At 35.3% G+C, this 57,671-nt stretch carries 61 protein-coding genes and 1 riboswitch (2 of these 62 running past the window's edge); of the genes, 32 read left to right on the top strand and 29 right to left on the bottom strand.

The features are described from left to right. Together EL260_RS09985 and EL260_RS09980 are read left to right on the top strand one after the other, a co-directional pair. Positions 1-1,812, top strand: the 3' portion of a protein-coding gene (locus EL260_RS09985; RefSeq protein ID WP_123860130.1) for a DUF2339 domain-containing protein. It extends 420 nt beyond the left edge of the window; 1,812 of the gene's 2,232 nt are visible here — the last part of the coding sequence; its start codon lies beyond the left edge, outside the window; its stop codon occupies positions 1,810-1,812. A gap of 113 nt (positions 1,813-1,925) precedes the next feature. Continuing rightward, on the top strand, positions 1,926-2,345 hold the full coding sequence (locus tag EL260_RS09980; RefSeq protein ID WP_123860129.1) for a hypothetical protein: 420 nt from the start codon (positions 1,926-1,928) through the stop codon (positions 2,343-2,345). 53 nt (positions 2,346-2,398) lie between these two features. Here the strand turns inward: EL260_RS09980 and EL260_RS09975 are convergent, their stop codons facing one another. Continuing rightward, complete coding sequence (locus tag EL260_RS09975; protein WP_123860128.1) at positions 2,399-3,676, bottom strand: replication-associated recombination protein A; 1,278 nt, start codon at positions 3,674-3,676, stop codon at positions 2,399-2,401. A gap of 140 nt (positions 3,677-3,816) precedes the next feature. On the opposite strand from EL260_RS09975, the gene yidD reads away from it, so the two are divergent. Then, the gene (gene yidD, locus EL260_RS09970; protein ID WP_228412940.1) at positions 3,817-4,032 is read left to right on the top strand and encodes a membrane protein insertion efficiency factor YidD; all 216 of its coding nucleotides are present in this window, start codon (positions 3,817-3,819) and stop codon (positions 4,030-4,032) included. A gap of 450 nt (positions 4,033-4,482) precedes the next feature. Continuing rightward, on the top strand, positions 4,483-5,331 hold the full coding sequence (gene lgt, locus EL260_RS09965; RefSeq protein WP_123860689.1) for a prolipoprotein diacylglyceryl transferase: 849 nt from the start codon (positions 4,483-4,485) through the stop codon (positions 5,329-5,331). A 97-nt stretch (positions 5,332-5,428) separates the two neighbouring features. On the opposite strand, the gene EL260_RS09960 is transcribed toward lgt, so the two are convergent. Further along, positions 5,429-6,946, bottom strand: coding sequence for an NAD(P)H-hydrate dehydratase (locus EL260_RS09960; protein WP_123860127.1), 1,518 nt, complete (start codon positions 6,944-6,946; stop codon positions 5,429-5,431). A 245-nt stretch (positions 6,947-7,191) separates the two neighbouring features. Between EL260_RS09960 and mscL the strand changes: the two genes are divergently transcribed. Continuing rightward, complete coding sequence (mscL, locus tag EL260_RS09955) at positions 7,192-7,572, top strand: large conductance mechanosensitive channel protein MscL (RefSeq protein ID WP_068942591.1); 381 nt, start codon at positions 7,192-7,194, stop codon at positions 7,570-7,572. Between the two features lie 75 nt (positions 7,573-7,647). Here the strand turns inward: mscL and EL260_RS09950 are convergent, their stop codons facing one another. Beyond that, positions 7,648-8,607: a D-2-hydroxyacid dehydrogenase gene (locus EL260_RS09950; protein ID WP_123860126.1), complete on the bottom strand. Its 960-nt coding sequence runs from the start codon at positions 8,605-8,607 to the stop codon at positions 7,648-7,650. 85 nt (positions 8,608-8,692) lie between these two features. Continuing rightward, positions 8,693-9,103, bottom strand: coding sequence for an LNS2 domain-containing protein (locus tag EL260_RS09945; RefSeq protein WP_123860125.1), 411 nt, complete (start codon positions 9,101-9,103; stop codon positions 8,693-8,695). Positions 9,104-9,418: 315 nt separating this feature from the next. Between EL260_RS09945 and idi the strand changes: the two genes are divergently transcribed. The 3 genes from idi to gcvT are packed head-to-tail and all read left to right on the top strand — an operon-like array spanning position 9,419 to position 11,487. Continuing rightward, positions 9,419-9,928, top strand: a complete 510-nt coding sequence (idi, locus tag EL260_RS09940; protein ID WP_123860124.1) for an isopentenyl-diphosphate Delta-isomerase — start codon at positions 9,419-9,421, stop codon at positions 9,926-9,928. 2 nt (positions 9,929-9,930) lie between these two features. Beyond that, entirely contained in the window at positions 9,931-10,401 is a 471-nt protein-coding gene (locus tag EL260_RS09935) for a hypothetical protein (protein WP_123860123.1), read from the top strand. Between the two features lie 9 nt (positions 10,402-10,410). Next, positions 10,411-11,487, top strand: coding sequence for a glycine cleavage system aminomethyltransferase GcvT (gene gcvT / locus EL260_RS09930; protein ID WP_123860122.1), 1,077 nt, complete (start codon positions 10,411-10,413; stop codon positions 11,485-11,487). Positions 11,488-11,541: 54 nt separating this feature from the next. Here the strand turns inward: gcvT and EL260_RS09925 are convergent, their stop codons facing one another. The 3 genes from EL260_RS09925 to EL260_RS09915 all read right to left on the bottom strand — a co-directional run bounded on the left by EL260_RS09925 (position 11,542) and on the right by EL260_RS09915 (position 12,510). Continuing rightward, positions 11,542-11,730 (bottom strand): hypothetical protein, encoded by a 189-nt coding sequence (locus tag EL260_RS09925; protein WP_123860121.1) that lies wholly within the window; start codon positions 11,728-11,730, stop codon positions 11,542-11,544. 79 nt (positions 11,731-11,809) lie between these two features. Next, positions 11,810-12,157, bottom strand: coding sequence for a hypothetical protein (locus EL260_RS09920; RefSeq protein WP_123860120.1), 348 nt, complete (start codon positions 12,155-12,157; stop codon positions 11,810-11,812). Continuing rightward, a complete protein-coding gene (locus tag EL260_RS09915; RefSeq protein ID WP_123860119.1) occupies positions 12,154-12,510 on the bottom strand; it encodes an arsenate reductase family protein in 357 nt (118 codons plus the stop codon). Before EL260_RS09915 ends, EL260_RS09920 begins: the two co-directional genes overlap by 4 nt. Positions 12,511-12,628: 118 nt before the next feature. Between EL260_RS09915 and EL260_RS09910 the strand changes: the two genes are divergently transcribed. The 5 genes from EL260_RS09910 (at position 12,629) to EL260_RS09890 (ending at position 17,918) form a co-directional block, all read left to right on the top strand. Next, entirely contained in the window at positions 12,629-13,096 is a 468-nt protein-coding gene (locus EL260_RS09910) for an acyl-CoA thioesterase (protein WP_115971082.1), read from the top strand. A gap of 167 nt (positions 13,097-13,263) precedes the next feature. Then, positions 13,264-14,103 carry a GLPGLI family protein gene (locus EL260_RS09905; RefSeq protein ID WP_123860118.1) on the top strand — a complete coding sequence of 280 codons (840 nt, stop codon included), beginning with the start codon at positions 13,264-13,266 and terminating at the stop codon, positions 14,101-14,103. 241 nt (positions 14,104-14,344) lie between these two features. After that, a riboswitch (Fluoride riboswitch) is annotated at positions 14,345-14,412 on the top strand. Positions 14,413-14,443: 31 nt separating this feature from the next. Beyond that, positions 14,444-15,751, top strand: a complete 1,308-nt coding sequence (locus EL260_RS09900) for a voltage-gated chloride channel family protein (RefSeq protein WP_185145904.1) — start codon at positions 14,444-14,446, stop codon at positions 15,749-15,751. A gap of 80 nt (positions 15,752-15,831) precedes the next feature. Then, a complete protein-coding gene (locus EL260_RS09895; RefSeq protein WP_123860117.1) occupies positions 15,832-16,707 on the top strand; it encodes a LysR family transcriptional regulator in 876 nt (291 codons plus the stop codon). 275 nt (positions 16,708-16,982) lie between these two features. Next, the gene (locus EL260_RS09890; RefSeq protein ID WP_123860116.1) at positions 16,983-17,918 is read left to right on the top strand and encodes a YeiH family protein; all 936 of its coding nucleotides are present in this window, start codon (positions 16,983-16,985) and stop codon (positions 17,916-17,918) included. Between the two features lie 75 nt (positions 17,919-17,993). Here EL260_RS09890 and EL260_RS09885 read toward each other — a convergent pair whose 3' ends face one another. The 9 genes from EL260_RS09885 to EL260_RS09845 form a co-directional block, all read right to left on the bottom strand. Next, positions 17,994-18,176 (bottom strand): hypothetical protein, encoded by a 183-nt coding sequence (locus tag EL260_RS09885; RefSeq protein ID WP_123860115.1) that lies wholly within the window; start codon positions 18,174-18,176, stop codon positions 17,994-17,996. A gap of 344 nt (positions 18,177-18,520) precedes the next feature. Then, a complete protein-coding gene (locus tag EL260_RS09880) occupies positions 18,521-18,706 on the bottom strand; it encodes a hypothetical protein (RefSeq protein WP_123860114.1) in 186 nt (61 codons plus the stop codon). Positions 18,707-18,845: 139 nt separating this feature from the next. After that, positions 18,846-20,087, bottom strand: a complete 1,242-nt coding sequence (locus EL260_RS09875; protein ID WP_123860113.1) for an MFS transporter — start codon at positions 20,085-20,087, stop codon at positions 18,846-18,848. Positions 20,088-20,160: 73 nt separating this feature from the next. Continuing rightward, positions 20,161-21,726, bottom strand: a complete 1,566-nt coding sequence (gene rny / locus EL260_RS09870; protein WP_185145903.1) for a ribonuclease Y — start codon at positions 21,724-21,726, stop codon at positions 20,161-20,163. A 231-nt stretch (positions 21,727-21,957) separates the two neighbouring features. Further along, complete coding sequence (locus EL260_RS09865) at positions 21,958-22,245, bottom strand: cell division protein ZapA (RefSeq protein WP_089733225.1); 288 nt, start codon at positions 22,243-22,245, stop codon at positions 21,958-21,960. After that, positions 22,245-22,547 (bottom strand): hypothetical protein, encoded by a 303-nt coding sequence (locus tag EL260_RS09860; protein WP_123860111.1) that lies wholly within the window; start codon positions 22,545-22,547, stop codon positions 22,245-22,247. Before EL260_RS09860 ends, EL260_RS09865 begins: the two co-directional genes overlap by 1 nt. A gap of 139 nt (positions 22,548-22,686) precedes the next feature. Further along, a complete protein-coding gene (gene porT / locus EL260_RS09855; RefSeq protein WP_123860110.1) occupies positions 22,687-23,472 on the bottom strand; it encodes a type IX secretion/gliding motility protein PorT/SprT in 786 nt (261 codons plus the stop codon). A gap of 3 nt (positions 23,473-23,475) precedes the next feature. Then, the gene (ubiE, locus tag EL260_RS09850) at positions 23,476-24,207 is read right to left on the bottom strand and encodes a bifunctional demethylmenaquinone methyltransferase/2-methoxy-6-polyprenyl-1,4-benzoquinol methylase UbiE (RefSeq protein WP_034695974.1); all 732 of its coding nucleotides are present in this window, start codon (positions 24,205-24,207) and stop codon (positions 23,476-23,478) included. Between the two features lie 3 nt (positions 24,208-24,210). Continuing rightward, a complete protein-coding gene (locus EL260_RS09845; protein WP_123860109.1) occupies positions 24,211-24,780 on the bottom strand; it encodes a hypothetical protein in 570 nt (189 codons plus the stop codon). 101 nt (positions 24,781-24,881) lie between these two features. Between EL260_RS09845 and EL260_RS09840 the strand changes: the two genes are divergently transcribed. Continuing rightward, on the top strand, positions 24,882-25,949 hold the full coding sequence (locus tag EL260_RS09840) for a 3-oxoacyl-ACP synthase III family protein (protein ID WP_123860108.1): 1,068 nt from the start codon (positions 24,882-24,884) through the stop codon (positions 25,947-25,949). Between the two features lie 70 nt (positions 25,950-26,019). Further along, on the top strand, positions 26,020-27,225 hold the full coding sequence (locus tag EL260_RS09835; protein ID WP_123860107.1) for a metallophosphoesterase: 1,206 nt from the start codon (positions 26,020-26,022) through the stop codon (positions 27,223-27,225). A gap of 68 nt (positions 27,226-27,293) precedes the next feature. Here the strand turns inward: EL260_RS09835 and EL260_RS09830 are convergent, their stop codons facing one another. The 3 genes from EL260_RS09830 to EL260_RS09820 all read right to left on the bottom strand — a co-directional run bounded on the left by EL260_RS09830 (position 27,294) and on the right by EL260_RS09820 (position 29,733). Beyond that, on the bottom strand, positions 27,294-27,920 hold the full coding sequence (locus EL260_RS09830; RefSeq protein ID WP_123860106.1) for a hypothetical protein: 627 nt from the start codon (positions 27,918-27,920) through the stop codon (positions 27,294-27,296). A gap of 10 nt (positions 27,921-27,930) precedes the next feature. After that, positions 27,931-28,683 carry a polysaccharide deacetylase family protein gene (locus EL260_RS09825; RefSeq protein ID WP_123860105.1) on the bottom strand — a complete coding sequence of 251 codons (753 nt, stop codon included), beginning with the start codon at positions 28,681-28,683 and terminating at the stop codon, positions 27,931-27,933. Between the two features lie 84 nt (positions 28,684-28,767). Further along, entirely contained in the window at positions 28,768-29,733 is a 966-nt protein-coding gene (locus EL260_RS09820) for an NAD-dependent epimerase/dehydratase family protein (RefSeq protein ID WP_123860104.1), read from the bottom strand. Positions 29,734-30,068: 335 nt separating this feature from the next. On the opposite strand from EL260_RS09820, the gene ggt reads away from it, so the two are divergent. The 3 genes from ggt to EL260_RS09805 all read left to right on the top strand — a co-directional run bounded on the left by ggt (position 30,069) and on the right by EL260_RS09805 (position 33,733). Continuing rightward, positions 30,069-31,757, top strand: a complete 1,689-nt coding sequence (gene ggt / locus EL260_RS09815) for a gamma-glutamyltransferase (RefSeq protein ID WP_123860103.1) — start codon at positions 30,069-30,071, stop codon at positions 31,755-31,757. Positions 31,758-31,943: 186 nt separating this feature from the next. Further along, positions 31,944-33,224 carry a dicarboxylate/amino acid:cation symporter gene (locus tag EL260_RS09810; RefSeq protein ID WP_123860102.1) on the top strand — a complete coding sequence of 427 codons (1,281 nt, stop codon included), beginning with the start codon at positions 31,944-31,946 and terminating at the stop codon, positions 33,222-33,224. Between the two features lie 5 nt (positions 33,225-33,229). Beyond that, positions 33,230-33,733, top strand: a complete 504-nt coding sequence (locus EL260_RS09805; protein WP_123860101.1) for a hypothetical protein — start codon at positions 33,230-33,232, stop codon at positions 33,731-33,733. Between the two features lie 9 nt (positions 33,734-33,742). Here the strand turns inward: EL260_RS09805 and EL260_RS09800 are convergent, their stop codons facing one another. From EL260_RS09800 to gyrB, 6 genes are all read right to left on the bottom strand, one after another. Next, positions 33,743-34,594: a diacylglycerol/lipid kinase family protein gene (locus tag EL260_RS09800; protein WP_123860100.1), complete on the bottom strand. Its 852-nt coding sequence runs from the start codon at positions 34,592-34,594 to the stop codon at positions 33,743-33,745. A gap of 44 nt (positions 34,595-34,638) precedes the next feature. Next, positions 34,639-35,466 (bottom strand): RsiV family protein, encoded by an 828-nt coding sequence (locus EL260_RS09795; protein ID WP_123860099.1) that lies wholly within the window; start codon positions 35,464-35,466, stop codon positions 34,639-34,641. A 99-nt stretch (positions 35,467-35,565) separates the two neighbouring features. Beyond that, entirely contained in the window at positions 35,566-37,497 is a 1,932-nt protein-coding gene (locus tag EL260_RS09790; RefSeq protein ID WP_123860098.1) for a transglutaminase-like domain-containing protein, read from the bottom strand. A 2-nt stretch (positions 37,498-37,499) separates the two neighbouring features. Further along, positions 37,500-39,392, bottom strand: coding sequence for a DUF3857 domain-containing protein (locus EL260_RS09785; protein ID WP_123860097.1), 1,893 nt, complete (start codon positions 39,390-39,392; stop codon positions 37,500-37,502). A gap of 492 nt (positions 39,393-39,884) precedes the next feature. Continuing rightward, on the bottom strand, positions 39,885-40,307 hold the full coding sequence (locus EL260_RS09780; protein ID WP_123860096.1) for a DUF5684 domain-containing protein: 423 nt from the start codon (positions 40,305-40,307) through the stop codon (positions 39,885-39,887). Between the two features lie 82 nt (positions 40,308-40,389). Continuing rightward, positions 40,390-42,324, bottom strand: a complete 1,935-nt coding sequence (gene gyrB, locus EL260_RS09775) for a DNA topoisomerase (ATP-hydrolyzing) subunit B (protein ID WP_123860095.1) — start codon at positions 42,322-42,324, stop codon at positions 40,390-40,392. Positions 42,325-42,558: 234 nt separating this feature from the next. Here gyrB and EL260_RS09770 point away from each other — a divergent pair, with 234 nt between their 5' ends. Genes EL260_RS09770 through EL260_RS09760 form a run of 3 tightly spaced genes read left to right on the top strand, consistent with a single transcriptional unit; the run spans position 42,559 to position 45,425 of the window. Continuing rightward, on the top strand, positions 42,559-43,902 hold the full coding sequence (locus EL260_RS09770) for a cytochrome ubiquinol oxidase subunit I (protein WP_123860094.1): 1,344 nt from the start codon (positions 42,559-42,561) through the stop codon (positions 43,900-43,902). Next, entirely contained in the window at positions 43,899-44,903 is a 1,005-nt protein-coding gene (locus EL260_RS09765; protein ID WP_123860093.1) for a cytochrome d ubiquinol oxidase subunit II, read from the top strand. Before EL260_RS09770 ends, EL260_RS09765 begins: the two co-directional genes overlap by 4 nt. Positions 44,904-44,909: 6 nt before the next feature. Continuing rightward, positions 44,910-45,425, top strand: a complete 516-nt coding sequence (locus EL260_RS09760) for a ClbS/DfsB family four-helix bundle protein (RefSeq protein ID WP_123860092.1) — start codon at positions 44,910-44,912, stop codon at positions 45,423-45,425. A gap of 36 nt (positions 45,426-45,461) precedes the next feature. On the opposite strand, the gene lysS is transcribed toward EL260_RS09760, so the two are convergent. The 4 genes from lysS to EL260_RS09740 form a co-directional block, all read right to left on the bottom strand. Further along, a complete protein-coding gene (lysS, locus tag EL260_RS09755) occupies positions 45,462-47,159 on the bottom strand; it encodes a lysine--tRNA ligase (RefSeq protein WP_123860091.1) in 1,698 nt (565 codons plus the stop codon). 173 nt (positions 47,160-47,332) lie between these two features. Beyond that, positions 47,333-48,256: a 23S rRNA (adenine(1618)-N(6))-methyltransferase RlmF gene (gene rlmF / locus EL260_RS09750; protein WP_123860090.1), complete on the bottom strand. Its 924-nt coding sequence runs from the start codon at positions 48,254-48,256 to the stop codon at positions 47,333-47,335. A 3-nt stretch (positions 48,257-48,259) separates the two neighbouring features. After that, on the bottom strand, positions 48,260-48,625 hold the full coding sequence (locus tag EL260_RS09745; protein ID WP_123860089.1) for a c-type cytochrome: 366 nt from the start codon (positions 48,623-48,625) through the stop codon (positions 48,260-48,262). Beyond that, the gene (locus EL260_RS09740) at positions 48,625-48,843 is read right to left on the bottom strand and encodes a hypothetical protein (protein WP_123860088.1); all 219 of its coding nucleotides are present in this window, start codon (positions 48,841-48,843) and stop codon (positions 48,625-48,627) included. The genes EL260_RS09745 and EL260_RS09740 overlap by 1 nt, the downstream gene beginning before the upstream one ends. A 219-nt stretch (positions 48,844-49,062) precedes the next feature. On the opposite strand from EL260_RS09740, the gene EL260_RS25930 reads away from it, so the two are divergent. From EL260_RS25930 to trpB, 11 genes are all read left to right on the top strand, one after another. After that, the gene (locus tag EL260_RS25930) at positions 49,063-49,290 is read left to right on the top strand and encodes a cupin domain-containing protein (RefSeq protein WP_228445392.1); all 228 of its coding nucleotides are present in this window, start codon (positions 49,063-49,065) and stop codon (positions 49,288-49,290) included. Next, positions 49,241-49,519 (top strand): cupin domain-containing protein, encoded by a 279-nt coding sequence (locus EL260_RS25925; protein ID WP_228445391.1) that lies wholly within the window; start codon positions 49,241-49,243, stop codon positions 49,517-49,519. The genes EL260_RS25930 and EL260_RS25925 overlap by 50 nt, the downstream gene beginning before the upstream one ends. A 251-nt stretch (positions 49,520-49,770) precedes the next feature. After that, positions 49,771-50,415 carry a hypothetical protein gene (locus tag EL260_RS09730; RefSeq protein ID WP_123860087.1) on the top strand — a complete coding sequence of 215 codons (645 nt, stop codon included), beginning with the start codon at positions 49,771-49,773 and terminating at the stop codon, positions 50,413-50,415. Between the two features lie 256 nt (positions 50,416-50,671). Next, entirely contained in the window at positions 50,672-52,099 is a 1,428-nt protein-coding gene (locus tag EL260_RS09725; RefSeq protein WP_123860086.1) for an anthranilate synthase component I family protein, read from the top strand. Positions 52,100-52,134: 35 nt separating this feature from the next. Further along, a complete protein-coding gene (locus tag EL260_RS09720; RefSeq protein WP_123860085.1) occupies positions 52,135-52,737 on the top strand; it encodes an anthranilate synthase component II in 603 nt (200 codons plus the stop codon). A gap of 68 nt (positions 52,738-52,805) precedes the next feature. Then, on the top strand, positions 52,806-53,792 hold the full coding sequence (gene trpD / locus EL260_RS09715; RefSeq protein ID WP_123860084.1) for an anthranilate phosphoribosyltransferase: 987 nt from the start codon (positions 52,806-52,808) through the stop codon (positions 53,790-53,792). Positions 53,793-53,836: 44 nt separating this feature from the next. Then, positions 53,837-54,610 (top strand): indole-3-glycerol phosphate synthase TrpC, encoded by a 774-nt coding sequence (trpC, locus tag EL260_RS09710; RefSeq protein WP_123860083.1) that lies wholly within the window; start codon positions 53,837-53,839, stop codon positions 54,608-54,610. A gap of 65 nt (positions 54,611-54,675) precedes the next feature. Continuing rightward, positions 54,676-55,386 (top strand): phosphoribosylanthranilate isomerase, encoded by a 711-nt coding sequence (locus EL260_RS09705; protein WP_123860687.1) that lies wholly within the window; start codon positions 54,676-54,678, stop codon positions 55,384-55,386. Positions 55,387-55,484: 98 nt separating this feature from the next. Next, positions 55,485-55,937 (top strand): IS200/IS605 family transposase, encoded by a 453-nt coding sequence (tnpA, locus tag EL260_RS09700; RefSeq protein ID WP_123860082.1) that lies wholly within the window; start codon positions 55,485-55,487, stop codon positions 55,935-55,937. 93 nt (positions 55,938-56,030) lie between these two features. Beyond that, positions 56,031-56,576, top strand: coding sequence for a GNAT family N-acetyltransferase (locus EL260_RS09695; protein ID WP_123860081.1), 546 nt, complete (start codon positions 56,031-56,033; stop codon positions 56,574-56,576). Positions 56,577-56,580: 4 nt separating this feature from the next. Further along, positions 56,581-57,671 carry the 5' portion of a tryptophan synthase subunit beta gene (gene trpB / locus EL260_RS09690; RefSeq protein WP_123860079.1) on the top strand. 88 nt of this gene lie beyond the right edge of the window, so the window shows 1,091 of its 1,179 coding nt (coding positions 1-1,091); it begins with the start codon at positions 56,581-56,583; its stop codon lies off the right edge, out of view.

Here is a 57,671-nt window from a genome sequence, read left to right as displayed (position 1 = left end):
GCTGCCATTATACTTACAGGACATTTCCTCAGAAAGAATTATAAAACATTTGCCTCTATCATTACCGGAGGGGGAATTGCCGTTTTATATTTTACGACTACCATTGCTTTCAGAGAATATCATCTTTTCACTCAAAATACAGCTTTTGTGATTACTTCAATCATCACTGCTGTTTCTATTGTTCTATCCTATTATTACAAAAGTGAGGTTTTAATTATCTTTTCATTAATTGGAGGGTTTACAGCGCCTCTTATGATTAGCACAGGAGAAAGTAATTATTTATTCCTGTTTACTTACCTGACTTTATTAAATATCGGCATGCTGATTGCCGCCTTTCTACAACATTGGAAAAGTGTTGGATGGACAGCCTATATATTCACCAGTATTTATCTTTTTTACTGGACCGTAGATCTGCCTGAACTTTTAAGCATTACTTTTTATCTTATCAGTTATATCATTTTCTACATTTTTGCTCTTCAGGATTACTTCAGAAAAAACGAACTTTCCGTTCCGGATATTTTAATGCTCGCTCTTATTAATTGTTCAAGTATTATAGGAGTAGCCTATATCTTCAATCAATTACAGTATGAACCTGTCATTATTTTCCCTCTTATTTTTGCATTGGTAAATGCTATCCTTCTTTTCAGAGAATATGGAAAAAGAAATTTTGAAACTCCTTTTTCTGTTTTTACAGGAATAACAGTCAGCCTGATTACAATAGCTGTTGCTTTACAGTTTAAAGCTCATCTTATAACCAGCGTTTGGGCTATACAAGCTACCCTGCTTCTTTTTATATGGAAAAAAACAGGGTATAAAATTTTCAAAACCTGTTTTCATGTTCTTTTTCCATTGGTCATTTTCGCACAGATTATTACCTGGTGTGAGTATTATAATACCAAAAACCTCAGCATCATATTCAATCCTGTATTTTTAACCAGCCTGGTAACAATTCTTTCCATCGGGATCAACTTATATTTATTAAAAGATACCCGTGAAAAAGCAGAAGCAGAAACCAAAACTTTTTTTGAAGATCTAACTACAGCAGCAAGCTATGGAGTTATTTATACAGCCCTTCTTCTTGAAATCATTTATCATATTAATACCATGCCCTGGGCTGCAATTACCAGTGTAGGATTATTATACAGCATCTGTTATATTTTTATATTGTTACTTTTCAGAAAAAAACTAAGCCTTGCTCATGATCTACAAACAGGGCTGATCTATCTGTTTTTTTTCCTTATTATAATTAACATTTCTGTTTCCACCTCATCAGTAGTTACAGATATTTTATCAAAGCAGCTTCCAAACAGTTTTTATCTCTTGCATTTACTTCAATGGATCCCTTTTATATATATAACTTTAAAAATCATTCCTGATACAAAATTCCATCAGTCAAAAATATCATATTGGATCATTTCTCTGGCGTTCGTTGTCTCAATCAGCTGTGAGCTACATCATTTATATGTATTAGCCAATTCTCACCATGTGACAGACTCCTATCCTGTGAAAAATCATTTCAATATTCTTTATCTTCCTATCATCTGGGCCCTCCTAGCCAGTATATTTATTTATATAGGATTAAGAAAAAACATTCAGGAATACAACAAGATTGGGTTTACTCTGATTGGTTTAATGGTGTTAAAACTTTATGGTTACGATGTCTGGCAAATGGATAACATTTCAAGGATCAGTGCGTTTATTGCCCTTGGAATTATTTTGTTGTTAAGTTCATTCACTTTTCAGCGCGTTAAGAATATTATCAAAAATATGGTTGATACGAAAGAAAAAAACGAAGAGAACAAGGATTTATAATGAGACTAAAAGTTTTTATTTCTAAATAAAATTTAAAACATTTCAATATTTAATTCACATTTTATAAAAAATAACTATATTTATCACGTTTTTAACAGTTACATATTCTGATTATGAAAAAATTACTCTATTCTTTTTTAATACTTTCATCTGCAACTTTATTTGCACAAAAAAAGCTTGCCGTTGCTGATAATATCATTGGAACTGAAGACCTGTTCAAATCGAATGCCGCTCAGATGCAGGTTCTGAAAGTTTATAACAGTGCAGCAAGCCTTCCTGCCAATTTAAAAAAATACAGTTCTGTTTTTACAAACGGAGTTACTGTATATAAATTCAAGAGCAGTAATGGACTTGACAGAATGACATTGGCACAGCTGAATAAGCAAAATGACATCCCCGCCAACAATTCTGTTTTCATTGACGACCAGGAATTTACAGATTCATCTACTAAAATATTCACGTCAATTATGGAAAAGACAGAAAAAAAGGATTACAACGGAAAGCCAACTTACTTTATCTATACAACAAAGTAATTTTTAACAATACAAAAAAAAGGATAGCGTTTTTCATGCTATCCTTGTTTTATTTAATATTTTTTCCCCCACTTCTTTTTCAGTTCTTCATAGATCTTTTTTTCTGTGGAATTATTTCCAGGTTCATACAGTTTTACCTCTCTAATTTCCTGAGGAAGGAAATCTTGCTCTACAAAGTTTCCTTCATAGGAATGGGCGTACTTATATTCTTTTCCATAATCCAGATCCTTCATCAACTTGGTCGGAGCATTTCTTAAATGAAGAGGTACAGGTAAATTTCCCGTTTGCTTTACTAAAGCCATCGCTTCATTAATAGCCATATACGCAGAGTTACTCTTAGGAGAGACAGCAAGATACACAGCCGTTTCGCTTAGAATAATTCTTGCCTCAGGATTTCCGATCATGTTGATAGCCTGAAAACAGTTATTGGCAATCACCAGCGCATTAGGATTGGCCAGCCCAATATCTTCTGCTGCCAGAATCAGCATTCTTCTTGCAATAAACTTAATATCTTCTCCTCCAACAAGCATTCTTGCCAACCAATATACCGCTCCGTTTGGATCACCTCCACGCATTGATTTAATGAAAGCAGAAATAATATCATAATGCTGTTCCCCATTCTTATCATACAATGCCATGGTTTCCTGCAGGACTTCCAGCACATCTGAGTTAATAACCTCCTTCGTATCTGTATTTTTATACTGGTTCAAAACCAATTCTACGGAATTAATCAGTTTTCTGGCATCTCCTCCTGAATATTGAATAAGGGCTTCTTTTTCAAGAATTTTAAAATCTGTTCCTTCGTCTTTATTATATCTCTCGGAAGCAATATCAATAAGTTCCTCAAGCTTTTCATAACTTAAAGCTTTCAGAACATAAACCTGGCTTCTGGATAACAAAGCAGAAACAACTTCAAAACTTGGATTTTCTGTAGTAGCTCCTATCAAAACGATCCAGCCTTTTTCTACAGCATGCAACAACGAATCCTGCTGAGATTTATTGAAACGATGAATCTCATCAATAAATAAAATGGGAGATTTTCCGGAAAATAAATTCTGTTTTTTAGCATCTTCAATTACATCGCGAACATCTTTCACTCCTGAAGAAACAGCAGAAAGCTTATAAAACTTCCTTCCTGAGCTTTCGGAAATAATTTCCGCCAGCGTCGTTTTTCCTGTCCCCGGAGGGCCCCAAAAGATCAGAGAATTCAGGCTATTGTTTTCGATCATCTTTCTGATCGTGCCTTTTTCCCCGGTAAGATGTTCCTGCCCCAAAACTTCATCCAGGGTTTTAGGTCTTAATTTCTCGGCTAATGGAATATTTTGATTCAAAGTACTTTTATTTTTTTTAAGATCAATATTTCAGATTTATATGCTCTGAAACTTCTAACAAAATTAAACTAATTTTCATTTTTTTACCCTATTTTTGCATTGTTTTGAAACTTACATTCAATAAAATCATTACATTTCCTATGGTAATTTTGATAAAATTTTACCAATGGTTCATCTCGCCCTTACTTCCTAAAAATTGCCGTTACGAACCCACTTGCTCTCATTATATGATAGAGTCTTTACGGGTTCATGGTCTATTTAAAGGTTTCTGGCTGGGATTTAAAAGAATTTTAAGATGTCATCCGTGGGGAGGAAGTGGTTACGATCCTGTTCCGCCAAAACATAAGCATCCATAAAAAATAACAAACTATTAAATCAATAGAAAAATGAGTACTACTTTTTTCAGAATTTACCTTGTCATATTTGCTTTGGTTACCCAGTGCCTTTTTGCACAGGAGTACCCTGGAGGTTTATCTGATGGGGCTTTGGATATCAATGGCAACAATACTCCAGTAAAGATCTATTCTACAACAGAGTTAGGAGACCTTGCAGCATTTCCGGACAGGGAGATTAAAGACAATGTTCTTGTTATCCTCAACGAATCCAATTTTGAGCCTGCTTACTATACCTACGGTGCTTCAACACTGGCAAGATTCAAAGACTCTCAATATCAATTTTTTGATAAGAACTTTAAACTCATCAATACGCCTCCTACCAAAGACAACATCACAACATTCAAATATGCTGTAAAGTCTGCAAAGCCTATTGCTGAGGCGGATAAAGTAGAACTTAAAACATCCTTTAAAATATGGGACCCTTCAAAGGGTATTAATATTGGGATATTTACATTACACTTCTACAGCTTAATGTTTGTTTTCGCATTTGGTTTCGGATATATTTTAATGACAAGAATCTTTAAGATTGACAATGTTAACCAAAAATACCTTGAACCTCTTTTCACATGGACATTGATAGGAACGATCCTGGGAGCAAGATTAGGGCACGTTATTTTTTATCAGCCAGAACTGTTTAAAGAAGATTTCTGGAGTGTATTTTTACCCATCAGTACCAAAAACGGCATCAAATTCACCGGGTTCTCCGGATTGGCAAGCCACGGGGCAACCATAGCTTTAATCCTTACCACTCTTTATTACTCATATAAAATTATCAAAAAAAATCCTTTCTGGGTATATGACAGATTAGGAATCGTGGTAGCTTTAGGAGGTGCATTTGTAAGAATGGGGAACTTCTTCAATTCTGAAATTGTGGGAAAACCAGCAGATCCAAACTCTCCGTTTGCTTTACTATTTCCACAACAAAGCAGCGAATACGGCCTTACAGTTCCCCGTTATCCAAGCCAATTATTTGAAGCAGTAGGATATGTTGCCCTGTTCATTTTATTATGGATTCTTTATAGAAAAACAAATAAAAAGTACCAGCAAGGTTGGCTATTCGGACTATTCTTTATCATTCTTTGGGCGATCAGATTCTTTGTAGAATTCCTGAAAGAACCGCAAGGTGATGAATTTATCCAGATTGGTGGTTTAAATACGGGACAGGTTCTGTCTATCCCTTTTATGATTGCTGGGGTAATTATCATGATTGTTTCCAAAAAATTTAAAATTACGGAAGCAGAAAACGAGAAACCTGAATAAAATAAATAGAACATTTAATCAATCTTGATTTAAAATAAAAAAGGCAAATCTATAATTTACAGATTTGCCTTTTTTACGTTTAAGCTTTAATTTATGTTCATAAACTTCGCTCTACTTTATTATTCAGTTCAGTAAAAACATTTCCCAGTTCATCAATAACATCCGTAGGAAGCATGGACTCTTTTGAATGTTTTTCAGCAGCAAAATCAGCGGCTTTTCCATGTAGCCATACTCCAAAAATACAGGTATTTTTTTCTGAATATCCTTGTGCTAAAAGTGAGGTCAGAATCCCGGTCAGAATATCACCACTTCCTCCTTTGGCCAATCCGGCATTTCCAGTCAGGTTATAGTAAACATCTCCTACCGGTGTAATGATTTGTGTATGATGATCCTTCAATACAATATAAATTCCAAGTTCCTTAGCTTTCACTCTTGCCAGTTCCAATCTTTTAAATGAATTTTCCGTTTTCCCAAACAACCTTTCAAATTCTTTGGGATGAGGGGTGATAATTGATTTCTCAGGAATTAACTGATGGTTTTTCTGGTCTTCAGAAATAATATTTAAGGCATCGGCATCCAAAACCAATGGAGACTGATAATCTTTCAGGAACTTCAAAAGCCCCGTTTGAGTATCCTTATGGTTTCCTAAGCCGGGACCTATCCCTATGGTATTCTCCTTATCTATATTAAAATCGCTAATGAACTGTTGCCCTCCTTCTATAAACATGGCTTCCGGGCAGGAGGTTTGCAACACCTCATATCCGCACTGGGGAGCTAATGCAAAAGTAAGTCCGGCCCCCGTTTTCAAAACAGATTTTGTGGCCAGTACTGCTGCTCCCATCTTACCATAGCTTCCCCCTATAATAATTGCTTTACCATAATTTCCTTTGTGGGCAAATTCATTTCTAGGGTTGAAAAGTGATACCGCAAAAGAGTCATCAGTCACCCAATAATCAGTCTCGGTATTTTCATGATATTCTTCGCTCAATCCAATATTTAGAATAATTACTTTTCCGGTATACCTTCCTGTTTCCGGATGAAGAAAACTTCGTTTCCAACATTGAAAACTTAGGGTATAATTGGCTTTTAAAACCACAGAATCACGATCAAAAAAAGCATCAGTAGAAAGTCCGGATGGAACATCAATTGAAATTTTAATAGTATCTTTTCTATTGATCCAATCTACCAATTCTTTGTACCCATCAGCTAATGGTCTTGATAATCCTGTTCCGAAAAGCGCATCAATAATAATTGTGTTATCATCAAGAGGATAATGCTCCACCTCATCAAACTTTCGAACAGAAATCTCCGAAATTTCCCTTAATCTTTCAAGGTTTACGGAAGCATCTTCTGAGAATTTTCCTTTAGGATCATTAACAAATACATCTACATCAAATCCTTTCAGATAAAGCATTCTTGCCACTGCCAACCCATCACCGCCATTATTACCATTACCGCAAAACAAAACGGCCTTTCTATGAACCTTACAATGTTCAGATATCCAATTCGCTACAACTGTTGAAGCTCTTTCCATCAATTGAATAGAAGATATGGGTTCATGAGAAATCGTAAATTGGTCCCAGCTTCGAATTTGTTCAGCAGTGAATATTTTCATAACTACATCTGACTTTTAAATAAATTATAAAAGATATTTTATTATGATAAAGCCCATATAACAAAAATACATGGACATCATTAATGAGATAAAATATAAGGATAAAGTTACAATTTCTATTAAAACAGATAATATGAATTTAGAATAAAAGTCCTCTTTTTTGGAATAAAAAACTATAAAAAGTAGTGTTTTTTACGTTTTTTAATTATATTTTTGTGTGTATACTAATTAAAAAAATATAAATTATGGGATTTGTTAAGGAATTTAAAGAGTTTGCCTTTAAAGGAAATGTTCTCGATCTTGCTGTCGGTGTAATCATTGGTGCAGCATTTGGTAAAATTGTTTCGTCTTTGGTTGAAGATGTTATCACCCCTTTGATCTTAAACCCGGCTCTTAAAGCAGCGGGAGCAGAAAATATAGCTAAACTGACCTGGAATGGTGTGGCTTACGGAAACTTTCTGTCTGCAGTGATCAGCTTTCTGTGTATTGCTATGGTTCTTTTCTTTATCATTAAAGGAGCTAATAAAGTTAACAAAAAAGAAGCTCCGGCTCCAGCAGGACCTACAGACGATCAAAAGCTATTGGCTGAAATCAGAGATTTACTGAAAAGTAAAAACAATATATAATCTGTTCATTAACGGTTTACAATATAAAAGCACCTTCATGCAGAAGGTGCTTTTGCTTTTATCTTATGGATCTGATTATTGGATCTGTAAAATGCTAGAAATCTGATCTGCCAGAGAAAGGCCGATTCTATCCTGAGCTTCAAGCGTAGAAGCACCTGTATGTGGCGTCAGGGATATTTTAGAATGGTTTAAAATTTCTTTAGAAGGTGTTGGCTCATTGATGAAAACATCCAGTCCTGCAAATCTTACTTTACCGGAATCTAAAGCTTCAATTAAAGCAGATTCATCAATCACTCCTCCTCTGGAACAGTTAACGATAGCCACTCCATCTTTCATGATTTCAAACTCACTCTTACCAATCATATATCCGTCTTTCTGAGCCGGAACGTGAAGGGTAATAAAATCTGAATGCTTCAAAACTTCCTGTAATGGTTCCGTTTCTATATCTACATTGATGAACTGATTGTTGTAGAACTTTACTTTGATACTTGCTTTTCCTACATTATTATCTGCGGCAACCACTCTCATCCCAAGTCCAAGAGCTATTCTTGCGACTTCCTGGCCTATTCTTCCCATCCCAATGATTCCGATGGTTTTTCCTCTTAGCTCAATTCCTGCTGCATATGCTTTTTTAAGGCCAGCAAATTCTGTATCTCCTACCAAAGGCATTTTTCTGTTGGAATCCTGAAGAAATCTAGCTCCGGAAAACAAATGGGCAAAAACAAGTTCAGCCACTGATTCCGAAGAAGCCGCCGGCGTATTGATAACATGTATTCCTTTTTCTCTTGCATAATCTACATCAATATTATCCATTCCTACACCCCCTCTTCCAATGATTTCGAGCGATGGGCAACCGTCAATAATATCTTTTCTCACCTGTGTAGCACTTCTTACCAATAAAGTACGAACTTGGTGCTCGTTAATATAATCTACTAAAAATTCCTGTGGAACTTTTGTAGTAATCACCTCGAATCCTTTTTCTGTTAATGCATCAATTCCAGATTGGTCCAGGCCGTCATTAGCTAAAACTTTCATAAATACAACTATGTTTTAAAAGTAGAAAGATTTAAAAATTAAAGGATGTGCTCCAATCAATTTTTAAATCTTTCGTTATATTAATTTATTCTTCGTCTTCTTTGAAAACTTCTATGGTTACTTGCTTTTCTACCAGATCAGTAAATCTTCCCTTATATCTCGTAGCTCGTACCAAATGATTATCAATCCAGTGATAATTACCTCCTCTTGGCTTTCCACAAAGTACACTGTGGTACTTGAACCCATGTTTATCCAGCCAATCGATTGTGACTTGCTTCAGGTTTTCGGTTCTTGAGGTAAAGAAACAGATCTGATGCCCTTCATCATACCATTTATTAACGGTTTTCAAAGCGTCAGGGTATGGTTCACAAGTAACCATTCTTTCCGGTTCTTCATTAGGAACATCATCTGTAATAGTTCCGTCTATATCGATTAAGTAATTTTTAACTCCATCCTTGAGAATAGGACTGATATGCTCTACGTATTCTAATTCCATCACGAAAATTTGTGTAACAAAGTTAAGGCTTTTATACCTACCAGATGTATTAATCTTAGTTTATATTAAAAATTTACTATAAAAATCGTTATTTAATAAATAATATAAACATTTTATTCATCTTTTAATACCTTATGATTAAAATTTTTCTTTTTAAAATCTAGTTTAGCTATCGAAATAGAGAATATTTGGAGAGATAATGAATCTTACCATAAATTTTAAATTGCTTTTTTATTCTCTTTCCTCTCCATTCAAAAGATATAATGTTTTCCTAAAAATTTCCAAAATACATTAATTACACTTACATTTGTAGAAATGGAAGAATTAGTAGTTTTAGTAAATCCTGATGATGTGGTTTTGGGCTTGATGGAAAAACAGCAAGCTCACGTTAATGGCCTGTTACACCGTGCTTTTTCTGTATTCCTGTTCAATTCGAAAGGCGAAATGCTTCTTCAGAAAAGAGCATCAGGAAAGTACCATTCTCCCAATCAATGGACCAATGCTGTCTGTTCTCACCCCAGAATTGGGGAAACTTATCTGGCCGGAGCCCAAAGAAGATTAAAAGAAGAATTGGGAATTGAGGCTGAACTTTCGGAAAAATTCAATTTTATTTACAAAGCAGATGTAGGAGGTGACCTTTGGGAACATGAACTTGATTATGTTTTTGTAGGAAAATATGAATCTGACTTTAATCTGAATAAAGAGGAAGTGGAAGAAGTAAGATTTATTTCCCCCGAAGATTTGGATCAAGAAATTTCTGAAAATCCTGAACACTTTACAGAATGGTTCAAAATCATTCTCGAAGAATATAAACACCATTTTTAACGATGAAAAAAATTCTTTTCTTAACCGCCATCCTATCTGGAAGTTTATTTTTTGCCCAAAAAGCAACAACTTATGATAGTGCCAACTATTCTATCAACGTTCCTGAAGGCTGGAGATCAACCAATGACAGTGATATCATCAATATTTTCCCTACGAGTGAAATAGGAGCGATTACTATTTCTGAGTACCACGACCTAAACCTTCCCAAGGCTGAAACGAAAAAGTTCATCCTGGCGCTTTACAAATCTGAAGATGCAGAAAAAAAGGTAAAGGAAAACAGAGGTAAAAAAGGATATACAGAGTATTTCTACGAATATTTTGATGAAAAAGAAAAACTTTTCTGGATTACAAGAGCTTTTCAAAAAGATAAGGATTTGTATCTGGTAACCATTAACTGTGGCCAGAAATTCTGGAACGGAAACTATATGACCCTATTTAATGAGACTTTTAACAGTTTTAAAATAAAGAAATAAAAATTAAATATGAAGAAAACAGCTTTGTACGACAAACATGTTTCATTAGGAGCTAAGATCGTACCTTTCGCAGGTTTTGAAATGCCTGTACAATATTCAGGAGTAACAGAAGAGCATTTTGCAGTAAGAGAAAAAGCAGGATTATTTGATGTTTCCCACATGGGACAGTTTTTCATCGAAGGTCCGGGATCTAAAGATCTTTTGCAATTTGTGACCACTAACAATGTAGATACTCTTGAAAACGGAAAAGCTCAGTACTCATGTCTTCCCAACGAAAACGGAGGAATCGTAGACGACCTTATCGTTTACAAAATGGAGGATGACAAATACTTTGTAGTTGTAAACGCTTCCAATATTGACAAAGACTGGAACCATATTTCAAAATACAATACTTTCGGAGCAAAAATGACCAACGCTTCTGATGACATGTCATTATTAGCAGTTCAAGGTCCTAAAGCGACTGAAATTCTTCAAAAGCTTACTGATGTAAACCTTTCTGAAATCCCTTACTATAATTTTACTGTAGGAAGTGTTGCGGGAGTAAATGATATTATTATTTCTAATACAGGATACACAGGAAGCGGAGGTTTTGAGATCTATTTCAAAAATGAAAACGCAGAAAAGCTTTGGGATGAAGTAATGAAGGCTGGTGAATCTGAAGGAATTGTTCCTTGCGGTTTGGCTGCCAGAGATACTTTAAGACTTGAAAAAGGATTCTGTCTTTACGGAAATGATATCGACGATACGACTTCTCCAATTGAAGCAGGTCTTGGATGGATCACTAAATTTGATAAAGAATTCGTTTCTAAAGATACTTTTGCAAAACAAAAAGAGGAAGGTGTTACCAGAAAATTAGTAGCTTTTGAATTAACGGATAAGGGAGTTCCAAGACACGACTACCCTGTTGTAGATGCAGAAGGAAATGTAATTGGAAAAGTAACTTCCGGAACTCAGTCTCCAATGAAGAAAATAGGGTTAGGTCTTGCTTATGTAGACAAGCCTCATTTTAAATTAGGTTCTGAGATCTTTATCCAGGTGAGAAACAAAAACATTCCTGCAAAAGTGGTGAAAGCTCCTTTTGTATAAGGTTTTTTTAACAATATAAAAAGAGGCTGGAAGTAATTCCGGCCTCTTTTATTTTTAATAGCAGATACAGCAGACCTTTCTGTCCGGACTACAGGCATCTCCTACTCCGGGTGTATTAGAAAGTACACCTCCAGCGGGTCCGCATAAGGTAAAACAATTAACCAGAGGAGGTCTTACTCCACCGATAATTTCTTTTAACGCTGATCTGTTAAGATTTCTCGTTTGTAAAAAGTTTTTTGTCATGATTTTATTTTTTAGTCATTATAAAGTTAACTATTTAATAATTAAATCATTAAAAACAAATCACAAATAATAGATAAATTTATTTTTTCGGAAAGTGCTGAAAGCAATAATCATTTCCGATACGGGTATAATGTTTACATCTGGTCCCTGCCTTTGTTATCCCCAGACATTGGTTTCCTTTATTGATTCCACTGGTCTTTTTAGGGTGAGAAACCATGCCATACACAGATGATGCAGTACCCGGATTACATATTTTACAGGGTTGAAGTCCTATTTCCAATGCTTTGTTTAAAGGAAGGCTGGAAGAAACATTTTTTACCATTCTGCATGATGAGCTATGAAACTTTGAGCCTGAAGGAGTCCTATAGACGATCTGCCCTTGTAAGTTGATAGCAAAACAAAGCAATATGGAAATCAGGAATTTCATTCACTCACTCCAAAAAATGTTCTTAAAGCCTCTACATTATTTTTATCGTTTCCTACAAAAATGTCCTTATCCGTCATAAAGACAGGGCGTTTTAAGAAAGTATAGTGATCCAGTAACAATTCTTTAAAATCTTTTTCACCCAAAGACTTTACGTCTAAGTCTCTTAACTTGATCTGAGTAGATTTTTTGCTAAACAAAGCTTCATAAGACTTCGTCAGTTTATGCATTTCTGTTAATTCTTCTTTGGTAATAGGTTGTTTTTTAATCTCACGTAGTTCCCAGTCTGTAAGATCAAATTGTGCTAAAATTTTTCTACAGGTATCGCACGTATTCAGATAAAATACTTTCTTCATTGTTATTCTTGTCTGTTATTTGTTAAAATTCTACTTCATTATTATTTCGTCTTTCAAAAGTAGGATTTAATCTAAAACTTTCGAAATTATTAAATAACTTTATTCAAATTTTATAAAGATGCAGAACAAACCTATTACTTTTCAATTTATTTCGGAGCCATCAGATGTGAATTACGGTGGAAATGTACACGGCGGAAGCGTTATGAAATGGATTGATCAGGCAGGCTATGCGTGTGCTACTACCTGGAGTGGTAATTATTCGGTGACAGTATATGTTGGAGGAATCCGGTTTTATGAACCTATTAAAATTGGTGAAGTGGTAAAAGTAGATGCTCAGGTTATCTATACGGGAAGTTCAAGTATGCATATTTCTATCAATGTTTTTTCCCGAAACCTGAAACAGCCTACTTTTGATAAAAAAACTCACTGCATCATTGTTTTTGTTGCTGTAGATGAAAATGGTAAAAAGCTTCCAGTTCCCAAATGGATTCCTGAAACGGAAGAAGACAAACAAAAAGAACAATACGCCAAGCGTCTGATGGAACTAAGAACACAGATTGAGGATGAGATGAAGCCGTTTTTATAAGAGCTGAAAGATTTAAGCATATGAAGTGCGGATTTTAACCGTGATGATTATTGATTGAAAAAATACACCAAAATTAAAATAGAAGTCCCAAATATACTTTTCATATTATTTTATTGTACAATAAATTAGGATTATCTAATTTAGTATCAACCTATTCCAGCCATAATATGAAAAATATTCTTACCATTGTAGTCATCCTATTGACAGGTTTTACCCAGGCACAAACCCACAGGTTTATTTATGAACTTCAATATAAGATGGATTCTACGGAAATAGGTTATGAAAAGCTGAATATGATTCTGGATATTACACCGAAAGAAGTAAAATTCTATGGGAAGGGTCTCGCCACTACGGATTCTCTGAATAAAAAATTCGGAATGAATTCCAGCTATACTGATATGACAGGTCAAGTAGTAAAAAGAAAGATCAATTCTTTTGATAATGAAAATTATATCAACATTAAAAATGGGTATTATTCATTTAAAACGACAGATAAAATCAATTGGTCGATTGCTGATGAAACTAAAAAGATAGAAAATTACACCTTACAAAAAGCAACCACAAAGTTTGGAGGAAGAAACTGGACCGCGTGGTTTTGTAAAGAGATTCCATTTAATGAGGGCCCCTTTAAACTGCGTGGATTACCTGGTTTGATCTTTGAATTATCTGATGCTAAGAAAAATTTCATTTATACTCTTGTCAAAATCAGAAAACTTACGGAAAACTACTCTACCGAGGATTTTCTGGAATCCAATTTCGGAAACAAAGCCATCCCTATCAATGAAAAGCAAAAATATAAGCTGAGTATGGAATTTTATAATGATCCTTTCGCCTTTGAAAGAAATAATTTCAGCAAATCTAATAATGATCTGAAAATTAACATCAACGGAAAAGAAATTCATAATGTAGAAGAGCTGAATACTCAGACTAAAAGCATGCAGGAAATTATCAGGAAATACAATAATCCGATTGAGATCGATAAGGCGATACATTATCCTATTTACTAAATATAAATATTACCAATTCTTATAGATTTCGATTGAGTCTTCTGATGAAAGAAAGTGATGTGATGTTTTTTAAGTTTTGGCTAAAGCCAAATGGAGTTGTTATTTATCGTAGGGCAGGCTAAAGCCCACCTCTATTGATGTTGATATCCGAATAATAATTATAGCTAATAGTTTTAACGGCAAGATCTTTTATCTTTTATCTTTTATCTTTTATCTTTTAATCATAATTTATATCTTTGTAACATCAAAAGGAAATGGTGTTCTTCCTTACCCAACCGCTTTACAAAAGCTGATGACGCCTGATTGAGAGATTATTAACAAATAGCTAATCAGGATTATTATGTCAAAAAATCAACGAACACTTGGTAAAAAAGCAGTTTTTCATATTCAATTTTTCTTCAGAAAATTTCCGACAATCCCTTATATTTTTAAATGGCTGGCCATCAGCCTTATTATTGGATCGTTGGTAGGAAGTGCTTCGGCTGGTTTTTTACAATCATTAGAATGGGCTACCCACTTCCGGGAAAACCATGTATGGCTGATTGCTTTACTTCCTGTTGCTGGTTTTTTAATTGGCCTTTTATATTATTACTGGGGAAAAGAGGTAGAAGCAGGAAATAATCTTCTGATCGATACTATTCATGATCCGAAAGATATTATTCCGTTCAAAATGGCTCCTTTTGTTTATTTGGGAACTATTGCTACTCACTTTTTTGGAGGTTCAGCAGGTCGTGAAGGAACGGCCCTTCAGATGGCCGGGGCTATTGCAGATCAGCTTACCCGACCATTTAAGCTCGATAAAAACGAAAGAAGAATATTAATTATTTCCGCCATCGCTGCCGGCTTTGGTTCTGTTTTCGGAACTCCTTTGGCTGGAGCTGTTTTCGGGCTTGAAGTTTTTCTGGTTGGAAGAATACGATACAATGCCCTATTTCCAGCATTTGCATCAGCCATACTTGCAGATTGGGCTACTAACCTTTGGAATGTAAAACATACTCATTATCATATTGATTTTATCCCTAAACTGGAGTTTCTACCAATTATATACAGCATTTTAGCCGGAATTGCTTTTGGAATTTGTGCTGCTGCTTTCAGTAAAATTATTCATTGGGTAAGTTTTGTTTTTAAATCAAAAATTAAATATCCACCTCTTCGTCCTGTTATTGGAGGAATGATTATCGCTCTGGCTGTTTTACTCATGGGGACAACACGGTATATCGGTCTTGGAGTTCCAGTAATTCTCGAGTCTTTTGAAAAGCAGCTTCCGTTGTATGATTTTGCCTTAAAGATGGCTTTTACCATCATTACCCTTTCTGCAGGATTCAAAGGAGGTGAAGTTACTCCATTGTTCTTTATCGGAGCTACATTAGGGAGTGCATTATCTCTGTTTATTCCTTTGCCATTTGGTTTACTAGCAGGAATGGGATTTGTTGCCGTATTTGCTGGAGCTACCAATACGCCATTAGCCTGTATGCTTATGGGAATTGAATTATTTGGAGCTGAATGTAGTGTGTATATTGCCATTGCATGTGTGGTTTCTTACCTTCTTTCAGGACACAACAGTATTTACACCAAACAAAAGATTGGTGAAGCTAAAAACAGGAGATATGAGAACCAGCAGGATAGGTCTATTTCGGATTTTCTTTAGCCACTAAACAGGCATCATGAACCATAAAACCTCTTCAACACCGTTACTAGAAATACAACTATATTCCGTACTTTTGTGTTATGTTCGATTATAGGTTAAAAGTTTTCCATACGGTAGCTTCAAGGTTGAGTTTTACTAAGGCTTCTGAGGAGCTTCATATTTCACAGCCAGCAGTTACAAAACACATCAAAGAAATTGAAGTTCAGCTGAGCACCAAATTATTTGACAGAAAAGGAACTTCTATACAGTTAACACAAAGCGGCAAAATCCTGTTTGAATATGCTGAAAAAATCAGAAACATCTACCGTGATCTGGAATTTGAGATCAGCCAGATCAATCAACAGCATAAAGGAAAACTGATTATTGGAGCCAGTACCTCTGTTGCCCAATACATCCTACCTGAAATCCTTGCTAAATTCAATGCTTATTATAAAGACATTAAAATAGAACTTCTGACCGGAAATACAGAAGCCATTTCTGCTCTTTTAAAAGAAGAAAAAATCGATCTTGGCATCATTGAAGGAGAATCACAATCTTCATACTTTGACTATAAGACCTTTAAACCTGATGAAATTGTTCTCGCTGCCAAGTCAGATCATCCTTTAGCCCATAAAACACTAAATGTTAAAGACCTTTATCAGCTTAATCTTATTTTCCGTGAGCAAGGTTCCGGAACTCTTGAATTTATCCAGAACCGGTTAAAGGAAAAGGAAATTAACATCAATGAACTGAATACCGTTATCCAATTGGGAAGCAGCGAAAGTATCAAAAACTACCTTCTTCATTCGGACTGCATGGCTTTTCTTTCCATCAGCACCATTCTGAATGAGTTGAAGAATAATATTCTTACTGTTATTGACATAAAAAATTTCAGCATTGAAAGAGATTTTCATTTTATTCTGCCTAAAGGAGAACAGTCTGAGTTGATCGAGTTATTTTTAAGGTTTGCAGAGTAATTGCCAGCTGTATACAGCAAGATCTACCTATGACAAAAAAGCTGTTATTTCTGGCATGTTGATGTTAGCTACCCTATTTTTTTAGGTTTTGGCTAAAGCCAATGGATGGGTTTATTTTTTCAGATGGGCTAAAGCTCATCCCTATTGATGTTGATTTCCAAATGGATAGTTGTCTTTTATACTTTATAACTTATAGTTATCCAACATAACAAAATACAATTTACTTTATAATAACATATTGCCGAATTTTGAACCAGATTTTAAAAGTTCGCAATATGAAAGATTTCATACTCAATGAAACAACACGCAAAGTAGTTTTTATTGGATTGGCAGTTGTATGTCTAACTCCATTAATTTCTTCTCCCATCGCTCTGGCATTAGGTTTTGGCCTTGCTGTTTTTATGGGAAACCCATTTGAAAAACATTTACATCACTATATTCATCTCTTGTTACAGGTCTCAATTGTAGGATTAGGCTTCGGATTAAAACTGGATGAAGCACTTCATGCTGGTAAAACAGGATTAATGTTAACTGTTGTAAGTATTGTCACCGTAATGGTTTTAGGCTATTTCTTGGGGAGAATATTTAAACTTGAAAGGCCCCTATCTTACCTTTTGTCTGCCGGAACTGCTATCTGTGGAGGAAGTGCCATTGCTGCAGTTGCCCCTATCATCAAACCCAGCACAAAGCAAATTTCTTTGGCGTTGGCTATTGTCTTTACATTGAATTCCATTGCATTATTTGTTTATCCTGCGATTGGGCACCTTTTGCATCTTTCTCAGGAACAGTTTGGGCTGTGGTGCGCAGTGGGAATCCATGATACAAGCTCTGTGGTTGGTGCGGCCAGTAAATATGGCAATGAGGCTTTAAAAATTGCAACTACAGTTAAATTAGCCCGTGCTTTATGGATTATTCCGGTTTCTCTGATCACCATGTTCGTTTTTAAAAGCAAAGATTCAAAAATTAAAATTCCATGGTTTATTGGTTATTTTATTGTGGCTATTCTACTGAATACTTATTTTCCTGTTATGGATCAGTTCAGTACTGCCATTACTTCTTTTGCTAAATCCGGACTGAATCTGACTTTATTTTTTATCGGTTCTACTCTTTCCCTACAAACTTTAAAAACAATAGGTTTTAGACCCTTGCTAACCGCTGTACTTCTTTGGGTTACCATCAGTATCGGCAGTCTGCTTTATATTATTCACTAAAAGCAGCAGCACCCTTCTGAAATCAGAAGGGTGCTGCCTATTAAATGTGGAAATGTTTATTCATCGAGCAATTTATTAAACTTCTCCGCAAGTATACACCTGCAGACAACCAATATGTATTGAGCAATAGTCAGGACCTGTTACAGCACCTGAGCAGCTGCATCCGCAAAGAGATAAATCTGGTTTACCACTTATCCCTCCCGTAATATTTTTAAGATCTTGTTTCTTTAGCTTTTTAGCATTTTTAATAATGTTCATGTGATTAGTTTTTTGATTAAACAATATAGTTTTAGTTAGCTTCCAAAGTTAAACAAATATTAATTACACACAACACATTTTAATACATTTTTAAATAAAATACTGATTACAAACAAATTAATACATATATAAACATTATAAAATACCTTAATTTATTAAACAAGTTGAAAATAATTGTAAATGTAAAGTTTCCGGAATAGGCTTTAATAGCAGGTAAAAATGAATTAGAATATAAGGAAATTAGGATGTAAGGAATGTCTGATTGTTTACTGATTCTTATGTCTCACAAAAAATAAAACCTTTTGATTTCTCAAAAGGTTTTTAATAAATAGTGATGTTTTCATTTAGCAAGTCATTACCTGCAGACATCTTTTATATTCTATACAATATGACGGACCTGTTACTGCACCAGTACAGCTACAGCCACATTTGGAAAGATCTGGGGTGGCTACACCTCCCACACCTCCTACAATACCTTTAAGAGACTCTCTTTCCAGCTTTTTAGCATTTTTAAAAATGTTTTGTGACATGATGATTTGATTTTAATTAGACATATATTTTGTTAGTTCGTTTTTAAAATTAAATAAATAAAAGTTATTCAAGACATAAAAAAATGTTAATTAACTCAATTTCACATATTTAAAAATAGATAAAAAACTGTCTACCCTATTATTCAGTGAATTCAAGATCTCTGTCATGAGTTTCTGAGATCGTCAATGAAGAATAAAATGCCAATCCAAATACTACCAGTCCTACAATCGCAGCACTTCCCACTACTGAAAAATTATTTTTAAGAGAATCAAAAGCCAAAATCATTACAGGAACTAATCCTCTTACCATATTCGGAATAGTAGTGGTTGCTGTATTTCTGATATTGGTTCCAAACTGTTCTGCTGCCAGCGTAACAAACATCGCCCAATATCCGGTACCAAAGCCAAGCCATACACAAAATAAGTAGTATTTTGTCTCCGTATTGGTATTTCCAAATAGCATAATCCCTACCCCAACCAAAGTGAAAAGCAGCATATAAAATATGGCCATCTTACGCGATTTCAAAGCATGCGAAATAAAACCGCTCATCAGATCACCAACGGAAATACCTACATAAGCCCACATAATTGCTTTTCCAGGGTTAAGATCCTCAATTCCGAATTCAGGCGCAAATTGATTGGCTAAAACAGCCAGAATCCCTATACAATACCAGGTAGGCAACCCCACAGCAATACATTTCAAGTATCTTATCAACCTATCTTTATTGGTAAAAAAAGACAAAAAATTGCCTTTAGAAACGCTTTTATGTTCAATATTTTTATAGATTCCTGATTCCGAAACACTGATTCTCAAGAGTAATAACAGAATTCCCATAATACCGCCGATGATGTAGGAGATATTCCATCCTCCGGCTAATTCTACCGTTAATTGAGCGACAACTGCCCCCATCAATCCAAAACCGGCAACAACAGAGGTTCCTATTGCTCTTAAATTCTTCGGTAGGCTTTCAGAAACCAGCGTAATTCCGGCTCCCAGCTCTCCGGCAAGACCTATTCCTGCAATAAACCTTAAAGCGGCATATTGATATACTAAATGTTCTTTTGGAAAATAAGGGAGAAAACCACAGGCAATATTCGCGAGGGAATAAACCAGAATAGAACCAAAAAGTACAGAAAGTCTCCCTTTTTTATCTCCAAAGATTCCCCAAAATACGCCTCCAATCAGAAGCCCTACCATCTGACAGTTCAGGATAAAAGTTCCATCGGCATCCGGATTCAGTCCTAATGCTTTCAAGCTGGGAATTCTTACAATTCCAAACAGGAGCAGGTCATAGATATCTACAAAATAGCCCAAGGCTGAAATAATAACGGGAATAGAGAAAATGTACTTCAGTTTTGAAGACAGAGATAGTTCTTGCATTTTTAAGTTTTGATAAAAATAAAAAACCTTTCAATTTCTTGAAAGGTTTTTATAAAATATCTTTATCCGATTATTATCTTGCAATATTCACGGCTCTTGTTTCTCTGATTACGGTTACTTTCACCTGTCCAGGGTAAGTAAGTTCATTCTGGATCTTTTCAGAGATATCGTAAGATAGTTGAGAAGCTACTTCGTCATTTACTTTTCCACTCTCTACCATTACTCTTAGCTCTCTACCTGCCTGAATGGCATAAGCGCTTGATACTCCATCAAAACTTAATGCTGCAGATTCAAGATCTTTTAATCTCTGGATATAAGATTCCAATACCTGTCTTCTTGCTCCTGGTCTTGCTCCTGAAATCGCATCAGCTACCTGAATGATCGGAGATAATAGAGACTTCATTTCAATTTCGTCGTGGTGAGCACCGATTGCGTTTACAACCTCTGGGTTTTCACCGTATTTCTCAGCCCATTGCATTCCTAATAAAGCGTGTGGTAATTCTGATTCCTGCTCAGGAACTTTACCAATATCGTGTAACAGACCTGCTCTCTTAGCCAATTTAACGTTTAATCCTAATTCAGCAGCCATTGTTGCAGCAATATTAGCTACTTCTCTTGAGTGCTGTAATAAGTTCTGACCATAAGAAGAACGATATTTCATTCTACCAACGATCTTAATTAATTCAGGGTGCAATCCGTGGATTCCTAAATCAATAATTGTTCTCTTTCCTACTTCAATGATCTCCTCTTCAATTTGTTTTCTTGTCTTTTCTACAACTTCTTCGATTCTTGCCGGGTGAATTCTACCATCGGTAACCAATCTGTGAAGGGATAGTCTTGCGATCTCTCTTCTTACAGGATCAAAGCACGAAAGAAGAATAGCTTCAGGGGTATCATCAACGATGATCTCAACTCCCGTTACCGCTTCTAAGGCACGGATGTTTCTACCTTCTCTACCAATTATTCTACCTTTTACTTCGTCAGATTCAATGTTGAAAACTGATACTGAGTTCTCAATAGCCTGCTCTGTTCCGATTCTTTGAATTGTTTGGATAACAATCTTTCTCGCTTCGTTTTTAGCATTCATCTGAGCTTCCTCCATAATGCCCTGAACGTGCGCCTGAGCTCTTGTTTTAGCTTCAGCTTTCATGGTTTCTACCAATTCTGCTTTAGCTTCATCAGCAGTATAATTAGAGATTTTTTCAAGTATTTCTACTTTTTTAGCCGTAGCTATATCTAATTCCTGTTGTTTTCTGTCTAGAATTTCATTCTTCTTAGCGTAATCTGCAATCTGTCTGTCTAAATCCTTTTCAAGTTTTCCAGTCTTACTAAGCTCATCATTAAGCTTATGTTCCTTGTCTTTAGTCCTTTTCTCAACTTCCTGCATTTTCTTTTCGCGGGACTGGATATCAGCATCATGCTGTGATTTCAATTCAAGAAACTTTTCTTTAGCCTGAAGATTCTTTTCTTTCTTTATGGATTCAGCCTGTACGTTAGCTTTTTCTATAAGGTTTTCGGCGTTTTTATTGGCATCATCTATAATAAATTTTGCCTTAGTATTCAGAGAACTTCTTGAGAAAAACATTCCCACGGCAGCCCCGATTACTAAACATACAACACCGACTATAACTTCTATCATAATGTATATTGAGTTTTAATTGTATTCATATCCTTTAAAAATAAAAAAGCCCACAATAATCCAGAGATTGAGAGTAAACTCCTAATCAACACGATTTGAACTGATTTCCACTGTCTGTAATCCGGAAGACCGGCGCGCCATTCAGAGGACATTTGTTCGGTAATTGTTTAGCGTTGAGTTTACCTTTAATGTGTTAGAATCATTGTAGGCAGTTTGTTCAGGAAAAAAAATCTATTTCCCGATTTCATTCAACGATTGATTAATCTGTTCTAATCTTTCGTTGGTTGAATTAATATTTTTTTCGTAGTTAAGAGAAACTACTTCTGCATTGGTTCCCAGTTTCAGAGCACACATTGCCAAAGCATCTTGTTTATCTCTTACATCGAAGTTCTGTTCAAAATCTTTAATCATATTCTCGATCTGCTTCCCTACCTTACGCAACGTTTCTTCTTCTGCTGCCGGTACGTTCAGCGGATATACTCTTCCTGCAATGTTTACGGTTATTCTCCTTACCTCCATTATAATCCACTGTTTTGAAGCTGAGCAATACAGAAATCAATTTCTTTAACCAATCTGTTGATATGGTTTTTCATTAATCTATTGTGTTCAGGATTTCCTGATATTGCTGAATAAAGCTTTATATTTTTTTGTTCTTCTGCTAATACCTGATTTCGTCTTCTCTCCTCATCATATTTCATCTTCAGCTCTTCATGCTCACTACTTAATTCTGATAACTTTTCAGTAAGATTTCTGTAATTCTTTTGCAGAGCCAAAATTTTTCTCTCTAATTCTGAAAAATTGTTTTCTAAATCTTGAAGCATTTCAGGTTTGTATATTCTAACTAGAAGCAAAAATAAAAAAATATTAACACTAACAAAAATAAATAGTCCTATATTTTGATCTCTCAACAAAAAAGGAGGTGCAAAAGCACCTCCTGAGTATTTTTAATATGATAAATTCTTATTCAAATTTCAGTACAAACATTACAGCTCTGGTCTGTAATGTAGAGACTGCAGAAGCCCAGTAAGGAGGTGTAGTAGCATTATCAGCCACTTTTTCATTATTCATGAAGAATGTTCCTCTAATGGCAGGGGTCAATTTAAATTTGTTGAAATAAAACTGAATTCCCATTTCTGCAGACCACGCAAAGTTGTGGGTTGTAGATCTGAAGATCTGTTGCATATTATCATCTGTAGAACTGGAATTAGACTGTAGGTTCACTACATAGTTCACCCCAGCAGCAATATAAGGTCTTGAGTTATACCATCTTCTTCCGTGAAGCTCCAAAAGTACCGGAATGTCAACCAATGTAGATTTAATATCCCTTACTTTATCTTTTTCCTGTAGAGGGATTGGCATAAAAGGGGGATTCGTTACAGATCCACCTGCATATTCATCATTGGATTGAGTATTAAAAGTCAGCTGTCTTTGTGCAAACTGCAACCCCGGCTCTACTCTTACATCCAGATAATCATTCAGTCTCCATTTTGCAATAAGCCCCGCACCGAAGCTGTAACTTTCTTTGGTACTGGTAACAAGATTCTGATTATCTTTCATCCCATAGGTTGGATGTAATACGATTCGGTAGTCCAGTTTATTCCCGTTCAAATAAAAACCCCAACTGAATTTCTGCTCGTCGAAATCTTCCAACTTATCCATTCTGTTTCGGGTTCTAAATTGCGCGTTTGCAAAAACGGCAACATTTACTGAGGTTAAAACCAGTGCTTTTAATAGAAATTTATTCATAGGTTACTTTGTTGCTTTATAAATTGTGGCTATACCCAAACTTAATTTTTTATATTCAACTTTCTTAAATCCCGTATCTAAAAGAATTTGCTTCATCTTCTCCCCGAAAGGAAAAGCATTTACAGAATCCGGAAGGTATGTATACGCCCTATTATCTTTGGAAACCAGCCTACCTATTGCAGGTAATATATTTTTGAAATAAAACATATAAAATGGCCCCATGAAACCCTCAACCTTTGAAAACTCCAGTATATAAACACTCTTGTTATCTTTAACTACTCTTCTTAACTCTGCCAAACCTTTGGTAAGGTTCTCAAAATTCCTTACTCCAAATGCAACGGAAACAGCATCAAATCTATTGTCCTCGAAAGGTAAATTTTCTGCATCTCCTTTTTGCATGGAAATTTTGCCGTCTAATTTAAGTTTTTTTATTTTAATAACGCCAACATTGAGCATTTGTTGTGATAAATCTAAACCAACTACTTTTGAACCGGTTCCTTTTTCTATCGTAATTGCCAGATCTCCCGTTCCAGTAGCCACATCCAGCACTTCTTGCGGGTTATCATTTTTCATCCATTTTACCAATTTATTTCTCCATAAAATATCAATTTTCATGGATAAAACACGGTTCAAAAGGTCATACTTCGGCGCAATATTGTCGAACATATCCTCTACCTGGCTCTTCTTTGTAGCCTCAGAATTGTAGGGAGTAACTTTAGTGATATCTTTTGTCAAAACTTAAAACTTGTAATATTCTTTATAATAATTTAGGAAATCCTGTTTTCTGAAGACTTTTGATCTTGATTCCACTTTCTGGACATTCTTGACCACTTTGTCATAATCTTCATCTACATTGTAATAAAAATCTTCTGTGTAAAGCTTATTGAAACGCTTTGCTCCTCCGTAGTAATCCTTTCCGTCAATAACAGTCTTGTCTAGCGCTGTCAATAACGAATCTTTTTTAAGGTTATACCCGTAGTACTGTTCATTCACATAGTAATCCTGATGCGCAATATTAAGCAGACCACGAAGTTTGTTTACTTCAAATGCTGAATCGTAAAGCATTTTTTTATTCTGATCGAAAACCTGAATAGAGTTTTTTCCCTTATTCAAATCCACATGCACATACTGCCCCGCTGAGATAACTCCTTCAGAACCATTATTGATTTTAAAGTAATACGTGTTTGGGGTAGGATTATCTACAACATAATAATTCTTCTTGGCTAAAAAAAGGAAGTAGATGCCAAAGGCAACGATAAACGCCACACCTGCAATAAGTAAGCCTTTTAAGGATGGGTTGTTTTTCATAGATTGTAAAGTACAATTTTTGCAAATTTAATAATATTTTTAATTCTCCGTTATTAATATTAATTATTAACTTTGCATCTTTAAAAAAATCATATAGAAGAATGCCGAATACGATCATTATTGGCTCTGGATCTTACATTCCGAACAGAGTTATTGGTAGAGATTACTTCATGAATTCCGAGTTCTACACTGAAGAAGGAGTAAAGATTGAAAAACCTGTGGAAGAGACCATTGCGAAGTTTGTAGAAATTACAGAAATCGAAAACAGGAGATTCATTGAGGATGATCTTTCCAACTCACAGATCGGTTATGAAGCCGCAAAAATTGCTCTTGAGGATGCAAAAGTAGACGGCGAAGAACTGGATTATATTATTTACGCAAGTAATTTCGGGGAAGTTACTGAGAACGGATACGCAGACTTTATGCCAACGATGGCAGCAAGAGTGAAAAATAAACTGGGAATTAAAAACAGAAAATGCGTAACGTATGACATGATTTTTGGATGTCCGGGATGGGTTGAAGGTATGATTTTAGCAGACAACCTGATTAAGGCTAACGTTGCCAAAACCATTCTTATTATTGGAGCTGAAACATTAAGCCGTGTAACAGATCCTTATGACAGAAACAGAATGATCTTTGCTGATGGTGCTGGTGCAGTAGTAGTAAAGGCAACAGATAAAGAAAATGTAGGTATTATTGCCCATAACACAATATGTGACAATGGTCCTGAATTAAATTACCTGGAAAACCAACCTTCCATCAACAAGGAAGTAGATCAAAAACGTTTATATGTAAGAATGTTAGGTAGAAAAATCTACGAATATGCTCTTAAAAACGTTCCTGTAGCTATTAAAGACACCATTACTGATGCCGGTCTTTCTATTGAAGATATTGACAAAATCCTTATCCACCAGGCTAATGCAAAAATGGATTATGCTATGATTGAAAGACTTCACAGACTTTATGATGTGAAAGAATACAATCACGCCATCTCTCCTATGACAATCCAAAACCTTGGAAATACGTCTGTTGCAACTATTCCTACCATGTATGATTTAATAATTAAAGGAAAAATGGAAGGTCAATCGTTTAAAGAAAATGGTAACATCATAATGACTTCGGTAGGTGCCGGAATGAACATTAATGCTATCGTTTATAGATTTCCTTAAAAATAATTTTAATTAAAATAAATAAAAAGCACAAAGGAAGTCTTCTTTTGTGCTTTTTTTGAATCAGAATATGCAAAAGAATTTTTTAATCATCGCCGGAATCTTCCTGTTTTTGGAAGTATATATTTATCAGGCTATCAGAACTCTTACTGATAATTCATGGATAAGAATCGGATATTGGGTACTATCTTTAGCCATATATGGGATTTTTGCTTACGAAGTCACTCATTACCAAAGATCAGACAGAAGTACTGTAAGAGCTCAAATTATGATTTCATTATTTTTGATTTTTATTCTTCCCAAAATTTTTGTGGTTTTATTTTTATTGATCGATGACATCATCAGATTCGGAGGCTATTTGGTAGGATTCGCAAAACCTGCTGAAAACTTCTTTCCGGAAAGGCGTAAATTTCTGAGTCTTGTAGGATTGGGAATGAGCGGTGTACTTTCCGCCTTATTCATAGACGGAATTACATTTGGGAAATACCGTCACAAAGTAAGAAGAGTGAAAGTAAAGTTCCCTAATCTTCCAAAGGTTTTTAAAGGATATAAAATCATTCAAATCTCTGATGTTCACAGTGGAAGCTTTTCCGACCCAAGCAAGTTACAGCACGCTGTTGACCTGATCAACGAGCAGAAGCCTGATCTTGTTTTATTTACAGGAGACATGGTGAATAATGTAGCGGATGAGTTCAAACCATTCATCCCTCTATTTTCACAAATCAAGGCTAAAGATGGCAAGTTTTCGGTACTAGGAAACCATGATTATGGAGATTATGTAACCTGGACCTCTTCTGATGCCAAAAAGAAAAATCTTGACACTTTGATCGATTATGAAAAACAAGCAGGATTTGACATGCTAAGAAACGAACACAGAGTCATTGAGAAGGACGGAGAAAAACTATACATTCTGGGAGTTGAAAATTGGGGACTGAAGCCTTTCCCTCAGTTTGGAAAAATTGACGATGCTTTAAAAGGAGTTCCTGAATCCGCTACAAAGATCTTAATGAGCCATGACCCTACTCACTTTGATTATGTGGTGAAAAAACACCCAGGAAACATTCATCTGACCCTTTCAGGTCATACTCACGGAATGCAATTCGGCCTGGACCTTAAGAACATTAAGTGGTCACCAGTCCAATACCGTTACCCAAAATGGGCGGATCTTTATGAAAGCGAAGGGAAGTTACTTTATGTAAACAGAGGATTTGGCGTATTGGGATATCCAGGAAGAGTGGGTATTCTTCCGGAGATTACCCTTTTTGAATTGAGTTAACAGATATGGGATTCAGGATATAATCTGATCATAAATCACCGGTTTCCCGCACAATAACAGCATTTGATTTAAAGGTACTTTTGGGCAAAGAGTTCAATAAGCGACTTTGAATCAAGTGCTTTTTCGTCTAAAACAGCTAAAGCTTCACGGATTTTCGGAAATTCATCTACAAACTCAAGCCCTTTCACCTCTTTCAGCCCGAATTCTTTCATTATTGCCCTGAACCATTCTTCATCAACGCCCCAGTACTTTACATATTTGCTTTCGTCAACAAATATCTCAATAAGGGTTTCTTTATCATTATAAATTAATCCAAAGTTGATAAAAGCATCTTCAGCCAATTCATACTGATGTTGGGTTATAAAATTCAGTGTACTTTCTTTATCCTGATAATTCCCATAATTCAAGTCGAAGTCTATATGCCCAAACAGAAAAGCAACTTCATTGGGAAGAGTTTCTGAAAGAGCCACCATCAGATTCCAAAGCTTCGGATTATCTATATTGATTTCTGCGTAAAACTTGAATCCTAAATTGTTATTTTCAGGATTATTATTAAAAGTTAAAGTATACCCTTCAACTATATTTGCCACCTTACTTTCCTCCCACCTCTTCAATACAGATACATTATTTTGCGGAAGCTCATCCTCTTTTAGAAAGCGTATTGTTTTAGGCAACTGTAAGACTGGTTTTATCATTGTTAGGGTATTAAAATATATAATCTTTCATGCGGGAAGTGGCCATTTCTTTGTCATTAATAAAAGAAAGAAAGTCTTCTAGCTTATCTTCCATTTTTCTACCTGAAAACAATCTTCTGTAAAAAGGAATATCAAAACGGTATTTATTAAAATCTGTAAACTGCCAGATGTTAAGATAAATCAGCACAAATTCTTCATTCTGCAAGGTCTCTAGCACCATGTTCTGATAATACTTCATTGGCAGCATCTGAAATACAAAATCATTGTAAGGTAACTGGCTGTAAGGAGAGATACTTTCCGGCACAATACTCAGTCCATCTTCTTCTGTAATTTCAGTATCTCTTCTCAGGCGTTTGAACGGAAAAAGGATATTCGCATTATCGATATTGGAGACATAATTAAACTCCAAAAGCTTCAGATTCTCCTGTGGAATTTTTACATCTTTCTGACGAATTCCCCTAATTTGTTTTTCTAAAAGATCCTGAATATTCTTCTTGGCATTTTCAATTTCTTCAAGATTTGAACCTTGATTATAAAAAGCAATTTCATGCCCTTTGGATGAAATTGCTTTTATAAGATTCTGCAGTTTTTCAGTAAGAGAAATCTCTATAAAAAAACTTGCTTTTATATCATGAATATCTAAAATTCTGAGAATTGCTTTTGTATTCTCTTCTGTAATTTTCAACCTTACATCACCGGTAATTTGAGAGCCAATTTTTGTTTCAGCTTCAATATTTGCAATGTTAAAAGTCAACAATATCATTTTAATTAAATTTTAGATAAAAACTATAATACACTAAAAATCAATCGTTAAAAGATTGATTATTTAAAGCATTACTTTATATTACTAATTCTTTGCTAATTTTACTTTTAGATTCTTAATCATGTCTTTTGTCATTTCAGAAATTCCAAAATCATACGCTAATCCCCAGTCTTTTTTAGCAACAGAATCATCAATAGAAGCAGGCCAAGAATCTGCAATTGCCTGTCTGAAATCAGGATTATAATCAATGCTGAAATCAGGAATTTCTTTCTTGATTTCTTCTGCCAGTTCTTTTGGCGTAAATGACATTCCTCCTAAATTATAAGATGAACGAACGGTTAAACTTTCCTTCGATGCATCCATTAATTTTAGAGTTGCGTTGATAGCATCATCCATATACAACATTGGCATTCCCGTGTCCTCAGAAATGAAACTTGTATACTTACCATCTTCAATAGCTTTATAGAAAATCTCAACAGCATAGTCTGTTGTTCCACCCCCTGCCGGAGTCTTCCAGGAGATCAACCCAGGATACCTGATACTTCTTACATCCACGCCGTATTTGTCGAAATAGTATTCGCACCACTTCTCCCCTGCCATCTTAGAAATCCCATACACTGTTGTTGGATTCAGCACTACCTCCTGTCCTACATCATGTTTTGGAATTCCTTTTCCAAACACCGCGATAGAACTTGGCCAGAAGATCTTTTTAAGAAGCCCCTCTTTCGCCATTTCACAAAAATGAAGAAGTGGTTCAAGATTTAATTTCCATGCGAAAATAGGCTGCTTTTCCGAAGTACCGGATAAAAGCGATGCAAGATGGTAGACTGTAGTGATGTCGTAATCCTTTACGACCTGTCTCACTAATTGAGTATTGGTAACATCCATTCTTTCATAGTGCCCCGCAGAGGTAATTCCTTCCTGCCATCTGTCCAGCCCTGAAGCGACAACATTTTCCGCTCCATGAATTTCAACAAGTCTATTGGTAAGCTCGGTGCCAATTTGTCCCAGAGCACCTGTAATCAGTATTCTTTCCGTATAGGATTCCATTTTTTAGATTTTTTTAGAATTGTACAAAAGTAAAAAAAACATGTCAACCATAATAATAAAGGTGTATTTAAAATACATTCCCCGATTGCCATGAAATTTTTTAAAGTTAAATTCTGAGAAAAGCAAGAACCTTGAAGAGGGAAGCCATTAAAGTCTTTAAAACAATAGAAAATCAAACGTATTACCTATTGAGCATATTTATATAGGCTATAAGGCCCGTAGAAACGCTTAACTTCCTTTTTCCAGCCTCCTCATCTCTCTATCTTACTTTCCTGACTCCAACCCAAGGTTATTAATGTAATTTCCATATTTTTGTTATAAGAAAAACAATCATTATGAAGAAGATTTTAATTGCTTCGATTATATTAGCCAGCCAGCTTAGCTGGGCCCAATTTACAGATATCAATATTGTAAAAGAGGTAAAGGTTAAGAATAAAGGTGTAGTAGTATCTGCACATCCATTAGCAAGTGAAGCAGGAGCAAAAATCCTGAGAATGGGAGGAAATGCCTACGATGCCATTACCGCTACTCAATATGCACTGGCAGTAGTTTATCCTCAGGCAGGAAACATTGGAGGTGGCGGATTTCTGGTAGGTGTAAAAAATAATGGTGAAAGATTCACTTTGGATTACAGAGAAACGGCTCCTAAAAAAGCCTCCAGGGATATGTATCTCGATAAAAATGGAAAAGCCAACACAGACCTATCTCAAAACGGACGCCTGGCAGTAGGTATTCCGGGAAGTGTGGCAGGGTTCTTTGCTACCCTGAAATACTGTAAACTTCCAATGGAAAAGATCATTCAGCCCGCTATTGATCTGGCAGAACAAGGATTTGCCATCACGGAACAGGAAGCTGAAATGCTTAATAACAATAGAGACCATTTTAAGAAACATAATAAATCAGCTATCATTTTTGTAAAGGATGCTCCATGGAAAGCAGGCGACCTTTTAGTACAGAAAGATCTTGCAGAAACGCTAAAACTGATCCAAAAACTGGGAGCAAAAGGATTCTATGAAGGTAAAACAGCCGATCTCCTGATTGCTGAAATGAAAAGAGGGAACGGAATTGTTACTTTTGAAGATCTTAAAAATTATAAGGTTGCTGAAAGAAAGGCCCTGGAGTTTGAATATAAAGGAAATAATGTAGTTTCAATGCCCTTACCTTCCAGTGGCGGGCTGCTTCTTGCTCAAATGCTGAGAATGGCCAGCTTTGAAAACCTTGAAAAATACCAGCAAAATTCAGCACAGGCTGTACAAATTATGACTGAAGCAGAAAGAAGAGCTTTTGCCGACAGAGCTGAATATATGGGTGATCCAGATTTTATCCAGGATAAAACTTCTTACCTGATTTCTGATGAATATTTAAAAGGCAGATGGAAAAGCTTTAGCTTTGATAAAGCCACTCCAAGTTCAGAAGTTGGAAAAATCATAGAACAACCTAAAGAATCTACACAAACCACTCACATTTCTGTGCTTGATAAGGATGGAAATGCAGCCTCCGTAACCACTACACTGAACGGCTATTATGGGAGTAAAGTTTTGGTTTCCGGAGCCGGATTCTTCTTAAATAATGAAATGGATGATTTCTCTATTAAGCCAGGAGTTCCAAACATGTTTGGAGCCGTAGGAGGTGAGGCAAATGCTATACAGCCCAATAAAAGAATGCTTTCTTCCATGACTCCTACGATTCTGCTTAAAAACGGAAAACCTTACATGGTAGTAGGAACTCCGGGAGGAACTACTATTCCCACTTCAGTATACCAGTCTATTGTCAATGTTGTTGATTTTAAATTAAATGCTAATATTTCAGTAAATGCCCCTAAGTTTCACCACCAGTGGCTTCCGGAAACAATAAAAGTTGAAAATAATTTCCCGGAAAGCACTATTGCTGAACTTAAAAAGAAGAATTACACCTTTGAAAAGGTAAAACAGATTGGAAAAACGGAAGTTATTGTCCTCGATGAAAACGGGAACATCCATGCTGTGGCAGATGGACGTGGAGATGACTCTGTAGCAGTAGAATAAACATTATCATCCACCCTCATGTAGCTTCGGCTTCATTTCAAGGACCAGATGGTCTATACGGAATGAAGCCGAAGTCTTTTTTGAACCACCCAAGTCTGAAACCACAGATTATTTTTCATGACTTTTGTCAGTTTTTAAGATAAAATTTCTTAATTTTCGCCCTTAAAAAAACAAAACGACTGTTCATTGAAAGCAAAAAAAATATACAATCAGCTCTATTTTCAGGTTATCATCGCCATCACAGCAGGTATTTTTCTTGGAAACTTTTATCCTGAACTGGGAGAAAAAATGAAACCTTTAGGAGATGGCTTCATCAAATTGGTAAAAATGATTATTGCTCCGGTTATCTTCATTACGCTTACTTTGGGAATTGCTCATATGACAGATCTCAAAAAAGTGGGAAGAATTGCCATAAAAGCAATGATCTATTTCTTCACCTTCTCTACTCTGGCCCTTATCATTGGTTTGGTAGTCGGGAATCTATTACAACCCGGCCACGGCTTAAATATTGATCCGGCAACTCTTACCGGAAATGTATCAGAATATCAGCAGAAGGCTCATGAATCCACACTTACGGGTTTCATTATGAACATTATCCCTGAAACTCTTTTCAGTCCTTTAGTAGGTGAAAACATCCTTCAGGTCCTTCTTGTTGCTATTTTAACAGGAGTCGCCTTGGTTTTAACGAAGGAAAAAAGCCAAAAAGTAACCGATTTTCTTCAGGCTCTGTCTGCTCCGATATTCAAAATCGTACATATCCTAATGAAACTTGCACCGATAGGTGCATTCGGAGCGATGGCATTTACCATAGGAAAATATGGACTTCATTCTGTTCTGAATCTTATATTCCTGGTGGCTACTTTCTATATTACCTCTTTCCTTTTTGTAGTTTTAGTGTTAGGAGCAGTGGCATGGTATAACGGTTTTAACATTTTCAAACTATTACTTTATCTAAAAGAAGAGCTTCTTTTGGTTTTAGGGACAAGCTCTTCGGAATCTGCCCTTCCTGGAATCATGGAGAAAATGGAAAAGGCAGGCTGCTCACGAACCATAGTAGGCCTTGTAGTTCCTACGGGCTACTCTTTCAATCTCGATGGAACCAATATCTATATGACTCTTGCTTCGCTATTTATAGCACAGGCACTCAATATTCACCTCCCTATTGAAAAACAGCTGATGCTTCTTTTAGTAGCCATGCTAAGCTCAAAAGGAGCTGCAGGTGTTACTGGTGCAGGGTTTGTAACATTGGCAGCAACATTAGCCGTTGTTCCAGAAATCCCTATAGCCGGAATGACCTTAATTCTTGGAATTGATAAATTTATGAGTGAATGCCGTGCCTTAACGAATGTTATCGGGAACTCTGTAGCAACTGTTGTGGTAGCAAATTGGGAGAAACAGCTAGATAAGGATCAATTACAATATTGCCTGGATAATCCTCATGAAATAGAAAAGAAATTAGAAATTTGATCTTTATGAAAAGGATACATAGAGTTCAACTATTCTTTGCTCTGGTTATATTAGTTCCTGCTTTTGGAAAATCTCAGATCAATGACAGTAAAATTCGTTTAAAGGTTTTGCAAAAAAAATTAATTGGAAGAGAACTTGTTTTTGGCAAATGGAACGAAAAGGGAGGTATGGAAACACACTTAACCTATTTAGGAACTGTAAGAACAAATAAAAGAAAGACCTTTAAAATAATGAATTCTGTATGGGTCTGGGGATTAGCTCAAAGGGCGACAAACAGAATTTTGATTTTTAATGAAAAAAATCAATATATTGGAAATTATTATTTGACTTTAAATACCTATTTACCTACCAAATTAAAAAATGGAATTCTAATCTTTCAAAATACTGATGATAATTGCGATAAAAATACAATCACAAGAGTTAATTTAAAAAATGGGTTGCCTCAACAATTCTTTAGAAAATGTAAAAATGACTATGGAGATATTTACGGCTTTGATGGAACTAATTAAATAAAAAATTTAAACCAAAATATTCAAACTTGCCGGTTGTACTTTCACATGAATGGGTGACTCTATCTTATTAAATTCACCATCAAGGTGCCAGTTTTTGGTATTTACTTTAAATGAGATTTCTGAAACCGGAAGATAAGTTACGTATTCATCATCTTTTAATTTCTTCGTAAACATTCTGAAAGCGAACAATGCGGAATAGGTCAAAGGGAATTTTTTTACCAAAACCATATCTACCAATCCATCACTTTTGCTTGCTTGAGGTGCTATATAGGCGTTATTCCCGAACTGGCGGGTATTAGCAATATTAAGCATCAGGTATCTACCGTTGTACTGCTTATATTCTTCCTCAAAAAAAGTAACCTTGATAGGTCTATAGTTAAAGAAAGTCTTCAGTGAAACTTTAATATAGTTTTTGAAACCACGGCTGGTCTTTTCAAACTCTTTCACCACTTTCCCGTCAAACCCTGTTCCTGAAACATTGATGGAAAGCCTATCGTTGACCGTAAAAGTATCAATTTTCCTGGATTGCTTAGCCTTTATTTTCTCTAAAAGCTCATCCAGGTTCTTGCTGAAACGGGTCTCATTGGAAAATCCATTTCCTGAGCCTGCCGGGAAAATTGCCAGTATTTTGTCTGTAAAAATCAGGTTCTTGGCTACGGTAGAAATGGTTCCATCTCCTCCAATGGCCACAAAAATATCGACTTCATCAAAATGTTTTTTAATAAATTCGTCTGTTCCCGGAATAGATTCGGAGACATAATACAAAGGATTACCTACCTTATTTTTAAGTTCATTCAAAAACGGCTGATAATTCTTTTTGGCCGAAAAAGGATTGATGATAAAAGCTACTTTTTCCATTACCACAAAAATAGAGAATGCTTCCTGAACCCGGAAGCATTAAGTTATTTAATTTTCATTCTTTCTTTAAATTCTGTATTTAATGTACCCTTCAGCTCTTCCCATGAAATAGGAATTGTGATATCTCCTGCTGCAAATGCCGCAATTTCATATGGACTATAGTGAAAATACAGGTTTTTATCATCAAAATAGAAGTTGTCTGAAGCCGGGATCTTTTCCACCAATAACATTTCAGAATTTTTTACGCTTCCATCTCCATCCATTGCTCCGCTGTTGATATTATTGATATTTTTCATCAATATTGCTTCAAGCTTAGCTTTTGAAGTGGAAGTAATATCCTTTAATTCCAATTTTTTATTGTTTTTAAGGTCAAAAATCCTTTCTGAAAATCCATAGTTATCATGGGCACCTCCTTCATATCCACTTCCCGTATATTGAATATGAATATACCCATTAGCATTGGATACAAGATTCATATGAGAACTTGAATACCAATCCTGAGCATAAGTAATATCAGAAGCCCAATCTTTACTATCATTTTTCACAGAGCTGAAATAATTATTTTTTTCATTATCCAGATAAGCTTGTAGACCAGCCTTGGAAAAATCTTTTATTTTATCATTTTGGAAATAGATACTGTCTAAAAGTTTTTTATCTTTTATAGTAGGAAATACCAGCAGTTTGGAAATATAATTAAGTTTTAGAGAGTCTGTAATTTTTGTAGAATCTTTTACTATGACTGAATCTACAACAAATTCTTCGGATTTTTTATTTTCCGTTTTCTCAGTTGAAGTTGCTGCTACTTCATTTTTCTTACAGGCTGTAAAAACAAAGAATGAAGAAAGTGCAAGAACGGAAATCGTATTTTTCATAATTTTAATTTTAAGTATTCAATACAAAAACCATTCAAAAGATGAATGGTTTTAAAAATTTATCCAAAAAAATAAATATTGGTTACAAACAGCTCAGAATTATTTCTTTACTAAGCTGATAATTTGATTTTCATGTTTGGAAGCAACTCCCCAAATTTGTTTGAATGCTGGGTAATATTCTTTGGGGTAATCGGCACTTGATACTTTTGTAGTTGAAGTTATTTCTAACTTATTTCCTTTTTGTTCAATATTATAACTGTATGCAATCTCTTTATCTTCTGTAACAATCTTTTTATTTTTTGGCATTTCTTCAATTACATACCCTTCAGGAATTTCAAGAAATACTTTTTTAACTTTTATAGTAGGTGCCCCAAAGTCGATAGGATATTTCCTGGCATCAGTCTGATCAAACTCATTGGATGTCTTGCTTAAAAACAGCATTGGATTGATAATTAACTTCTTTCCTACTCTATCTATTAAGTTGGATGATGAAAATTTCATTGTACTTTCAAAAGCTCCATTATCTAATACTTTTGAATCAATTCCTGTAAAATCTATCGAATAATTTTCTTTATACTGCTTTTTATATTTCTCAGGATTTTCATCATAACTATCTTTTACATTCATTGCAAAAGTTCCCGTATCTCTGTCAGAATAAGATCCTGAAATACTACCATCATCATTAAGTTTAGCATCCACTGTCAGAAAATTACTGCTTTCTTTCATATTTTGCAACTGAATCTGTATAGCTTTAGTTTTGGTTAATAAAATTCCATACTGATTCCAGTCTCTCATAGGAAGTTCATCCATAGAAGATTGCTTGGAAGTAGCATCATAAGTATGATAATTACCACTTATATCTACAGAAGCCAGCACATTATTCATGTTGGAAACATTAGGTGAAGCCAGATTAATCAATCCGTTATCTACCGTAGAGATAACCATCGGATCTGCTTTTAATCCTGCCTCACGGAGAAGCATGACAAGGAAAAGGTTAATTTCCGCAGAGTTCCCTGTTTTGGTCTCCAGCATCTTTTTGATTCCATCATCTGTATAAATTCCTCTTCCTTTATTCCATGTAAATGTTTTTTGAACATAAGAAAATATAGCATTGGCTTTTTCAAAATCAGATTTCATTTCCAAAACACCTGCCGGCATATTATCCTTTGCCAATCTTGTTTTCTTTAATTCATCCCCAAAACCCTCACTTTCATAAAGACTTTTACTGATCTGATCCCACGAAGATGAATAAAGCTTAAGCTCTCTAAAGTGGGTAGAGTGAAGTTCTGCACTTATTTTGGTTCGAAAGTTTCTGTCATTTCTCATCAGTTTTTCTGCTTTGAAACCTTTAACATTTTCATACCCAAACCTATATACTTTATATTGACCACTTGAAAAACTTTTTTCATCCACCATTCTATACTTAGGCATCAAAGCTCCTGTATAATTAATATTATATGAGACACTAATTGGAGCATCGAACACATATTCTGTATAAAGAGATGGGATATTTGTTTCAATTAAAACCTCAGGAATCATATATATAAATGGAGATATTATTTCATACTGATATTCCAGTACAGAACCATTCTTCACATTAGGAAAAGCAAACTTATTGACATTTACATACTTACTTTCCTTGCTTTTATATTGCGAACTTTTCTCAACTTTTATAGGAACTGTTTTTCCATTCTCAAGATTATAGGTGAAAGCCTTGAACTTTCCTAATGTTTCTTTGGATCCGCTTGTCTGATAAAGAGGAATTTCCAAATTAAGCCAGTCTTCAGCTTTATCTTTGTCATAGATTTTTATTCTGTAATAATATCTTTTAGAAAACTCTCCAGAGCCGGCATCAACCATATAATGTACAGATCTATACAAAATTTCTGCGGGAGCATTTTCATCTAATAATGATTTTGTTTTAGAAAGATCTCCTTCAGAAAATTTAGGAGGATTCAAAAACTCATGTTTTTGGGCATTAATCGCCATTATATTCGCCGAGCAAATCAGCACTAATATTATTTTTTTCATCTTTATATTTTTGTGATTAAAATTTTTGAGTTATCCATGTTTATGATCTTTTTCCTAAAGCCTACATAATCATTGTATCTCTCTTTGGGGAAAGTTCCTTTATTGATCAGCATTTTTCGAGTTACTTTTATTCCGTCATCATTTTTAACAAAACTTAGCTTATAATTTCCAAATTCTGAATCAATATTAACATTATCTGGAGTTTCGTCCGTTTTATAACCGTTAGGTATGATAAAACTGATTTCATATTCATCCTCAAAAGATTGTCTGACCTCAAAAGGAAGTTCGCGGTTTTCGTCTGTTTTGTAAACACCATCTGAAGAAATAGGAACAGCTCTGAAAATGAGACTATTTCCTGCATTTTTGCAATAATTATGGGTTTCAAAATCTAAATCATAGGTAATGGCAGCTTTATCTTTATCATTGACAAAGTTTTTCATTTCAACTTTTTCAAAGCTTAAAACATCAAACCTTTTTTTAATGGCATCATTCTTTTCTTTTGGATTAAGATTGGCCAATCCGAGGTTATAATCGTATTGATTTCCCGTGTAGAAAAAATTTCCTTCCCCGGTAATACTGTTATCCTCACCAATCTTTATTTTTAATTTTTGTTTTTCTTTATTTTGATCAGCTGTATATACCGGAGTATTAATCAATTCTATTCCGTTTTTCTTTACAGACAGTACATTCCTATCTGTGGTACTGGATCCCAAATGATTAAATGCTATCTGTTGTGAGGTGTTTTCAAGCCAGATATTTCCATTTTCAGTCGGTACCATTAAAATAGCATGGTTTCCACCCATTCTAGGGAAGTCGGGATCAAATGAAACCTGAGAAAGCCCTGAATTGATAACACAATAATAGGAAGGTATTCCTGCTTCATTTAAAAGTGTTTTCATATAATTGGTAAGTCCTTTACAATCTCCATAACCTTTTTTATGCACTTCGTCCGGCATCATGGGAAGCCACCCTCCAATTCCCAATCCTACATATATATATCTGGTTTTGGTCTGCATATATTGATAGATTTTCTTTACTTTTTCTGCTACAGAACCCTGAAGCTGTAAAGAAGCAACTTCAGCCTTAATATCAGGAGTAGATAATGCTGCAGGTTCAACAAGGTTACTATAATACCAAGTACCGAAATCTGTCCAGTTATTTAAAGTTCCCTGCTTTCCAGCCAGATTGAACTTTGTAAGAGCGAAACTTACTTTTGGTAATATTTTAACTGGTTCCGGAATCATTGAAATATCATCTATCGCCGGAACATTTTTGTAAGAATATGTTTTTTCATTTCCGTTCCCCTCTTCCATTACTAAAGCATAATTATACTTTGACGGATAAATTTTGGTTCGAAGATCAATTCCTGAAGTATTGATAATTTTCATCTGTGATTCTTCCAGAGATGTATTGGTAGAATAAAATGGGAGAAAGTCAGGAATAAAAATGGTATTTTTATCTTCAGACTGGTATGAAAAATCAATAGTGTAAGGATATTTTGTTGAGCTATATAATAAAACCATTACTCTATTATCAGAATAAAACACACCTTGTGTATTATTGGCAAAATCACTAAAGTCAGATTTAGAATAACTTTTTACCTTCTTACCGAATTCATCATAAATGGTAACTTTTACATCAGAAATACTTTTTGCTTTGTCATAAGGAATATAAGCTATAGCTTTTTCGCTACCATCTTTATTTAAAACTGTCGTTACCGTATTATATTGATATTTTATTTCATCGACTTTATTGATCTGAACAGTTGTCAGATTCTTTCTGATTACCGCGTTAGCATTTTTTTTTAAGTTCTCGGGAATTGAAGAAACCGGATAGCTTTGGGCAAAATATATTGAGGCTGTAGACAAGGCCCCTAGAAATAGTATTTTCATCATGGTTATTAAAATTAGACAAAAATAATAAAATCTTAACAAATGTTAAATAAAACTAAAAATAATAGTTTTAAAAAAGACAAACCTAGCCTAATATAAATTCAATCATTTAATTTTCAATATTTTATAAATAAAAATCCCAAAATCAATGAAACAATAAAGGCTCCACATTGTGAAGCCTCAACTAATACTTAAAAAAGCATTATCCTAAATTTACCTTAATCTAATAAGGTTGTAAATAATCAAAGGTTGTTAATATACAAACAAAAATGACGGTTTGAATGTATAGATCTTTTGAATCATTTAAAATTAAAAATATTTTAATATGAAACAGTAAATTTCATATTGTCTGCGATTTCAAATTTAGAATAATTTTCAATTGATATAATTCAATATCTGTAGAATTAATTACACAAAAGAGTACAATAAATTCTACAAACAATTATCTATAAAAAAAGACTCCGTTACTGAAGTCTTAAATTTTTATTTGTTTTTCTAATCATTCGGAATTCTTTTACTGTCATAAGTATCACTTCCAAGTCCCAAAACGGGAATAAAAATAAACCCGAGGAAGAACAGCAAGATTGTATAGAGAGGAGTCTCTTTTCCAAAACCTTTCGCCAATCTGTCATTAACCACCCATGCGGCATAAAGATTTACGAATGGAATTAAGAATAAGATAATCCACCATATCGGTTTTTTCACAATATCCAACATTACAACAGCATTGTAGATAGGGACAAAAGCTGCCCAAGCATCTTCTCTACCTGCCTTTTTAAAGATTTTGAACATACAATATCCGTAAAACAGATATACGAGTAAGCTCATGAACATTGATCCAATCCCTAATCCTGCAGCAGCTGCACCAGAAACTGCGTCTACCCCATTGTAGGAGTCTGTTTGTAAAAGAGTTAACATAGTATTATTTTTATTTGGTTTATCCAAATATAAAAAAAGCTTCTAAATAATTAGAAGCTTTTTTTTGATATTTAAAAAACGTTTATGCATCAATTTTTGCATATTTCGCATTTTTCTCGATAAATTCTCTTCTTGGTGGAACTTCATCTCCCATCAACATTGAGAAAACGCTGTCTGCTTCCACTGCATTATCAATAGTCACCTGTTTCAGGATTCTGTGTTCAGGGTTAAGAGTTGTTTCCCAAAGTTGCTCAGGGTTCATTTCTCCAAGACCTTTGTAACGCTGTACTTCAACACCTTTTCCATCCGGAGACATTTCTAAAGTAAACTCTTCACGCTCTTTCTCGTTATAAGCATATACTTTTTTGTTTCCTTTTTTCAATAGATATAAAGGAGGCTGAGCAATATAAATATATCCATTCTCAATAAGTTCCTTCATATATCTGAAGAAGAAAGTAAGAATTAGGGTAGAGATGTGAGATCCATCAATATCAGCATCGGTCATAATAACAACTTTATGGTATCTTAACTTTACCATATTTAATGCTTTGCTATCTTCTTCTGTTCCTACAGAAACTCCAAGAGCAGTATAGATATTCCTGATCTCTTCATTATCATATACTTTATGAAGCATAGATTTTTCTACATTCAAAATCTTACCTCTTAGTGGAAGAATAGCCTGGAAGTGTCTATCACGTCCTTGTTTCGCTGTTCCACCTGCGGAATCTCCCTCCACAAGAAATATTTCAGATTCAGCTGGGTCTTTAGATGAACAGTCAGATAGTTTTCCTGGTAGTCCAGATCCTCCCATCGGAGATTTTCTCTGAACCATTTCACGAGCTTTCTTAGCTGCCTGTCTTGCTTTTGCAGCGAGAACCACTTTTTGAACAATAGTTTTAGCTTCATTAGGGTTCTCTTCCAAAAAGTTAGTAAGCATTTCCCCTACAATTTTATCTACAGCACCAGAAACTTCAGAATTTCCTAATTTCGTTTTGGTCTGTCCTTCAAACTGAGGTTCCATTACTTTTACAGAAATTACAGCGGTTAATCCTTCACGGAAGTCATCTCCTGTAATTTCTACTTTTTCTTTTGCCGGAAGCCCCAATTCGTCTGCATATTTCTTTAAAGTTCTCGTTAAAGCACGTCTGAAACCTGCTAAGTGAGTTCCTCCTTCATGAGTGTTGATGTTATTTACATATGAGTGAAGGTTCTCATTGAAGGAAGTATTGTAACGCATTGCTACTTCTACAGGAATATTATCTCTTTCTCCTTCCATGAAAATCACGTGTTCCATAATAGATTCACGATTTCCATCGATATAAGCAACGAATTCCTTTAATCCTCCTTCAGAATGGAAAATTTCTGATCTGAAAGAACCGTCTTCTAATTTCTCTCTTTCATCGGTAAGGGTAATCGTAATTCCCTTATTAAGATAAGAAAGTTCTCTTAAGCGGCTTGCTAAAGTATCATAATTATAAACTAATTCTGTAAAAATAGTATCATCCGGCTGGAAAAACTGTTTTGTTCCTCTTTTGTCACTATTCCCAATTTCTTCAACACCTGTTTGTGCTTTTCCTTTGGAATAGATCTGCTGATAAACGTTTCCATCTCTGTAAACCGTAGTGATCATCTCGTTGGAAAGTGCATTCACACATGATACTCCAACCCCGTGAAGACCTCCTGAAACCTTGTAAGAGTCTTTATCAAACTTACCTCCGGCTCCAATTTTTGTCATTACAACCTCAAGAGCAGATTTTTGTTCTTTTTCGTGGAAGTCAACCGGAATACCTCTACCGTTATCGCTCACTTCGATCCCGTTACCTTCTTTAATGGCAACAAAGATCGTGTCGCAGAATCCTGCCAATGCTTCGTCGATAGAGTTATCTACTACTTCATAAACCAAATGATGGAGACCTCTTAATCCCACATCACCAATGTACATTGAAGGACGCATACGTACGTGCTCCATTCCTTCCAATGCCTGAATACTACTAGCTGTATATTGTTTTTGACTCATATTAAATATTAAAAATCTTGCTATATGCAAAGACTTACAAATATCGTGATTTTTTTCGAGGTATGAAAGTTAAAAAGTGTCAAAAAAATGTAGAGTTTTCTTAGCGAAAACATAAGGAATGGCTAGCCAATAAAAGATTCAAATTTAAAATGTATTACTGAAATATCAACTGTTTTAAATCATACTCAACATCAATAATTTATGCGTAAATTTATTTACTGAAAAGTTGATATTATGGATGATTTTATAGCTGCCCGCGCCCAGATGGCGCTTTCTCTGGGCTTCCATATCATATTCTCCTGTGTGGGAATGGTAATGCCTTTCTTAATGGCTTTTGCCCATTGGAAATACCTGAAAACCAAAAATGAAGTGTATAAAGGCCTCACAAAAGCCTGGAGCAAAGGGGTAGCCATATTATTTGCTACCGGAGCTGTTTCAGGAACGATGCTTTCCTTTGAGCTGGGACTTTTATGGCCCGGATTTATGAAACATGCAGGTCCTATCTTCGGAATGCCCTTCTCATTAGAAGGTACTGCTTTCTTTATTGAAGCCATCGCCATTGGATTCTTCTTATATGGATGGGATAAGTTCAATAAGTGGTTTCACTGGTTCTGCGGTTTTCTTGTAGGAGTAAGCGGGTTGGCATCCGGTATTTTAGTAGTAGCCGCCAATGCCTGGATGAACTCTCCTGCCGGTTTCGATTATATTAACGGACAATACCTTAATATAGACCCTATTAAAGCTATGTTTAATGATGCATGGTTTCCACAGGCTCTTCACATGACTGTTGCTGCTTTTTGTGCCACAGGATTTGCAGTAGCCGGAGTTCATGCCTTTTTAATTATGCGAAAAAAGAATGTGGAGTTTCATACCAAAGCATTCAGAATTGCAGTGGGTTTTGCTCTAATTGGAGCGTTTGGAGCCCCTTTAAGTGGAGATGTAGCTGCAAAGTCTGTTGCAGAAAGGCAGCCTATCAAATTAGCAGCTATGGAAGCGCACTTTGAAACGGAAAAAGGAGCTGCCTTTGTAATTGGCGGAATTCCTGATGAGGAGAAGGAGGAAATAAAATATGCAATTAAAATTCCCAAAGTATTAAGCTTTCTGGTAAGCAATGATTTCAATGCTGAAGTAAAAGGGCTTAAAGACTTTCCAAGAGACGAATGGCCACCGATAGCAGTTACCCATTATGCCTTTCAGATTATGATTTTCTTTGGAGTAATAATGATCTGCATAGGAACGGTATATCTTTATGCTTTCTTCTTTAAAAAGGAATGGCTGACCAAAAACTGGTTATTAAAAACATTTCTAATGGCTACTCCATTTGGATATATTGCCCTGGAAGCAGGATGGACTGTTACTGAAGTAGGAAGACAGCCTTGGATTATTTATGGAGTGATGAGAACAATAGATGCCGTAACCCCAATGCCGGGAATACAGTATTCATTCTATTTTTTCACCGCAATCTTTATATCCTTATCATTGATTCTGATCTTCCTTTTAAGAAGACAAGTCCAAATGGTCCCTAGACTTTACGATCCAACAGACCCACAGTTTAACGATAAAAACAAAAAATCATGATCTACATTGTTATAGGATTTCTCTGGCTTTCCATCTGTCTTTATATTATTCTGGGCGGGGCTGACTTTGGGGCAGGTATTGTAGAACTTTTTACGAATAAAAAGGCCCGCCATAAAACTCATGAAATTATGTATGAATCAATTGCTCCCGTCTGGGAAGCCAATCACATGTGGCTGATTATTGCCATTGTTATCCTTTTTGTGGGCTTTCCTGAGATTTATACTACAATGTCTACCTACCTTCATATTCCTTTAGTCTTAATGCTTGTAGGAATTATTGCAAGAGGAACAGCCTTTACATTCAGGCACTATGATGCAGTAAAGGATAACTGGCAGGTTTTATATACTCAGATTTTCTATTATGCCAGCCTTTTAACCCCCTTCTTTTTGGGATTAATTGCAGCAGCAACGGTTTCATACTCTATCAATCCTGATGCTACTACCTTTTTGGATCTGTATGTTTACAGCTGGCTGAATTGGTTTGGAGTTTCTGTAGGTTTATTCACTGTAGCATTGTGTGCTTATCTTGCCTCTATCTTTTCATTGAGAGAAACCCGTGGGAAAGAAGAATTGCTATTAATGATCAGAAAATCAAAACAAACAATGATCTTTGTTGTCATTACAGGAGTTCTTGTATTCGCTACAGCTTACCTTTCGGATATTCCTCTTTTAACCTGGGTATTTTCAAAACCTTTAGGAATCATGGCGATTGCTTTTGCCACGGTTGCTTTATTGCTTATTTTAAGAGCTCTCAACAACCAGAAATTACTTCCTGTAAGAGCTCTGGCAGGCTTTCAAATGGTTATGATCCTTGTGGCGGCAACTTATCAGCACAACCCGGATATTATCTTATTAGGTAATGGGCAACATCTTTCACTGTTAGAACATATGGCACCTCCCAAGACTATTTCTGCATTGGGATGGGCATTGATGCTAGGTTCATTATTTATTCTTCCATTTTTATTTTACCTGATGGCTTCATTCAGTAAGCTGAGAAAATAAGTAAATATGCAAAGTTATAAGGACAAAACAGAGCTTATTGAAGAGATCAAAACAAGATACCATCTTTATGATCAGGAGTTTGATGATATTAAAGAAGCTGAAAAAGATCTGTTAAAACCAGGAGTGGATAAAACTCCATCCCAAAATATATCCTATCAGATTGGCTGGACACATCTCATCCTTCAATGGGAATCTGATGAGAAAAAAGGAATTGAAGTAAAAACACCAACTCCAGAATACAAATGGAATAATTTAAAAGGATTATACCAATCTTTCTATGACCAATATGGTTATTATAGTTTAGCAGAGCAGAGGGAACTTTTACAAAAACAGGTCAATGAAATTATTGAATGGATTGAAAGTCTTGATCATGAAATCCTATTTGTTCCTGAACAGAGAAAATGGGCAACAACACCTGCCCTATGGCCCGTTTGGAAATGGATCCATATCAATACAGTGGCCCCTTTTAAAAATTTCAGGTCACAGCTAAGAAAATGGAAAAAAGAAACCGGTACAGAATAATTCTGTACCGGTTTTTTATTATTATGTTGTATAAAACTAAGCTAGTTTCATCAATAGATTCTCGTCAATCTTCTCTACTTTCACAATATTATTCTTCGTTAAAGTCTTAGAAGCTTTATCCCATTTTTTACCGGATAACTGGCTTCTTTCTTTTACTTCAGCCAAAGACATTGCTTCTTCCTGAGAATTAAGAATTTCAAGAATTACTTTTTCATCTTCTCCCAGTTCAATTTGAGGAACTGCTTTTTCCGGTCTCATCTGAGGGAAGAATAATACTTCCTGAATAGAGGCATTGTTCGTTAAGAACATAATTAATCTATCCATACCGATTCCTAATCCTGAAGTTGGTGGCATACCATATTCAAGGGCTCTTAAGAAGTCCTGATCGATGAACATTGCCTCATCATCTCCTCTTTCAGATAAAGCCATTTGTGCTTCAAAACGCTCTCTCTGATCGATAGGGTCGTTAAGCTCTGAATAGGCGTTGGCAATTTCTTTTCCACATACCATTAATTCAAAACGCTCAGTTAAACCTTCTTTGCTTCTGTGCTTTTTTGTCAATGGAGACATCTCAACCGGGTAATCTGTAATGAAAGTCGGCTGGATGAAGTTTCCTTCACACTTCTCACCGAAGATCTCATCAATTAATTTCCCTTTACCCATCGTTTCATTCACCTCAATTCCAATAGACTTCGCGAAATCATATAATTCCTTCTCTGTTTTTCCAGTGATATCGAAACCTGTAAATTTCAGGATTGCTTCTGTCATAGAAACTCTTGGATAAGGAGCTTTGAAATCTACTTCATGTTCTCCAAACGTAGCTGTTGTAGTTCCGTTTACCTGAATCGCACAGAATTCCAATAATTTCTCAGTGAAATCCATCATCCAGTTGTAGTCTTTATAAGCTACATAGATTTCCATAGCTGTAAACTCCGGGTTGTGAGTTCTGTCCATTCCTTCGTTTCTGAAGTTTTTAGAGAATTCATATACTCCGTCAAAACCACCTACGATCAATCTTTTCAGATATAATTCGTTAGCAATCCTTAAATATAATGGAATATCTAATGCATTGTGATGCGTGATGAACGGTTTAGCCGCTGCTCCACCAGGAATTGACTGTAGAATTGGAGTTTCGACTTCAAAATATCCTGCATCATTGAAGAAAGTTCTCATCGCATTGAACAATTTTGTTCTCTTCACGAAGATTTCCTTCACTTGTGGATTTACTGTTAAATCTACATAACGCTGTCTGTATCTTAATTCAGGGTCTGTAAATCCGTCGTGTACAACACCGTTTTCATCTGTTTTTGCCTGAGGAAGTGGACGTAAAGCTTTAGTAAGAAGGGTAAAATTCTTTACTAAAACCGTTTTTTCTCCTACCTGAGTAGTAAACAATTCTCCTTCAATACCGATGATATCACCAATATCTAAAAGGTGTTTGTATACTTCGTTATATAATTCTTTATCATCTCCCGGACAAATCTCGTCTCTGTTGAAGTAAACCTGAATTTTTCCTTTAGAATCCTGCAATTCTGCAAAAGAAGCCTTCCCTTGAATTCTGCGGGACATTAATCTACCAGCGATCTTCACCTGTTTACTTTCAGAAAAGTCCTGTTTTATAGATTCTGTAGTATCTGTAATGGTATACTCATCCGCAGGGAACGCATTAATCCCCATTTCAGTAAGCTTATTCAGCTTTTCTCTTCTAATGATTTCTTGTTCTGATAATTGCATTTCTTATTTTTCTAAAAGCGTACAAATTTAGGCATTTTTGAGTTGACCGTCAATTGATTTTTTCAGAAATTTTAAAATGTCAGCCGGAATGGAGTTGAGATACGGGATATGAGGTATCGAAATAATAGATATAAATTGATGTGTTATTAACTTTAAGCCTTAGACTTTGAAGTTTAAAAGCTTTTCCTATTCTGTTGAGGAATAAATGTCCACACCAATATTCTACTTATTTTCTGTCCCTGAGCCATATCAATGGTTTTCACCTCTACAGCCTTTACTTTCTTTAAAAGGGTAGTTAATTTATATAAATTGTCTTTTTTTGAAACCAGACAAGTAAACCAAAGAATCTGTGATGAATATTGAACACTTTCATTAATCACATTGGTAATGAATTTCAATTCTCCGCCTTCACACCATAATTCTGATTGTTGTCCCCCAAAATTGAGCAACGTTTTCCTGTCTTTTCCTTTATTTAAATTCTTTGTTTTTCGAAGGTTTCCTTTTATCATAGATTCTTTTGAATCATGAAAAGGGGGATTACACATAGAAAATGTAAACCGGTCTTCAGGATTTAGTATATTTTTGAAAATATACTTGGAATCAGGCTGATGTTTCAATTCAATTGATGAGGACAAATCTGGATTCTGATCCAGGATATATTGTGCATTTTTTAAAGAGTCTTCATTGATATCCGTCCCAAGCATCTTCCAACCATAAGATTTATGGGCAATCAAAGGATAAACGAGGTTTGCTCCTACTCCAACATCAAGTCCTTTTACAGAAGTCCCGGTTGGAATTTCACCATTTTTTTCTGCTAACAGATCAGCAATATAATGAACGTAATCTGCCCGCCCAGGAATAGGTGGACATAAATTGGTGTCGGGAATATCCCAATCTTTAACATTATAAAAATGGAATAATAAAGCCTTGTTGAGTAATTTTACAGCTTCAGGAATACTGAAATTAATAGTTGTTGTCCCATGAATATTCACAAAAACATAATGTTTCAGTTCTGGCACACAAGAAATAAGCCGATCAAAATCATAAGGATTACGGTGCAGATTTCTTGTATGCAGACTGGATTTTTCTGTGGACATCTTTTATTTTTTCTGGCTTAGAATATACTCCACCATTTTTTTTGCATCTTCTTTAGATACTTGTGGATGAGCAGCCATAGGGACTCCGCCCCAAACTCCACTACCGCCTTCTATAATTTTGGAAGCCAACAACTCGATATCCTTGTCAGAATATTTGGCTGCGATTTCCTGATAAGAAGGTCCTATCATTCTCTCATTAACAGAGTGGCACCCCGAACAATCCAATGTTTCCATGATCTGATCACCGGAAAGATTGGACTGAGCTGGAGCTGATGCAGCATCTGAAGACGCTACCTCTGTTGTATTTTCTTTTTTAGAACAGGAAAAGATCAGAAGACCTAAAGCTCCTGCCAAAAATAAGTTTTTCATTATTTCTTCGCTGTAGAATCTGTTTTAGCAGCTTCAGGAGCAGGGGTAGCCGGAGTTGCAGCAGCCGGAGCAGCAGTTTTAGCAGTTGAATCTACCACTGTAGTTGCTTCTGGCTCTTCAAGCATAGTGTTGCTGTCCTGTAATGAGTGATCAGCTTTTTTAGAGCAGCTAGCTAATAATAAACCTCCAATAAATGCGATTGCGAATACTTTTTTCATTTTTTTCTAATTTGAAAGCAAAAATATAAAAAATAAACGTTTCAGCTTATGACAAATGTTTTCTTTGAATAATATTTTTAAAAAGCAATACTTAATTCAACACATAATAATAATAATAATAATAATAATAATAATTCAAACACTAGGGAAATTTAAATTCACTTATTACTTTTGTGATATTAATTGTTTACACCAAAACATAACTATTAATTTGAACTTATGACTAAAAAGAATTTATTGAGTACAGCTCTTTTTGCTGCACTCACTGCCCTTTCATTGTCTTGTGACAATTCTTCATCAGATATTCAATCCTCTGAATATTCTGATAAAATAGAATCCGTAACCTTATTAAAAACGACAAAATCATGGGAAGGAACATTGTACCCCAACTATCCGAGTGGACAACCTGAAATTTCTGTACTTAAAATTTTCGTCCCACCTCAATAAAGCTTTAGACTGGCACAAACATCCGGTGATTAACGCAGCCTATATAGAAAAAGGTGAAATTCAGATTGAAAAGAAGGAAGATGGTAAAACACAATGGATAAGACAAGGCGAAGTACTTCCGGAAATGGTGAACATTGCCCACAGAGGCAAAACCGGAGATAAAGGAGCAACGTTAATTGTCTTCTACAGTGGATCTCCCGATATACCTATTTCAGAACCGGTCCATTAAATTAAAAGCCACTAAGTTCACAGGAGTCTTTCTGATTACAGAATCATTTCGCTCAGCCAAGAAATAGTATCTTTCTAAATTAAATACTTTTCTGAACTGCTTATTGCTTTGATGTAAGCTCATTGTGAACTTAGTGTTATAGGCTATTTACTTTTACAAATTGATTTCCATTATCTTAACTTAAAAATATCCATTGTACTCTTAATTTTTTTTATAATTTTAAATAGATTTCTGATGATAAGATAAAAGTTATGGTTTTAATTTCGAAAATACTGTTTTTCACCAGCCATCACGGCTTTTATACGGTGATCCTTCTTTTTCTGATTTTTGGATTACTATCCTATCTCACTAAAAAAGCATGGTTTTTAATTCTGGCAATTCCTCTCTCTATTTTAAATGGATTTTGCGGACAGTTTCTAAATGCCTGGTTTCTGAATCAATATGGTATAGAAAGTACCGCTATTATTACTTCCGATGTAGAAACCAATTCTACATTAAATGACATGTACATTCACGATTATGAGGCAGTTGTTAAAAAACAGGATGGGAAATATGTATCAACGTTTTTTTCTACTACAAGCGCAACGATCTATCCTATTGAAAATACCATCAGAATCCCTCCAGTAGAGATTCCTTTTCCTGTAAAATACATTCCGGGATACGAAAAAAATATCGTTATTCTTTATAATCAGTCCGAGGAAGGAAAAGCAGTCCTTAAATACTCAAAACTGGCTCCGGTAAACTCTGCAAGAATTAAATATGAAGCAGACAGAACCAATAAAGAGTTCATTGCAGAATATATCAAAGCATTGGAAGGTTATACGGTATCTTATGATGAGGAAAGTTATAAAATAAAGCTGGAAGCGCTCAAAGAAGAACTTAAACAACTGAAATAGAATTACTTTAATATTAAGTTTTTTATTTTTTTGAATTTTTTGTTTTTTGTATTAAAAAAATTTCTACATTTGTCCCAATGTTTACAATGAGCAACAATATTTGGTGGTGGCTTTCAAACTCTTCGTCGGGTCTGAAGTTATTGTCATGTTGCTAAACAAACAGCAGATATAAGTAAAACAATACACAATATAAGGCTTTGACGGATACCGTTAAAGCCTTTTTTTATTCCTACAATCTAAAAAAATAAAACAGCAGATGTTTACACAAAAAATCAAAATAAAAACCGTTTCGAAAAAAACTCTTGGAGATCTTCATACTCCAATGAATATTTATCTTAAGATCAGAGACAAATTCAGAGACACGATCCTTCTGGAAAGCTCAGATTCAAAAAGTATTGATAACAATTTTTCCTTTATAGCGATCAATGCCGTTGCAGGAATTGAAGTGAAAAACTTAAATGAATTTGAAATCAAGCTTCCTGACTCTGCTCCGCTAAAGCAATTCATTATGGAGCGCAATATCTCTGAGATATTTGAAGAGTTCCGTACTATTTTTGATTGTGAAAAAACCAATGATCCTATTGAACAAACTGCACAGAGCCTTTTCGGATATACAAGCTTTGAAGCGGTACAGTTTTTTGAAAACATCAATTTAAAAGCACAAAGTCCGGAAGTAGAAATTCCAATTCTGAGATATAGATTATACCAATATGTAATTGCCATCAATCACTTCAATGATGAAATGCATATTATTGAAAACCAAATGGATGGTGTAAAATCTGAACTACATCTTTTAGAAAACCTCATCAAAAATCAAAATACCCCAGTCTATCCATTTGAAAAAAACGGTCAGGAAACGTCCAACATTACTGATGAAGATTATATCGAATTGGTAAAAACAGCTCAGAAACACTGTATGAGAGGTGATGTATTCCAATTGGTACTGAGCAGAAGATTTGAGCAGAAATTCAAAGGTGATGAATTCAATGTTTACCGTGCTTTAAGAAACATCAACCCTTCTCCTTACCTATTTTATTTTGATTATGGAAACTATAAACTATTCGGATCAAGTCCTGAAAGCCAGTTAATCATTAAAGACAACAAAGCTATTATTCATCCGATTGCCGGAACTTCCAAAAGAACCGGGAATTTAGAAACAGACCTTCAAGCTATTGAAGTCTTAAAGAATGATCCTAAAGAAAATGCTGAACACACAATGCTGGTAGATCTAGCTCGTAACGATCTTGGAAAGCTGGGTAAAAATGTAACAGTGACTAAACTTAAAGAAATTCAGCTTTTCTCTCACGTCATCCACATGGTAAGTGAAGTAACTGCAGACCTTCCCCAGCAAATCAATCCTCTAGACATGATCTCTGCCACTTTCCCTCAGGGAACCTTAAGCGGAGCCCCAAAACATAAAGCTCTTCAACTCATTAATCAATATGAAAAAGATTCCCGTGGGTATTACGGAGGTTGTATAGGGATTGTCGGATTAAACGGAACCTGCAATCAAGCCATTATGATCAGAACCTTTTTAAGCAAAAACAATACACTATATTATCAGGCAGGAGCCGGTCTTGTTGCAAAATCTGTCCCTGAAAATGAGTTGCAGGAAGTCAATAACAAATTAAATGCCCTAAAAAAAGCAGTAGAAAAGGCAGAAAAAATTGTCGTAGAAAGCTAAACATCAAAAATCAATTAACCTTCAACAAAAAAGAAATGAATAACAATATCAATACTCAACAATCACCGCTTAAGGTTCTCGTTTTTGATAACTATGACAGCTTTACTTATAACCTTGTTCAGATCATCGAAAGAATCCTGAATCAGAAGGTAGATGTGGTAAGAAATGACCAGATCACTTTGGAAGAAGTCGGAAAATACGATAAAATCATTCTTTCTCCAGGACCTGGAATTCCGGAAGAGGCAGGAATTTTACTGGAACTTATTAAAGAATATGCTTCTACTAAAAGTATTTTAGGTGTGTGTTTGGGACAGCAGGCCATTGCAGAAGCTTTTGGTGGAAATCTAATCAATCTGACTGAAATTTTCCACGGAGTGGCTACCACTACTGATTTGGTAAAGCAAAACACCAAACTTTTTAAAGATCTAGCATCAGGGCTTGAAGTAGGAAGATACCACAGCTGGGCTGTTAATCCTGAAAACTTCCCCAATGAATTGGAAGTTACAGCAGTTGATAAAGACGGAATGATAATGGCCCTTCAGCATAAAACCTATGATGTACATGGAGTACAGTTTCATCCCGAAAGTATTTTAACTCCTGACGGAGAGGTAATCATCCGAAACTTTTTAAATCAGTAAAAGTTTAATGAAGTAAGCCAAGTATGAAAACAACAACACAAGATCCATCCATCATAAAAACTCCTCAAATGAAAGAAATATTGCAATACCTGTTCAATCACAATACCTTATCAAAGTCTGAGGCCAAGGCCATGATGATTGAAATTGCTCAGAACAAGTTCAATGCAGCAGAAGTTACGGCCTTCATCAGTGTTTTTCTGATGCGAAATATCACATTAAAAGAATTGGAAGGCTTTAGAGAAGCCCTGTTGCAGATGGCGGTTCCTATCCATATTGATTCCAGTGATGCCATTGATATCGTAGGAACGGGAGGTGACGGAAAAAACACAATCAATATATCAACATTGGCCAGCTTTGTGGTGGCCGGAGCCGGGCAGAAGGTAACAAAACACGGAAATTATGGGGCTTCAACCACTACAGGCTCATCCAATGTACTGGAAGAACTTGGATATCAGTTCAAGAACAGTTCAGAGCAGCTGAATGAAGATCTTGAAAGAGCGAATATCTGCTTTTTACATGCCCCTTACTTCCACCCTGCTCTTCAATCCGTTGGATTATTGAGAAAATCCCTTGGATTAAGAACGTTCTTTAATCTTCTGGGTCCTTTGGTAAACCCTGCAAAACCTCAATATTCCATGATTGGAGTATATAACCTGGAAATTGCAAGAATTTATCAATATCTTTTACAAAAAGAGGAAAAGGATTTTATTTTAGTTCATGGATTGGATGGTTATGATGAGATCAGCCTTACCCATGACAGCAAAATCATCACCAAAAAAGGTGAAGAAATCTATTCTGCAGAAGATTTAGGATTCAATCCTGTAACCTTAGAAGATATTAAGGCCGGAAACACCATTCAGGAAACCGCAAAAATTTTCATGAATATTCTGGAAGGAAAAGGAACGGAACAACAAAACTCCGTGGTTTTAGCCAATGCATCCATAGCACTTTATCATACTCATAAATTCGGGACGTATGACGACTGTCTTATGTTGGCTAAGGAAAGCTTAGAAAGTGGAAAAGCATTAAAAACATTCGATCTTTTAATTAATTAAGAGTTTAATTTACCTAATAACATTCTAATTTCTAATCTTTACTCATGACCATACTAGATAAAATTATTGAAAGAAAAAAAGAAGAGATTTTGGTTTCAAAGGCTACTATTTCCATCGATCAGTTAAAAAATACAGCATTTTTTGGAAGAAAGAGCTCTTCATTAAAAGAATCCATTAGAAATAAAAGCGGAATTATTGCTGAGTTTAAAAGGCAATCTCCGTCAAAAGGAATCATCAATGATAAAGTTCAGCCTTTAGAAGTTACTTCTGCTTATGAGAACTTTGGAGCAAGTGGGATTTCCATTCTTACAGATAATGACTTTTTTGGAGGAAGTTCTAATGATATTCTGGCTGTAAGAAATCATCTTAACGTACCAATTTTACGAAAAGATTTCATGGTTGATGAATACCAGTTTTATGAGGCCAAAAGCATGGGAGCTGATGTTATTTTACTGATAGCAGCCTGTCTTTCTCCTAATCAGGTTCAGGAGTTTACAGAATTGGCTCATGAATTGGATCTGGAAGTTTTATTGGAAATTCATACGGAAGAGGAACTGAAACATTTTAATTCTAACATTGATTTAGTCGGAATTAATAACAGAAATTTAAAGGATTTCAAAGTTGATTTACAGCATTCTGTCCAGCTAAAAGATCAACTTCCTAAAGACACTTTATCTATTGCAGAAAGCGGGATTTATAATCTTGAAGATTTTAAATATTTAAAGGAAAAAGGGTTTGATGGTTTTCTGATGGGAGAATATTTTATGAGGAATACAGATCCGGCAAAAGCATTTGAAGAGTTTTCTTTACTAATTTGAAAATGTGTCAATTTGAAAATTTGAAAATGGATTTCACTCTGGATAATCAAAAGTCTATAACTATCATGAACCAACAGCAAGCAACCCATTACACCTCTCCTGCCCTTAAAGTCTGTGGTCTGACAAATCTCGACCAGATACAGGAATTAATTGACATCAATACAGATTTCTTAGGCTTTATTTTTTACGAAAAATCGCCACGATATGTTCTGAATCATTTGAGCATTGAAGATATTGCACAGATTAATCATCAGGAAAAAGTTGGGGTTTTTGTCAATGAAAAAATTGAAACCATTGTTGAAATAGCTGAAAAAGGAAAGCTTAATTTGATTCAATTGCATGGTGATGAGGATGACAGCCTAATTACTGAACTAAGAAAACAACTGAACCCAGATGTTAAAATCATCAAAGTGATAAGAATCGGAAATAATACAGCTGAAAACAAAGAGAAAATAGCAAAGATCTTCAATGATAATCCGGCGACCTACAACCTACAACCTATCAACTTCTACCTGTTTGACACAGACAGCAAGGCATTTGGAGGAACAGGTCAACTATTTGACTGGAATTTATTAAATGACTTTGATATTCCACTACCCTATTTCCTGAGTGGTGGTATTTCAGAAGAGAATATCAAGAATATGGAAGGATTAAAACAGAAGCCATTTGCCTTAGATATTAATTCAAAATTTGAGATAGCTCCGGGTGATAAGGATGTAAACAGGATTAAAAAATTTAAAACCATCATTCCAAAGAGTCCCAACGGGACGATTTAACCCAGAATTGGAAACATTCCAATCAATATTAACAACCAATATATCAATGACAAACCCATTCATGACAACATAAATACCAACCACCAAAAAACACACAAATGCCACAATCATTAGTCAAAAATTACATTCATATCGTATTCAGTACAAAATACCGGAATGATTTTATAGATGAAAACATAGAAAATGAATTGTACGCCTACATTGCTACATTATGTAAAGATTTTGAAAGCTATGCATTACAGATTGGCGGAACAGACAATCATATTCACATTCTTTGTAGATTGTCCAGGAAAATTGCATTAATGAAATTGGTTCAGGAAATAAAGGCACATTCCTCAAAATGGATCAAAACAAAAGGCAGGAAATATGAGAATTTCTTTTGGCAGGATGGTTATGGTGCGTTTTCAGTAGGTGGAAAAGATGTTCACATTGTGTCAAAATATATTAAAAATCAACGCCAGCATCATCAAAAACAGGATTTTAAAAATGAACTTGTGGAGATATTGGAAAAACATAAAATGGATTATGATGAAAAATTTTTATGGGATTAGATGCAATGATTATGGCTAAGGATTTTATCCTTTGCTAGGGTTAAGTCATCCCTTCGGAACTCCTTATGAATTTTGATTATTATGTAATAAACTATGAAATATCAGATTAAACAAGCCAACGAAATAACAGACAAAGAAATTGAACATATTCTTCCGCTCTGGGATGTTTCTGCATGGAACACGATGAAACCTGCCTATTTCCGTACCTTTTTTAAAGATTCGGAGTTTCATTTTCTCATGGATTTACATTCTGAAATTCTGGCCGTTCTCCGGCTTAATTTTGATTTTGCACTGGAAATCTCTGGGGAACAATACCCTTTCGCAGAAGTTGTAGGATTGGTTGCTGCCCATCAAAAAAAAGGATATGGAGCAAAGTTGTTAGAATATTTTAAAGAAAATGTTACCCAAAGAAAAATGGAGACCATTGGTTTTTGCCATACTGATCTTCGTCCGTTTTATGAAAAATGTAGTATTGAAATCCTTTATGATAAGGCAAAAGCTATTAAGGAACATACAGGTTCGGAATGGATCAATTCGGAAGATGATGATATTTTAATATTTAATATCTCTCAAAAAGAAAAAGAACAGCTCACTACATTGAGCCCACAAAATAATGCTTATTTAATTACTAAAGAATAAAGAAATGAATTATAAAAACCCTGATGAACATGGATATTATGGAGAATTTGGAGGAGCTTTTATCCCCGAAATGCTTTATCCGAATGTAGAAGAACTGCAAAAGAATTATCTTGAAATCATTGAGTCGGAAGACTTTCAGAATGAATACCAGGATTTGCTTAAAAATTATGTAGGCAGGGCAACTCCGTTGTATTTTGCTAAAAACTTAAGTAACAAATACAATACACAGATCTATTTAAAACGGGAAGATCTCAACCATACCGGAGCTCACAAGATTAATAATGCTTTAGGACAGGTTCTTCTGGCAAAACGCCTTGGAAAAACAAGGATTATTGCAGAAACCGGAGCCGGACAACATGGTGTAGCAACAGCAACAGCCTGTGCCTTGCTTGGTCTTGAGTGTATCGTATATATGGGAGAAATTGATATCCAAAGACAGGCGCCCAATGTAGCCAGAATGAAAATGCTGGGTGCAGAGGTTATAGCAGCCACTTCAGGATCAAAAACACTGAAAGATGCAGTCAATGAAGCTCTAAGAGATTGGATCAATAATCCTGTTACGACTCATTATGTGATTGGAAGTGTGGTAGGGCCTCACCCTTTCCCGGATCTTGTAGCAAGATTTCAAAGCATCATTTCAAAAGAGATTAAGGAGCAACTTAAAGAAAAAATCGGGAGAGAAAATCCAGATTATGTGATTGCTTGTGTAGGTGGTGGAAGCAATGCTGCCGGAACTTTTTACCATTTTGTAGATGAAAAAGAGGTAAAAATCATTGCTGCTGAAGCTGGAGGTCATGGAGTGGACTCTGGGAAATCCGCAGCCACGACCTTCTTAGGAACGCTAGGGGTACTTCATGGAAGCAAAAGTCTTGTGATGCAAACTGAAGATGGTCAGGTCATTGAACCTCATTCAATTTCTGCAGGGCTTGATTATCCAGGAATCGGACCTTTTCACGCGAACTTATTCAAGGAAAAAAGAGCTGAGTTTTTCAGTATTAATGATGATGAAGCCTTGAAATGTGCTTTTGAACTAACCAAACTGGAAGGAATTATTCCTGCTCTTGAAAGTTCTCATGCTCTTGCAGTTTTAGACAA

Source organism: Chryseobacterium nakagawai, from assembly GCF_900637665.1.
GTDB classification, from domain to species: domain Bacteria; phylum Bacteroidota; class Bacteroidia; order Flavobacteriales; family Weeksellaceae; genus Chryseobacterium; species Chryseobacterium nakagawai.
The sequence above is the reverse complement of the archived record's forward strand: the minus strand, read 5'-3'. Positions and strand labels throughout refer to the sequence as shown.

Excerpts from the sequence above, each read along its gene's own strand:
- EL260_RS09980 (WP_123860129.1), top strand. The coding sequence starts at position 1,926 with ATGAAAAAATTACTCTATTCTTTTTTAATACTTTCATCTGCAACTTTA.
- yidD (WP_228412940.1), top strand. The coding sequence starts at position 3,817 with ATGGTAATTTTGATAAAATTTTACCAATGGTTCATCTCGCCCTTACTT.
- EL260_RS09960 (WP_123860127.1), bottom strand. The coding sequence starts at position 6,946 with ATGAAAATATTCACTGCTGAACAAATTCGAAGCTGGGACCAATTTACG.
- mscL (WP_068942591.1), top strand. The coding sequence starts at position 7,192 with ATGGGATTTGTTAAGGAATTTAAAGAGTTTGCCTTTAAAGGAAATGTT.
- EL260_RS09950 (WP_123860126.1), bottom strand. The coding sequence starts at position 8,607 with ATGAAAGTTTTAGCTAATGACGGCCTGGACCAATCTGGAATTGATGCA.
- EL260_RS09945 (WP_123860125.1), bottom strand. The coding sequence starts at position 9,103 with ATGGAATTAGAATACGTAGAGCATATCAGTCCTATTCTCAAGGATGGA.
- idi (WP_123860124.1), top strand. The coding sequence starts at position 9,419 with ATGGAAGAATTAGTAGTTTTAGTAAATCCTGATGATGTGGTTTTGGGC.
- EL260_RS09935 (WP_123860123.1), top strand. The coding sequence starts at position 9,931 with ATGAAAAAAATTCTTTTCTTAACCGCCATCCTATCTGGAAGTTTATTT.
- gcvT (WP_123860122.1), top strand. The coding sequence starts at position 10,411 with ATGAAGAAAACAGCTTTGTACGACAAACATGTTTCATTAGGAGCTAAG.
- EL260_RS09925 (WP_123860121.1), bottom strand. The coding sequence starts at position 11,730 with ATGACAAAAAACTTTTTACAAACGAGAAATCTTAACAGATCAGCGTTA.
- EL260_RS09920 (WP_123860120.1), bottom strand. The coding sequence starts at position 12,157 with ATGAAATTCCTGATTTCCATATTGCTTTGTTTTGCTATCAACTTACAA.
- EL260_RS09915 (WP_123860119.1), bottom strand. The coding sequence starts at position 12,510 with ATGAAGAAAGTATTTTATCTGAATACGTGCGATACCTGTAGAAAAATT.
- EL260_RS09910 (WP_115971082.1), top strand. The coding sequence starts at position 12,629 with ATGCAGAACAAACCTATTACTTTTCAATTTATTTCGGAGCCATCAGAT.
- EL260_RS09905 (WP_123860118.1), top strand. The coding sequence starts at position 13,264 with ATGAAAAATATTCTTACCATTGTAGTCATCCTATTGACAGGTTTTACC.
- EL260_RS09900 (WP_185145904.1), top strand. The coding sequence starts at position 14,444 with ATGTCAAAAAATCAACGAACACTTGGTAAAAAAGCAGTTTTTCATATT.
- EL260_RS09895 (WP_123860117.1), top strand. The coding sequence starts at position 15,832 with ATGTTCGATTATAGGTTAAAAGTTTTCCATACGGTAGCTTCAAGGTTG.
- EL260_RS09890 (WP_123860116.1), top strand. The coding sequence starts at position 16,983 with ATGAAAGATTTCATACTCAATGAAACAACACGCAAAGTAGTTTTTATT.
- EL260_RS09885 (WP_123860115.1), bottom strand. The coding sequence starts at position 18,176 with ATGAACATTATTAAAAATGCTAAAAAGCTAAAGAAACAAGATCTTAAA.
- EL260_RS09880 (WP_123860114.1), bottom strand. The coding sequence starts at position 18,706 with ATGTCACAAAACATTTTTAAAAATGCTAAAAAGCTGGAAAGAGAGTCT.
- EL260_RS09875 (WP_123860113.1), bottom strand. The coding sequence starts at position 20,087 with ATGCAAGAACTATCTCTGTCTTCAAAACTGAAGTACATTTTCTCTATT.
- rny (WP_185145903.1), bottom strand. The coding sequence starts at position 21,726 with ATGATAGAAGTTATAGTCGGTGTTGTATGTTTAGTAATCGGGGCTGCC.
- EL260_RS09865 (WP_089733225.1), bottom strand. The coding sequence starts at position 22,245 with ATGGAGGTAAGGAGAATAACCGTAAACATTGCAGGAAGAGTATATCCG.
- EL260_RS09860 (WP_123860111.1), bottom strand. The coding sequence starts at position 22,547 with ATGCTTCAAGATTTAGAAAACAATTTTTCAGAATTAGAGAGAAAAATT.
- porT (WP_123860110.1), bottom strand. The coding sequence starts at position 23,472 with ATGAATAAATTTCTATTAAAAGCACTGGTTTTAACCTCAGTAAATGTT.
- EL260_RS09845 (WP_123860109.1), bottom strand. The coding sequence starts at position 24,780 with ATGAAAAACAACCCATCCTTAAAAGGCTTACTTATTGCAGGTGTGGCG.
- EL260_RS09840 (WP_123860108.1), top strand. The coding sequence starts at position 24,882 with ATGCCGAATACGATCATTATTGGCTCTGGATCTTACATTCCGAACAGA.
- EL260_RS09835 (WP_123860107.1), top strand. The coding sequence starts at position 26,020 with ATGCAAAAGAATTTTTTAATCATCGCCGGAATCTTCCTGTTTTTGGAA.
- EL260_RS09830 (WP_123860106.1), bottom strand. The coding sequence starts at position 27,920 with ATGATAAAACCAGTCTTACAGTTGCCTAAAACAATACGCTTTCTAAAA.
- EL260_RS09825 (WP_123860105.1), bottom strand. The coding sequence starts at position 28,683 with ATGATATTGTTGACTTTTAACATTGCAAATATTGAAGCTGAAACAAAA.
- EL260_RS09820 (WP_123860104.1), bottom strand. The coding sequence starts at position 29,733 with ATGGAATCCTATACGGAAAGAATACTGATTACAGGTGCTCTGGGACAA.
- ggt (WP_123860103.1), top strand. The coding sequence starts at position 30,069 with ATGAAGAAGATTTTAATTGCTTCGATTATATTAGCCAGCCAGCTTAGC.
- EL260_RS09805 (WP_123860101.1), top strand. The coding sequence starts at position 33,230 with ATGAAAAGGATACATAGAGTTCAACTATTCTTTGCTCTGGTTATATTA.
- EL260_RS09800 (WP_123860100.1), bottom strand. The coding sequence starts at position 34,594 with ATGGAAAAAGTAGCTTTTATCATCAATCCTTTTTCGGCCAAAAAGAAT.
- EL260_RS09795 (WP_123860099.1), bottom strand. The coding sequence starts at position 35,466 with ATGAAAAATACGATTTCCGTTCTTGCACTTTCTTCATTCTTTGTTTTT.
- EL260_RS09790 (WP_123860098.1), bottom strand. The coding sequence starts at position 37,497 with ATGAAAAAAATAATATTAGTGCTGATTTGCTCGGCGAATATAATGGCG.
- EL260_RS09785 (WP_123860097.1), bottom strand. The coding sequence starts at position 39,392 with ATGATGAAAATACTATTTCTAGGGGCCTTGTCTACAGCCTCAATATAT.
- EL260_RS09780 (WP_123860096.1), bottom strand. The coding sequence starts at position 40,307 with ATGTTAACTCTTTTACAAACAGACTCCTACAATGGGGTAGACGCAGTT.
- gyrB (WP_123860095.1), bottom strand. The coding sequence starts at position 42,324 with ATGAGTCAAAAACAATATACAGCTAGTAGTATTCAGGCATTGGAAGGA.
- EL260_RS09770 (WP_123860094.1), top strand. The coding sequence starts at position 42,559 with ATGGATGATTTTATAGCTGCCCGCGCCCAGATGGCGCTTTCTCTGGGC.
- EL260_RS09765 (WP_123860093.1), top strand. The coding sequence starts at position 43,899 with ATGATCTACATTGTTATAGGATTTCTCTGGCTTTCCATCTGTCTTTAT.
- EL260_RS09760 (WP_123860092.1), top strand. The coding sequence starts at position 44,910 with ATGCAAAGTTATAAGGACAAAACAGAGCTTATTGAAGAGATCAAAACA.
- lysS (WP_123860091.1), bottom strand. The coding sequence starts at position 47,159 with ATGCAATTATCAGAACAAGAAATCATTAGAAGAGAAAAGCTGAATAAG.
- rlmF (WP_123860090.1), bottom strand. The coding sequence starts at position 48,256 with ATGTCCACAGAAAAATCCAGTCTGCATACAAGAAATCTGCACCGTAAT.
- EL260_RS09745 (WP_123860089.1), bottom strand. The coding sequence starts at position 48,625 with ATGAAAAACTTATTTTTGGCAGGAGCTTTAGGTCTTCTGATCTTTTCC.
- EL260_RS09740 (WP_123860088.1), bottom strand. The coding sequence starts at position 48,843 with ATGAAAAAAGTATTCGCAATCGCATTTATTGGAGGTTTATTATTAGCT.
- EL260_RS25930 (WP_228445392.1), top strand. The coding sequence starts at position 49,063 with ATGACTAAAAAGAATTTATTGAGTACAGCTCTTTTTGCTGCACTCACT.
- EL260_RS09730 (WP_123860087.1), top strand. The coding sequence starts at position 49,771 with ATGGTTTTAATTTCGAAAATACTGTTTTTCACCAGCCATCACGGCTTT.
- EL260_RS09725 (WP_123860086.1), top strand. The coding sequence starts at position 50,672 with ATGTTTACACAAAAAATCAAAATAAAAACCGTTTCGAAAAAAACTCTT.
- EL260_RS09720 (WP_123860085.1), top strand. The coding sequence starts at position 52,135 with ATGAATAACAATATCAATACTCAACAATCACCGCTTAAGGTTCTCGTT.
- trpD (WP_123860084.1), top strand. The coding sequence starts at position 52,806 with ATGAAAGAAATATTGCAATACCTGTTCAATCACAATACCTTATCAAAG.
- trpC (WP_123860083.1), top strand. The coding sequence starts at position 53,837 with ATGACCATACTAGATAAAATTATTGAAAGAAAAAAAGAAGAGATTTTG.
- EL260_RS09705 (WP_123860687.1), top strand. The coding sequence starts at position 54,676 with ATGAACCAACAGCAAGCAACCCATTACACCTCTCCTGCCCTTAAAGTC.
- tnpA (WP_123860082.1), top strand. The coding sequence starts at position 55,485 with ATGCCACAATCATTAGTCAAAAATTACATTCATATCGTATTCAGTACA.
- EL260_RS09695 (WP_123860081.1), top strand. The coding sequence starts at position 56,031 with ATGAAATATCAGATTAAACAAGCCAACGAAATAACAGACAAAGAAATT.